The following is a 56,242-nucleotide window of genomic DNA, read 5'->3' as shown; positions in this document are numbered from 1 at the left end:
GCCCCCGTCAGACCGTTGACAAAGGAGGGAAAAACGTGGTTTTTCCTCCTTTGTGGCCATCAGTCGAAAATCAATAAATTGATTTTCCTTGTTTTTTATCCGCTGCTCTCTGCAAACCCGGTAATGGCATGAGGTTTGTCATCAATCTCACATTGGGGGCGATTGCGCCCCCGTTTGATTCAGGCTTGCGCGTGCCGCTGCGGCGCTTTGCCGCGCGAGATGCTCTCCCACGCCGCCACCACCACCATGATCAGCGTCGTCAGGCCATTGACCATCAGCAGGTCGGTTAAATAGGCGATCGGGGCCAATACCGCCAGCGCCAGCAGCCCGACCAGATGCGACAGCGGGAAGCGGCGATACACCAGCCGTTTGTACAGCGCGTTGGCGAACAGGTAAATCGCCGGGCCGAGCAGCAGCACCGCCGCCGTGGCGTGTTGGATGCGGCCGTCGGGATGGGCGATCACCAGCTCGTTGGCCACGGCGCAGACGATGATCGCCCCCACCAGCGCGACGTGCACATAATGGAAATAAGCGCCCAGCTGGCCGGGATTTTCCGCCTGGCTGATGGCGTGGCTGCCGGCTTTGCTGCTGGTGTCGAAGTAAACCCACCACATCGCCAGGCTGCCGAGAAAGGCCACCAGCGAAGCGATGAGCACCGGCAGGCTCCAGCTTTCCATTTCGCTCAGGGTGGCGCCGGTGATCAGAATGGTTTCCCCCAGCGCCACGATCACGAACAGCTGGCAGCGCTCCGCCAGATGGTGGCCTTCGATGGTCCATTCGCTGCTGCTGTCCGAGCGCCCCAGCACCGGCAGGCGAAAACCGAACATCGGCGAGACGTATTCGCACAAGACGGCGATCGCCCACAGCGCCAGGCGAGCATGGCCTTCCGCCAGCCCGCCGGCGATCCAGAAGACGGCGGAGATGCACAGCCAGCCGAGAATGCGGCGAAAGTTATGTTTTAACGGATGATCGGGCGCCAGCAGGCGCAATACCGTGGCGGAGCGCCCGACCTGAATGGCGACGTAGAACAGGGCGAAGATCAGACCGCGTTCGCCAAACGCCTGCGGCAACGCGGCGGCGGCGAACAGCCCCAGCAGCATGATCGCGAACAGCAACAGGCGGATCTGGCGGGTATCCGGATTGAACCAGTTGGTGACCCAGGCGGTGTATTGCCAGGCCAGCCAGACGGCGAACCACAGCAGCAGGGTTTCCAGCGCGCCGGTCAGCGTCAGGTGATGCAACAGATAGTGGGAAAGTTGGGTCACGGCGAAAACGTAGATCAGATCGAACAGCAGCTCGGAAAATGAGACCGACGCGCCCTGACCGTCACGCACGCGCAGCAGGTTTTGCGACATAAGCGTTCTTCCTTAAAAGGGTAAGCCACAAAATTCAGCGTAGCTCAGCGCGCTCCAGCGGGTAAAAAATCTTAAATAGACGCGGCGCGCATTCTTTATCACGCGCCGTCTTTAATTGTTCATCAAATAGGGGTAAGGTGAAGCCTATAAAGTCATTCTCGCCTGAAAATACACACCCGCTCTCACTTCCTCCTTATTCTCCTCACAATGATTGATGTTCTTTACGTTGCATGACGTCCGTTTTCATTGGCTAGCGGATAATTAACATCACTGACAACGAGCGAATAAACAAGAACACCTGGAGTCAATCATGAAACTTATCCCAAGCATCGCAGCCGTATTGATCGCCGCCGCTTCATTTTCCACTTTCGCCGCGCCGCTGTCGTCGGTAAAACAGGTCAACAGCGAGCAGGCCGCCAATCTGCAAAGCCTCGGCGTCGTGTCGGTTTCCGGCGTTAGCGGCTCACCGCATGACGCCATCACCGCCCTGAAAGAAAAAGCCGCGGCGGACGGCGCCAGTCATTATCGCATTATCGGTCTGGACACCCCCGGGGACTCCAGCAACTGGCGCGGCAATGCGGAAATTTATCGCTAAGCGTTAGCTTTTTACCCTCTGGCCGCGGCAACGCGGCCAAAAAAATAAACGGTCGCAATAATTATCTGAACGGTCGGCGCATAAACCGCTTATTCTCAGATCATTATTGCGACCGTTTTTCTTTGCGCGCCGCTGACAAGGTTGCATTTTATTACAACTGTGTCCGCCGCTTTCGGAATCATGTTAATGATTACTTAAGAAATTCGGCTCACATTGAGGGCTTAACCCAAGGAGGCCTCAATGTTAAATGCGACCCGACTGCAACTGATGAATCACTTCGCTTACCTGCAGCAATTTATGGCTTCACCGCGCACCGTCGGTACGCTGGCGCCTTCTTCCCCGTGGCTGTGTCAGGCGATGCTGAATCAGGTTGAATGGACCCGGGCGCTGTCGATCGCGGAACTGGGCGCGGCGGACGGCGTGCTGACCAAACGCATTCTGGGGCGGATGCGCGCCGATGCGGCGCTGGAGGCTTTCGAGATCCAACCCCATTTCGTGCATCGGCTGCGCGGGATTGACGATCGGCGGCTGCAGGTGATGGGCCATTCGGCGACCCGGATGGCCACGGATTACGACGTGGTGTTTTCCTGCCTGCCGCTGCTGTCGATCCCGGTCAGGATCAGCGTGCGCATTCTTCAGCAGGCCCGGCAACGGTTGCTGGCGCGCAACGGCACGCTGGTGCTGTTCCAATACAGCCACCTGTCGGAAAAATTGCTGTCGCGCTATTTTCACTGGAAGCGCCTGCGGGTGGTGCGCAACTTCCCGCCGGCGCTGGTGTATGTCTGTACGCCGCGTTAGCTACAGTTTTTTCTCCATCACCACCACCTCTTCGTCATGCTGCCGCCGGCGCTCCAGAGGTTGCCAACCCCAGCCGGCGTACAGCGCTTCCGATTTGTCGGTAATGAGATGCAGAACCGAGTGATGGCGCTGCCGCGCCGCCTCGACGATGGCCATTTCAAGACGGCGGGCGATGCCCTTGCGGCGGTGATCGGGATGCACGAAGACGCCGGCCAGCCACGGGGTGAGATCCTGGCGCTGATGGTCGTCGCTGGGCCACAGGCTGGCCATGCCCACCGGACGATCGCCGTCGATCATCATCAGCGTCAGGTGGTCGTCGCCCGGTCGGCTGCATTGGGCGAAACGCAGCTGGGTGCGCTCCAGCGAGCCGCCGCGCTGTGAACCCCACTGGCCGAATGCCCAGGCGGCGCACACATCGGCAAACTGCGGGCAATCCGACAGCGGAATGATGCGTTGAGTCATGGAGGTCTCCCGGTTTTTAGCTGTTTCCCCGTTCTATTTAACCGATTTCCCCGCCATTTTTTTAACTTTTTAAAGCCGTTATTTTAGCGGTTTCGCCGTGTTTGCCGCACGCCCGGCGCCGTTTCCCGGATTTCTTTTGGCAATGGCGGCGCGGGATTGCAAGTGCTAATGAGAGTGATTATCATGCGCACATTATTTCCCCCTTTCGGCTCAATCATGCGCAATTTCCTCATTTTACTGCTGCTTTCTCTGTGGTTCGGCGTGTTCTCCGCCCAGGCGAAGACGGTGACCGATATCACCGGCCGTCAGGTTGTGGTGCCGGACAATCCGCAGCGCATCGTGGTGGGGGAGAGCCGCATGTTGTATACGCTGGCGCTGCTGGAGCCGGGCAACCCGGCGCAGCGCATCGTCGGCTGGCCGGCGGATCTGGCGCGTTTCGATGCGCAAAGCTGGCAGCTTTATACGCAGCAGTTTCCGCAGATAGCCCAGATCCCCGTCATCAGCGGCAATAACTTTCGCCAGGTCAATGTCGAAAGCCTGCTGCAGCTGAAACCGGATCTGGTGATCCTGGCGCGCTATGCGCGTGAAGACGGCGACAACGATCGGTTGGTTTCTGCGTTGAACAAGGCCGGCGTGGCGGTGATCTACGTCGATCTGCGCATCGATCTGCTGAACAACACCGTGCCGAGCGTGCGGCTGCTGGGCGACGTGCTCAATCGCCGGCAGCGCGCCGAGCAGTTCATCCAGTTTTATCAGCAGCATATGGCTGTGATTCAGCAGCGCCTGGCGGGCTATCAGGGGCCGAAGCCCAAAGTGATGCTGCACCTGCATCTGGGGCGGCGCGACACCTGTTGCACCACCGCCGCGCACGGCAACCTCGGCGATCTGCTGACCTTCGCCGGCGGCGACAACATCGCCAACGCCAGCGTCAAAGGGGTGTATGGCGAGCTGAACCCGGAAACCATTCTGAGCGCCAATCCCGACGTGTACCTCGCCACCGGCATGGCCGGGCCGCAGGGCAAACGGCTGTCCGATCTGCGCCTCGGGCCACAGGTCAGCCGCCAAGAGGCCGCTGACAGCTTCCGCCGGCTGATCGCCAAACAGCCGATGCTGACCAACCTGCAGGCGGTGAAAAACCACCGCGCCTGGAGCGTCTGGCACAACTTTTACCTCAGCCCGTACCACGTGGTGCTGGTCGAGGTGTTCGCCAAAGCGTTTTACCCGGATCTGTTCGCCGACATCAACCCGCAGCAGACCTTCCAACAGCTTTATCAGCAGTTTTTGCCGTTACCTTTTTCAGGGACCTATTGGAGTCAGTTAGATAATGAATAACAACAAACGCGGCTGGTGGTGCGCATTGCCGTTGGCGGCCTGCGCGACATCGCCGACGTGGGCGGCGGAAAAAACCGCGTCGCAGGAAGAAAGCCTGGTGGTGATCGGCCGCAAAGACGCCGACGGCGTGCAGAGCTATCAGCCGTTGACCAGCGTCACCGGCACCCGCAGCGAAACCAACCTGCTGAACGTGCCGCAGGCGATCGACGTGGTGCCGCAGCAGGTGATTGCCGATCAGGCGGTCAGCAGCCTGGATGAAGCGCTGTACAACGTCAGCGGCATTACCCAGGCCAACACGCTGGGTGGCACCCAGGACGCGGTAATGAAACGCGGTTTCGGCGACAACCGCGACGGCTCCATTCTGCGCGACGGCGTGCGCTCGGTGCAGGCGCGCAACTTCACGCCGACCACCGAGCGGGTAGAGGTGCTCAAGGGGCCGGCTTCGATGCTGTACGGCATGGGGGAACCGGGCGGCATGATCAACATGATCACCAAAAAACCCCAGCTGCAGCAGCGCACTCATGTGGAAGGCTGGGGCAGCAGCTTCAACGGCGGCGGCGGTCAGCTCGACGTTACCGGGCCGCTCGGCACGTCGGGATTCGCCTATCGCATGATCGTCGATCACGATGAAACCGACTACTGGCGCAACTTCGGCCGCAACCGCCAGACGGTGATCGCGCCCTCGCTGATGTGGTATGGCGAGAACACCACCGTGCGGCTGGCCTACGAGCATATGGAATATCTGGTGCCGTTCGATCGCGGCACCATTATCGATTCGCGCACTGGCAAACCGGTGAATACGCCGCGCGATCGCCGTTTCGACGAAGCCTATAACGCCACCCGCGGCGATCAGGACAGCGTCACTCTGCAGATCGATCAAACGCTCAACGAGCGCTGGAAAAGCTCGCTGACCTACGCCTACAGCCGCAACAGCTACAGCGACAATCAGGCGCGCGCCACGGCGCTGAACCCGGTGACCGGCGTATTGAGCCGCCAGGCCGACTCGACCGCCCATGCCGTCAGCCACGCCAATGCGGTGCAGCTGACGCTCAATGGTGACGTGGATTGGGGCAGCATCAACCACCAGATGCTGTTCGGCTTCGATTTTGAAGATAACCGTACCTACCGTGGCGACATGATTCGCGGTAAAAAGAACAGCGATTTCAATATCTATCATCCGGTATACGGCCTGATGCCGCCGTCGACCGCGGTCAGCGCCAAAGACAGCGACCAGCGGGAAAATCTCACCAGCTACGGCTGGTTTATGCAGGATTCCATCCAACTGACCGATAAATGGCTGGTGATGGGCGGGCTGCGTTACGACGCTTTCGACGTCTATGCCGGCAAGGGGCGGCCGTTCCAGACCAACACCGACAGTTCGGACGGCAAGCTGGTGCCGCGCGCCGGGGTGGTCTACAAGCTGACGCCTTACGTGTCGCTGTACAGCAGTTATACCGAGTCGTTCAAGCCGAACTCTTCTATCGCCACCCAAATTGATTCGCTGCCGCCGGAACAGGGCAAGTCGTGGGAAGTCGGCGGCAAGCTGGCGTTGCCGAACGGCGTCACCGGCACGCTGGCGCTGTTCGACATCACCAAACGCAACGTCATGGTCAGTGAGCTGGTGGAGGGTGAAACCGTGACGCGCACCGCCGGGCGCGTGCGTTCGCAGGGCGTGGAGCTGGACGTGGCCGGTAACCTCACCGACTCGCTGAGCCTGATCGGTACCTATGCGTATACTGACGCGCGCGTGGTGGACGATCCGGACAACAAGGGCAAAGAGATGACCAACGTGGCGCGCCATACCGCCTCGCTGTTCCTGACCCAGAACCTGGGCAGCCCCGGCCTGTACAGCGGCGATGAGATGCGTATCGGCGCCGGTGCGCGCTACGTGGGCCGCCGCCCGGGCGATGCCGCTAACAGCTTCAATCTGGATAATTACACCGTTGCCGATGCGTTCGCCGCTTACACCATGCCGATCAACGGCTATCGGGTGAAATGGCAGCTGAACGTGAAGAACCTGTTCGATAAAACCTATTACCCGTCCAGCGGCGGCAATTTGCGCGTGGCGGTGGGGGAACCGCGTGAGGTGGTGCTGCGCGGCAGTATCGATTTCTGAGCCGCGGGCGGTGAAATTTGCTTAAATAACCGCCCCAACGTTAAGGAGAACCCATGAGCCTGCAAATTCGTTTGGCGCAGCAGCGGGATATCGCGCATCTGATGGCGGTTGAACGCTCGGCGGCGCAGCTGTTTCGCCAGCAGCCGGCGTGGCGCTTTATCGCCGAAGGCGAGGTGATGAGCCCGCAACAGCACGCCGCGTTTATCGTCGAACGCCGTGAATGGCTGGCCGAAAGCGACAACGGCGAGTGCGCCGGTTTTATCGCCGTGCAGGCTCAGGGGAAAGACTGGCATATCGCCGAATTGTCGGTCGCCGGCGCCTGGCAACGGCAGGGCGTCGGCCGCCGCCTGATCGGGGCGGTGGCGGAAGAAGCCAAACGCCAGGGCGCCGCTCGCCTGACGCTCACCACCTTCATTGACGTGCCGTGGAATGCGCCTTATTACCGGCGGCTGGGGTTCCGGCCGCTCGACGACGCGCGGCTCACGGCCGCCTTGCGGCGGCATCTGGATGAGGATCTGGCGCACGGCTTTGCCGCTGGCAGTCGCTGTGCCATGGAATTTACACTATCGTAAATATTGAAATACAGAGCGGGCGGGGTATGATGCTGCCACCACGCCATCGCACCCGCTCGGTATTTTGGTATGCAATGCACTCAAGTCACCGCATAAGGGACAACCCGTAATGACACAAACCCTGTTCATGATAGGCGCTCGCGGAGCCGGCAAGACCACGGTAGGCAGCGCATTGGCGCTGGCGTTGGGCTATCAGTTCGTCGATACCGATCTGTTTATGCAGCAGGCGGCGCAGATGAGCGTGGCGGAAATGGTCGAGCGCGAGGGCTGGCTGGGGTTTCGTCGCCGCGAGACCATCGCGTTGCAAACCGTGACCAAGCCGTCAACTATAGTTGCCACTGGCGGCGGGGCGATCCTGGCGGAGGAAAACCGTCAGTTTATGCGCCAGCATGGCACCGTTATCTACCTGCGCGCGCCGGCCAGCGTGTTGGCGCAGCGGTTGGAAGAGTACCCGGAAGATGCGCAGCGCCCGACGCTCACCGGCAGGCCGATCGCCGAAGAGATGCTCGAGGTGCTGGCCGCGCGTGAAGCGCTGTATCAGGATGCCGCGCATTACGTGATGGACGGCGCCGCCGATCCCCAGCGGGTGGTGGAACAAATCCTCGCGGTGCTGCCGCGTGAGACGGTGAAATAACCTTTTCTTCTCTTCGGGCGCTGGGCGCCCGTTTTCTTATTCCCTTTGCCGAGCGGCTGCAAAGTACGCGCCGGGCGTGACGCCGAAGCGGCGGCGAAAGGCGGCGATGTAGGCGCTGACGTTGTCATAGCCGCAGGCGTCGGCCACCTCGCTGACCGCTTCGCCGCGTGATAATCCCTCCAGTGAACGCAATACCCGCGCCTGTTGGCGCCACAGCGCGAAGCTGATGCCGGTTTCCTGCAGAAAGCGGCGGCTCAGGGTGCGCGGGCTGAGCCCGGCCCAGGCGGCCCAGTCGCGCTGGCTGTGCAGGCTGGCGGGATCGTTCAGCAGCGCCCGGGCGATGTTCAGCAACCGGGCGTCCTGCGGCAGCGGCAATTGCAACGGCGCGCGGCTTGCCGTGTGCATTTCATCCAGCAGCACCTGCAGCAGCCGCCGTTGCGGCGCGCTCATCGGGCCGGCGGAGAACTGCGCGATGCGTTCCACCAGGGCCTGCAACAGCGCTGAGGCGGTGAACAGCTGCGGCTGCGGCGGCATCTCCGGCGCGCTTTCCACCGGCAGATACAGACTCCAGCCCGCCACATCGCCACAGGCCAGTGCCTGATGGGGGCACCCCGGCGGCAGCCAGCCCAGCGCACCGCCGGTGATCGCCCATTGCCGGCCAGGCAGTTCCAGCGCCAGCATGCCGCGCGTCAAGAGATAGATCTGGCCGCCGTCGTGCCGGTGCCAGGGCGTCAGGTGCTTTCTTTCATGCTGAAGGCGTTGGCTGCGGATCTGCGTCATATTGGCCGTTTAACGTTATTGAAAGTCTTGATGCGGTTATTATGCCATCGCCTGGCCGGGATAGGATCGCCATTCCCCCCATTTCGGAGAAACGTGATGACTCAACTTACCCCGCTGAACCTGGTACTCGATACGCTGCAGCAGGTTGTCGCCAGCCCGGAACATCGGCCGACGCAGCTCGCCGCCCGTTTCAGCGCAGGCTACCGCCAGCAGGTGGATGGCAAGGTGCTGAACTTCGAGCAGTTTGAGCAACACATGGCGCTGCTGAAGCGGCAAACTCGCCGCATGACGCTGAGCGTGATCGCGGCGGCGGCGCAGGGCGAGGCGGTGCTGACCCACCATCTGGTCGAGGTGGAAAAGCGCGATGGCTCCTGCAGCCGCGTGCGGGTGCTGGCGCACTTCACCGTGCGTGAAGGCCGCATTTGCGCCTGCGACGAATTGACCGAGCTGTTGGTGGGCGCCCCCGGCGATCGCGATCTTGGCTCGCGCGTGTCGGAATGAGGGCGGCTGCTATACTTGCTACTGTGTGAAACACACGGGAGAACGGCATGCGCGAAAATGATCAACCTGCTTATCCACGGAGCGCCCGCGTCGTAGAGGTGTTTCGGGGCGACCCGAGTCTGCATCTGCGCCGTTTTGAAGTGCGCACCGACGACATTGAGCCGAATACGCTGCTCAGTGAACATGAAACCGAGCAGGAAGCGCTCGACGCCAAGCACCGCTATGAGGACGAGGCGTTAGAGCTCTGACCTGCAGCCCAGCGGAAACCGGCGTCAGGCCGGTTTCCTGTTATTCCCGCCTTAGCACATATTTCCCAGAACAATATTGATAATGATAATCATTTATGTGATTTTTATCGCCCCTATTGGGTGTTTCACTTCTGGGAAAAGAGATGTCCAATTCCGAGTTGCAGGCGCTATTTCTGCGCCACATGCGGCCGCTGCAAGCCTATTTGAATGCCAAACTGCGCGACCCTCAGCTGGCCGCGGATTTGGCGCAGGAAAGTTTTACCCGCCTCACCGAGCAATACCCGCAGGGCAATATTCTCGATATCGAGGCCTACCTGTATAAAACCGCCAAAAATCTGATGCTCGACCATCTGCGGCAGCAGCAGCGGCGGCAAACCGAAGCGGTAGAAGACGACATTCTGGCGCAGTACCCCTCCGGCGAACCGGCGCTCGAACAGCGGGCGATCGATGGCCAACTGCTGCAGCTGTTGCAACAGGCGTTGGCGGGCATGCCGCCGCGCACGCAGCAGATTTTCCGCCTTAACCGGCTCGATGGCTTGACCCAGGCGCAGGTGGCGACGCAGCTGGGGGTGTCGCTCAGCACGGTGGAGAAACACTTGGCCAGCGCGCTGGAGCGGCTGATGGCGCGGATGGGCGAACAATAATGGCAATTTTTTTACGGGTTTATCCGCCCTCAGACGTCTTAACCTATAACCAGAAAAAACAGGGGTCTACGTCATCATGAAACCGCTAACCGCACAGGTGCGACAGCAGGCGGCGGCCTGGGCCGTATGCCTGGCCGAAGGGGCGCTGCCCGACGATCGGCGGCAAGCGCTGGACGCCTGGCTGGCCGATGATCCGCAGCATCCGGCGGCGCTGCGTCAGGCTCGCCTGCTTTGGGCGACGCTGGGGCAGCTGCCGCCAGAGCAGCGGCAGGCGCTACAGCCGCAGGTGGCGGCGCTGAAAACGCCCTCTCGCCATCGATGGCCCCGCTGGGCGGTGGCGGCTGCGGTGGCGATCGCCGTTTCCTTCGGCGTTTATCGCGGGCCGGATCTGTGGAGCGGCCTGCAGGCGGATTATCAAACCGTTCGCGGCGAGGTGCGCGAAGTCGCGCTACCGGACGGCAGCCGGGTGGCGCTGGACAGCGGCAGCGCGATCGCGCTGGCGTATTCTGCAGACGAGCGCAAGGTGCGGCTGCTGCGCGGTACCGCCTATTTTATCGTCGCGCCGCTGGGCGGGTCGGAACGTCGCCCGTTCAGGGTGGAGGCGGAAAACGGCGTTACGCAGGCGCTGGGCACCGAGTTCAGCGTGGCGCGCACCGGGCAGGGCGTAGACGTCAGCGTGCATCAGCACAGCGTGCGGGTGACGCTCGAGCGCGGCGAGCGCTCGCTGGTGGTCGCGCAACGTCAGGCGGCGCATTACCGCAGCGGCCTGCTGTGGCTGACGAGGCAAACGGCCGGCGATGACGCCTGGCGGCGCGGCTGGCTGGTGATCGACCGCCAACCGCTGACGCAGGCGCTCGCGCAGCTCAATCGCTATCGCGAAACCCGCATCGTGGCGGTCAATCCCGCGCTAAGAGCGCGCACGGTGAGCGGCGTGTTCGCGCTCAATAAACTCGACGACGGCGTCGGCGCCATTCGTCAGGAACTCTCCGCCCGCCAACTGAATCTCCCCGGCATCACATTGCTTTACTGAGCGGCTAAAGGCGGGCCGGGATGCCCGTTTCGCCGCTATTTTCACTTTCTGTAAAAAATCTTTACGGGTTTTTGCCTCCCGGAACGTCCTTATGTTTAAACGAGATTGATTTCCATTATCACTTAGTTTGGCATTCTTTCGGGTGGAACACACACGCATGTTTATTCACAAGGGAACCACGCCGGCCGGCCGATTGGCCACGGCGGTACGCGCCGCGCTGGCGGCGATGATGCTGACTCAGCCGGCGGTAGCGCTCGCCGCCCAGGCTGATGCGAGCAGCGCGCAGGCCGCACAGCAAAAGAATTTCAACATTGCGGCGCAGCCGCTGCAGAGCGCCATGTTGCGCTTCGCCGAGCAGGCCGATATGCAGGTATTTTTCGACGAGGTGAAGCTCGACGGCATGCAGGCGGCGGCGCTGAACGGCAGCATGAGCGTTGAACAGGGCCTGCGGCGCTTGATTGGCAACAATCCGGTGGCTTTCCGCCTGCAGCCGCAGGGGCAGATCGTATTGAGCCGGTTGCCAGCGGCAAACGGCGACGGTGGCGCGCTGGCGCTGGACAGCCTGACGGTGCTGGGCGCCGGCGGCATCAACGCCAACGATTGGGTTTACGACGAACCGCGCTCGGTCAGCGTCATCAGCCGCGAACAGATGGACAACCGCCCGGCGCGGCACGCGGCCGATATTCTGGAGCAGACTACGGGGGCCTATTCCAGCGTCAGCCAGCAAGATCCGGCGCTGTCGGTCAACATCCGCGGCATACAAGACTATGGCCGGGTGAACATGAACATCGACGGCATGCGGCAGAATTTTCAAAAGAGCGGCCATGGCCAGCGTAATGGCACCATGTACATCGATTCCGAACTGCTGTCCGGCGTGACCATCGACAAGGGCACCACCGGCGGCATGGGCAGCGCCGGCACGCTCGGCGGCATCGCCACCTTCAATACCGTCAGCGCGAGCGATTTCCTGGCGCCGGGCAAAGAGCTGGGCGGCAAGCTGCACGCCAGCACCGGCGATAACGGCACCCACTTCATCGGCAGCAGCATACTGGCATTGGGCAACGAAACCGGCGATATCCTGCTGGCCGCCAGCGAACGCCACCTCGGCGACTATTGGCCCGGCAACAAGGGCGATATCGGTAACATTCGTATCAATAATGACACCGGCAATTACGATCGCTACGCCGAGAGCATCAAGAACAACAAAATCCCCGACACAAATTACCGCATGCACTCGCGGCTGGCCAAGGTGGGCTGGAATCTGCCCGCCAATCAGCGCCTGCAGCTGAGCTATCTGCAGACCCAGACTGCGTCGCCGATCGCCGGCACGCTGACCAACCTGGGCACTCGCCCACCCTATGAACTGGGCTGGAAGCGCACCGGTTACAGCGACGTGATGGCGCGCAACGCGGCGTTTGATTACAGCCTGGCGCCGGAAGGCGTCGACTGGCTCGATTTTCAGGCCAAGCTGTATTACGTCGATACTCAGGACGACAGCGACACCTACAGCACCAGCTCGCTGCTGGACAACGGCTACGCGACGCGTACCCGGCTGCGTACCTATGGCGCGCAGGCGCAAAACACCTCGCGCTTCAGCCTGGCGCCGGGGCATGACTTCCGCGCCAACTACGGGTTGGAGTTCTATTACGACAAGGCGACCAGCGACTCTTCTCGTCAGGGCATGGAAGGGGTGACGCCGGCCGGCAACCGTTCGGTCGCCAGCCTGTTCGCCAACCTGACCTACGACTACGACGGCTGGCTGACGTTGGAGGGCGGGCTGCGTTACGACCGCTATCGCCTGCGCGGCCAGACCGGCCTGAGCTATCCGGATTTGGCCAAGGATGGGCAACGCTACACGATTGACAATCCTTGCAAAGCGCTGCGTCTGACCGGCTGTTCAACCACCACCCGCGAAGATTGGGACGTGGATCGCGATCAGGGCAAGCTGTCGCCGACGCTGGCGGTGGCGGTGCGTCCCGGCGTGGAGTGGCTGGAGCTGTATTCCACCTACGGCAAATCCTGGCGGCCGCCGGCGATCACCGAAACGCTGACCAACGGCAGTGCGCACGGCTCCTCCACGCAATACCCCAACCCGTTTCTGCAGCCCGAGCGCTCGCGCGCCTGGGAAGTCGGGTTCAACGTGCAGCAGCCGGATCTGTGGTTTGAGGGCGATCGGCTGGTGGCCAAGGTGGCCTACTTCGACACCAAAGTGGATAACTACATCAACCTGGCGATAGACCGCAATAAACCGGGGCTGGTGCAGCCGAGCATCGGCAATGCCGCTTACGTCAACAACCTGTCGAAAACCCGCTTCCGCGGGCTGGAGTACCAGCTCAACTATGACGCCGGAGTGTTCTACGCCGATCTGACCTACACCCACATGATCGGCAAAAACGAGTTCTGCTCGAACAAAGCCTGGCTGGGAGGACGCCTGCGCTATGGCGACGGTTCGCGCCGCGGCAACTTCTATGTTGAACCGGATGCCGCGTCCAATGATGCCGTCACGTGCGACGGGGGCTCGCAGTTCGGCACTGCCGCCTATCTGCCGGGCGATCGCGGCTCGGTCACGCTGGGCGGCCGCGCTTTCGATCGCAAGCTGGACGCCGGGGTGACCGTGCGCTTCGCGCCGGGCTATCAGGACAGTTCGGTGCCGTCCAACTACCCGTACCTGGCCGACTGGCCGAAGTACACCCTGTTCGATCTGTATGCCAGCTACAAGCTGACCGACAGCCTGACGCTGCGCGGCTCGGTGGAGAACCTGACCAACCGCGCCTACGTCGTCAGCTACGGCGAGACGCTGGCCAACACGCTGGGGCGCGGCCGCACCGTGCAGGGCGGGGTGGAATACCGTTTTTAAGCAGTAAAAGGGCGTTGCTCATTCTTGAGCACAAGGGCGGCCTCGCAAGGGGCGCCATTCATCAATGGAGATAGAGAAATGGCATTTTCAGTCAACTATGACAGCAGCTTCGGCAGCTACAGCATCCATAACTATCTGAACGAGTGGGCGTCGTCATTTGGCGATATCAACCACACCAACGGTAACGTCACCGACTCCAACAGCGGCGGCTTCTATGGCGGCAGCCTGTCCGGCAGCCAATACGCCGTGACCAGCACCGCCAACAACGTTACCTCGTTCGTGGCAGGCGGCAACCTGACCTACACCTTGTTCAATGCCCCGGCGCACACCCTGTACGGCCAGCTGGATTCGCTGTCGTTCGGCGACGGCCTGAACGGCGGCGGCTCCACGCCGTACAACATCCAGGTGCCTGACGTCAGCTTCGGCGGCCTGAACCTCAGCAGCCTGCAGGCGCAGGGCCACGATGGCGTGGTGCACCAGGTGGTGTACGGCCTGATGTCCGGCGATACCGGCGCGCTGGAAACCGCGCTGAACGGCATCCTCGACGACTACGGCCTGAGCGTCAATTCCACCTTCGATCAGGTGGCGGCGGCGACGGCGGTGGGCGTGCAGCATGCCGACAGCCCGGAACTGCTGGCGGCCTGATCGCGGCCGTTTGCCCGCCGGCGCCGCGCGCCCCGGCGGGCATTTTCTCGTTTTTAGCCGATGGAAAACGCCATGAAAAACGCCGTCAGGCGCGGAGAAGTGATGAGCGTGCTGGCCGCATACCGGCGCGGATTTTGGGGCATCGCGCTGTTTACCGCGGTGATCAACCTGCAGATGCTGGCCCCGGCGCTGTACATGCTGCAGGTCTACGATCGCGTGTTGCCGTCGGGCAACCGCATGACGCTGGCGATGCTGACCCTGATGGTGGTCGGCCTTTACCTGTTTATGGGGCTGCTGGAGTGGGTCCGCAGTCAGGTGGTGATCCGCCTCGGCGCCCAGATGGATATGCGCCTGAATCAGCGGGTCTACGACGCCGCCTTCGAAACCAATCTGAAAACCGGCAACCCGCTGGCGGGACAGGCGCTGAACGATCTGACCAACCTGCGCCAGTTCGCCACCGGCAATGCGCTGTTTGCGTTCTTCGATGCGCCCTGGTTCCCGGTTTATCTGCTGGTGGTGTTTCTGCTCCACCCCTGGCTTGGCGCGTTGGCCAGCGCCGGGGTAATCGTGCTGGTGCTGCTGGCCTGGCTCAATCAGCGGGTGTCGCAGGCGCCGCTCGCAGAGGCCGGCCGGGTCGCGCTGAGCGCCACGCAGCAGGCCAACGGCAACCTGCGCAACGCCGAATCCATTGCCGCCATGGGGATGCTGACCGACTTGCGCCTGCGTTGGTTGCGGCAGCATCAGCAGTTCCTGCTGTTGCAGAACCGCGCCAGCGAGAAAATCGCCGCCGTCACCGCCTGGTCGAAAACCGTGCGGCTGGCGCTGCAGTCGCTGATGTTGGGCTGCGGCGCGCTGCTGGCGGTCAACGGCGACATTACGCCGGGCATGATGATCGCCGGATCGATCCTGATCGGCAGGGTGCTGGGGCCGATCGATCAGCTGATCGGCGCCTGGAAGCAGTGGTCGTCGGCGCGCCAGTCCCTGCAGCGGCTGGAGGTGATGCTGGCCGCCAACCCGCCGCAGGCGGCGAGCCTGCCGCTGCCGGCCCCCAATGGCACCTTGACCGTGAATCAGCTGGCCGCCAGCGCGCCCGGCGGGAGCGCACCGGTATTGCACGGCGTCAGTTTTCGTCTGGAGGCCGGTGAGGTACTGGGCGTCATTGGCGCATCCGGCTCCGGCAAAACGCTGCTGATGCGCCAACTGGTCGGCGCGTTGACGCCGCTCAGCGGCGACGTGCGGCTGGACGGCGCGGATATCCGGCAGTGGGATAAACAGCAGCTGGGGCCGCATATCGGCTATTTGCCACAGGATATCCAGCTGTTCGCCGGTACCCTGACGGAAAACATCGCCCGCTTTGGCCAGGTTGACGCCGAGAAGGTGGTGACCGCCGCCGCGCTGGCCGGCGTGCACCAATTGATCCTGCATTTGCCCAAAGGGTATGAAACTGAGCTGGGTGAGGGCGGCAGCGGCCTGTCCGGCGGCCAGCGTCAGCGCGTGGCGCTGGCGCGCGCGCTGTACGGTTCTCCGGCGTTGGTAGTGCTGGATGAACCGAATGCCAACCTCGATCGTGAAGGGGAAGAGGCGCTGCAGCGGGCGATCGAAGCGTTGAAGGCGCGCGGCACCACCATCGTGTTAGTGACTCACAAACCGGCGATCCTGGCGACCACCGACAAATTGCTGGTGCTGGCCGCTGGCCAGGTGCAGCACTTCGGCCCCAGTGACGCCATCCTGAAAAAGTTGCCTGGTTTTGCGCCCGCTGCCGTACCGGCCAACGTCGGCCGCAGCAGCGGTGGCTTCAACGTCAACTACGCCAACTTTGCCAAAACGGCCAGCGGTGAACGAAAAGTATGAGCAATCAGAGTGTGATCCCCGGCGATATCGACGCCCTTTCCCGGCAGTTCGACGAAGGGCGCCATCTGCGGCTCGGCGGCTGGCTGGTGCTGTTGGGGTTTGGCGGTTTCCTGCTGTGGGGGCTGTTGGCGCCGCTGGACAAAGGCGTACCGGTCTCCGGCAGCGTGGTGGTGGCCGGTAACCGCAAGGCGGTACAGCACCCGAGCGGCGGCGTGGTGTCGCAAATTCAGGTGCATGAAGGCGACCGGGTTCACGCCGGGCAGGTGCTGCTGCTGATGGATACCGTCGACAGCCGCACCCAGCGCGATGCGCTGCGCAGCCAGCAGTTGAGCAACGCCGCGCAGCGGGCGCGGCTGCAGGCCGAGCGCGACGGCCTGCAGGCGATCGCTTTCCCGGCATTGCTGCAAGCGCGGCGGGAGGAGCCGGAGGTGATGTCGTTGATGCTGTTGCAACAGCAGCTGTTCACCAGCCGCCGTGCGGCGTTGCAGAGCGAGCTGGCGGCGATCGCGGAGAGCATCGCCGGATCGCAGGCGATGCTGGAGGGGATCCGGCAGTCTTACGCCAGCAAACAGCGGCAAAAGGCCATGTTGCAGGAGCAGCTGGGCGGCATGCGCAAGCTGGCGGCGCAGGGGTATGTGGCGCGCAACCGGCTGTTGGATCTGGAAGGACAGTATGCGCAGATTGACGGCCAGGCATCCGAGGATACCGGCAATATCGGCCGCCTGGGGCGCCAGATCCTGGAGCTGAAGCTGCGGGCGATCCAGAGGCGGGAAGAGTATCAGAAAGAGGTCAGCAGCCAGCTGGCCGAGGTGCGGATGAAGCTGGACGAACTGGATAACCGCCTGGCCAAGGCGGAGGCCGATCTGGGCCATACGCAGGTGAAAGCGCCGGTGGCGGGCACCGTGGTGGGGCTGAGCGTGTTCACCGAAGGCGGCGTGATCGGCGCCGGTCAGCAGCTGATGGAGATCGTGCCCAGCGATCGGGGGCTGCAGGTGGAGGCGCGTATCCCGGTCGAGTTGATCGACAAGGTGCAGGTGGGATTGCCGGTCGAGCTGTTGTTCTCGGCGTTTAACCAAAGCACCACGCCGCGCGTCGAGGGCGAGGTGACGCTGGTCGGGGCCGATCGCCTGACCGACGAGAAAAGCGGCGCGCCCTATTACAGCGTGCGCGCCAAGGTCAGCGAAGCGGGGCTGCAACGCCTGAACGGGTTGGAGATCCGCCCGGGGATGCCGGTCGAAGGCTTCATCCGCACCGGCGAGCGTTCGATGATGAACTACCTGTTCAAACCGCTGACCGATCGCCTTCATCTGGCGCTGACGGAAGAGTGAGCATGTCGGTTTCGTCGCTGCCTTTCGCCGCACCCGGTGCCGCCATGCCCTGGCGCCGCTGCCTGGTGCTGGTGCTGACGCTGCATCTGCTGGCCGCGGCGCTGCTCTGGCCCTGGCGAGACAAGGCCGCGCCGCCGTGGGTGCCACCGCCGGCGGTCATGGTGCTGATGGCCGCCGCACCGCAGGCCCCGGCCGAGGTAAAACAACCGCCGGGACAAAGGACGCCGCCGCCTCAGGTTGAACCGCCGGCACCGCCGGAACCCTTGCCGACGGTGAAGGTGCCTGAAGCCGTACGGCCGAACATCGCCGTACCGCCGAAGCAGAAAAAACCGCCCAAGCCGGTGAAGAAAAAAAACCTGTCGCGCACGCCGCCGCAGGAGAAAACGATCGCGCCGCCGAAGGTTCAGGAGCAAAGCGCCGGCGCGCCGCCGCCGGGCCGGGCGGATAAAACGGCCGCGCCGCAAACCCGCCTGATGCCCTATGCGCAGACAGGAGAGGATAGCTGGCGCAGCCGCATCAACAGCCGCCTTAATCGCTTTAAGCGTTACCCCAAAGACGCATTGCGGCTGAAGCGCCAGGGCGTCGGGCAGGTGCGTTTTACGTTGGACAGGCAGGGCCATGTGCTGGCGGTAACGCTGGTCAGCAGCGCCGGGCTGCCGTCGCTGGATCGTGAAATCCAGGCGCTGGTCAAGCGCGCTTCGCCGCTGCCGACGCCGCCGGCGGACGCTTACGTCAACGGCACGGTGGAGTTGACGTTGCCGATCGATTTCAGTTTACGCGGCGTGGGTTTTTGACGCGGTGGTTTCATGGCGATGGCCTGAGCGTGACGCACGGAAACCTTTGCCTCTGCGCCGCGATCGCATTTCGCGCGAAAAACCAGTGACAGATCAACCGCAATCCCCCAATATGGATTTTCCATCAAGATGATTACGCGGGTGCCAGTCTATGCTGAAAGTGAATGAGTATTTTGCCGGAAAAGTGAAGTCTATCGGTTTTGACAGTAGCAGCATCGGTCTTACCAGCGTGGGCGTGATGGAAGAGGGCGAATACACCTTCTCCACCGCGCAGCCGGAAGAAATGACGGTGATCACCGGGGCGCTGAAAGTGCTGCTGCCGGGGGCGCCGGACTGGCAGGTGTTTACGCCGGGCGAGAAGTTCTTCGTGCCGGGGCACAGCGAGTTCAACCTGCAGGTGGCCGACGCGACCGCCTATCTGTGCCGCTATCTGAGCAAATAAATTTTGTTCGTTAGGGGAACGCAGGGCTCAGCGGATGCTGGGCCCTGGTCGTTTCTGAGGCGGGATTAACGCTGGGCTTCGCCGCCGAGCGCTTCGATGGTGTTTTTGATCAACGCCGCCAGCTCGCTGGTCATCAGGATAAAGTCGGCGTCAAAGCGCTGGGCGAAGTCATCGCGATCTATATCGTCGTTCTGCTCGCGCAGCGTGTCGGCGAACTTCAGGCGCTTGAGCGAGCCGTCGTCCGACAGCATCAGCTGAATGCGCTCCTGCCAATCCACCGCCAGCTTGGTTACCAGCTTGCCGGCTTCGATGTGCACCGCGATTTCGTCGCTGATCAGATTCTGTTTCTTGCAGCGGATCACGCCGCCTTCTTCCAGAATCGCTTTCAGTTCCGCTTCATCCTGAATGGCGAAGCCGGCCGGCATCTCGCCGGAACGCACCCATTCGGTCAGCGTCAGTTCGATCGGGCTTTCCATGGTCAGCGGCACCACCGGCAGCGAGCCGAGGCTCTTGCGCAGCAGCGCCAGCGTATCTTCGGCGCGTTTGGCGCTGGCGGCATCGACCATGATCAGATCGTTGACGGTGTCGATCCACATGAAGGTCTGGTTGAAGCGGCTGAATGCGCGCGGCAGCAGGCTGTGCAGCACTTCGTCCTTCAGCGCGTCTTTCTCGGTCTTCTTCAGTTTGCGGTGTTGTTCCGCCTCCAGGCGCTCAATCTTGGCCTGCAGCTCTTGCTTGATGACCGGCGACGGCAGGATTTTCTCTTCTTTGCGCGCGCAGATGACGATCTGACCGTTGACCGCGTGCGTCAGCGCATCGCTGTGCGAGCCCATCGGGGAGACCCAGCCGGTCTTCGCCATGTCCTGGCTGCCGCACGGCGTGAAGGCGAACGCGCTGAGTTGTTTTTCCATTTCATCCGCGTTTAGCGCCACTTCGCGGCTCAAACGGTAAACCATCAAATTCTTAAACCACAGCATAATGTTATCCCAGGCTGGGCGTGCGTTCGGCACGCTGATTCGTCAAAAGCAGGGCGGCATGATAACGAATTGACGCTGAAAAATCGCCCCATTCTCTCTGAATTGCGTCGCTTTACGCAGCGAGAAAGGACGGGACGGAGGGTGGGAAACAGGTGATTCATTCGCGCGCTTACATTAGGCTGTGGCAACGCTGCGCGGCATCGAGGAGAAAAATACGTGCGCATTGGCATCGATTTGGGTGGAACGAAAATTGAAGTGATTGCGTTGGCGGACGACGGGCGGGAGCTGTTTCGCCATCGTATCGCCACGCCGCGCCATGACTACCGGCAAACTCTGGCGGCGATCGCCGGGCTGGTGAAACTGGCCGAGGATCATACCGGCGAACGGGGATCGGTCGGGATCGGCATTCCCGGCACGCTGTCGCCGTTTACCGGGCGGGTGAAAAACGCCAACTCGGTGTGGCTCAACGGCCAACCGCTGGACGAGGATCTGTCTGCGCTGCTGACGCGAGAGGTGCGCATCGCCAACGATGCCAACTGTCTGGCGGTGTCGGAAGCCACCGATGGCGCCGGCGCCGGCGCGAAAACCGTGTTTGCGGTTATCATCGGCACCGGCTGCGGCGCCGGCGTGGCGCTGAACGGCCAGGCGCATGCCGGCGGCAACGGCATCGCCGGTGAATGGGGGCACAATCCGCTGCCGTGGCAGGATGACGATGAGCTGCGTTACGCCCGCGAAGTGCCGTGTTACTGCGGCAAGCCGGGTTGCATCGAAACCTTTGTTTCCGGCACCGGTTTCGCCACCGACTATGCGCGCCTGAGCGGCAATGCGCTGCAAGGGCATGAGATCATGGCGCTGAGCGAGCGGGGCGATGCGTTGGCGGAGCAGGCGATTGGCCGCTACGAAATGCGGCTGGCGAAATCGCTGGCGCACGTGATCAACATGCTGGATCCGGATGTGGTGGTGCTCGGCGGCGGTATGAGCAACGTGGATCGTCTGTATCGCACGGTGCCGCAACTGGTGAAAGGCTGGGTGTTCGGCGGCGAGTGTGAAACGCCGATCCGCAAGGCCGTTCACGGCGACTCCAGCGGCGTGCGCGGTGCGGCCTGGCTGTGGCCGCAACAGCAGCGCTAAGCGTTGCAACAAAGCGCGAGGCTGCTCGCGCTTTAAACCCTTCACTGTACAAAAACTGGACGGCGCTTTATGCTTTAGCTAACTTAGCTAAGGAGGACGCGTATGCCGATTCAGGCCAATATGCACGAAGCCAAATCCAATCTGAGCCAGTTGGCGGACAGAGCCGCGGAGGGAGAAACCGTGATTATTGCAAAAGCAGGGAAGCCGTACGTACAGCTGGTCGCCATCAAGGGGGAAGCGCGCCGCCCTGGCGCCGCCAAGGGCAGGTTCACCGTGCCGGCGGATTTCAACGCCGGGGATGCGGCCATTGCGGCGTTGTTTGAGGGCGATGAATGAAGCGCCTGTTGCTGGATACCCACGCGTTGCTGTGGTGGCTGATCGACGACGCCTGCCTGGGCGTGAACGCCAAAAGGCAGATCGCCGATCCGGGCAATGCGGTGTACGTCAGCGCGGCCAGCATTTGGGAGATCTCGATCAAGCAGGCGCTGGGCAAACTGGCGCTGCCGGAAGACATCTTTGCGATCATCGAGGCCGAGGATTTTCTGTCTTTGCCGATGGACGCCTTTCACTGCCAACAGGCCGGGCAGCTGCCGCCCCATCATCAAGATCCTTTCGATCGCATGCTGATCGCACAGGCGCAGGCCGAGGGGCTGACGCTGATCTCCGCCGACGCGGTGTTTCCGCAGTACGGCGTGCGGGTGGCGGACGCCCGCCGTTAAGCCGGCTTTTCCTCGCTTTCGCTGCGCACCCGTTCGATATGAATGGTCAGAAACATCATCTCTTCCGTGGTGAGCTGATGCTGATAGTGCTTTTCGATGTGGCGGTTGATCTTACCGGCGCAGGCGAATGACTCGGGGTACTTCTCTTTCACCACCTGATACAGCGAATCGTCGTCGCTGTCGACGTAGTTTTTCCCCAGCAGCCGTTGGGCGAAAAATTTCAAGTGGGTGACGAACCGGTGGTAGCTCAGGGCTTCCTCATTGTAATCAAAGCGGAAGTGGTATTTGACCAGGTTGAGGATCTCTTGCATCACGCGGGTGATGTGCAGCGTGTTGTGCATCTCGTCGTTAAGCTGAGCGTTGACCAGGTGTAGGGCGATAAATCCGGCTTCGTCTTCCGGCAGCGCGGTATCCAGCCGTTGGGCGATCAGGGCCAGCGCCTCCAGCCCGACGGCGAATTCGGCCGGATAGAGTTTTTTAATCTCCCACAGCAGCGCATTTTTGATATCCAGCCCTTGCGCATGGCGCTGCAGGGCGAAGTGGATGTGATCGGTCAGCGTGATGTAGACGATGTTATGTAGCTTGCCCGGCAGGCGTTCGCGGGCGAGGGTGATGATTCTGTCGGCGGTGGTGACGCAGGCCAATGGGATCTCGGCGAGCAGCTCTTTATAGCGCTCGGCGATTTCTCCGCCGTTATGGGTGAAGACCTTTTCGATCAGGCTTTCGTCCAGCGTATCGCCGGGCTTCTTTTTAAAGCCGATTCCTTTTCCCATCACCACCGTCTCTGCCTGACGGTCGTCCAGCGTAATCACCACGTTATTATTGAGTATTTTAGCGATTTTCATGGTTTTTCCCGGTGTTTCAGCATCCTGAAAACGAAAAAACCTGACGCCCGGAAGCGATCCCGGGCGTCAGGTTTTGCCTGTATTTTATCTTTCTGCCCTGCGGCCTGAGCGGCGGAGGGGATACAGTAACAATCCTGTTATGCCTGCATAATAACCCGTGCTCGCCGCGGCTCAACGCTTTTCACCGCGGAGTGCCGCCACGGTCACACTTCTGCGCCGCGCGCGGCGGGATCATTCCAGCCTGAAGTGCGCCTCCAGCCGGCTGACGCCAAGCCCGTTGACCTTTTTCACCTTGATTTGCACCGGAATACGCTCTTTCATCGCCTCGACGTGGCTGATCACGCCAATGGTTTTACCGGAAGCATTCAGGCTGTCCAGCGCGTCCAGCGCGGTATCGAGGGTTTCGGCGTCCAGCGTGCCGAAGCCTTCGTCGAGGAACAGCGAGTCGATGCTGGTTTTGTGGCTAACCAGATCGGACAACGCCAGCGCCAGCGCCAGGCTGACCAGGAAGCTCTCGCCGCCGGACAGGGTGCGGGTATCGCGCAGCGCATCGGCCTGCCAGGTGTCCACCACCTGCAGCTCCAGCGCGTCGCTGGTTTTGCGCTGCAGCAGGTAGCGCCCGTGCAGCCGGCCGAGCTGCCGGTTGGCCAGATAGACCAGATGATCGAGCGTCAGCCCCTGAGCGAAACGGCGGAACTTGTCGCCTTCTTTCGAGCCGATCAGCTGGTTGAGGTAGCTCCAGTCGTCGTAGTCTTGCTGGCTGCGGGCGATTTGCTCGAACAGCGCCTGTTGATTGAGACGACGGACGGCGTCGCTTTCCAGCTGGTTGCGCAGTTCGCCCTGGCTCAGCTGCAGCGCCTTCAACTGCTGTGCCAGCTCGGCCAGCGATTGGGTGAGCGCGTCGAGATCCGCGTTGGCTTCATCCACCCCTTCAGGGAGGTTCAGCCGATGCTGCTCCAGCGTTTGCGTCGCCTGAGTCAGCAGGGCCGCAGCCTCTACCTGCCGCTGTTGCAGTTGCTCTTTGCGCTGCTGCAATTCGCGGCGCAGGGCGTCGTCCAGCAGCGCGGCGGCGAAGGCGGTTTCATCGGCGAATTCGCTGTCGGCCAGCGCCTGCTGCCATTGCTGCTGCGCCTGCTGCAGCCGTTCCTGCATTTGGGTGTGCTGTTGTTGTAACCCGGCCTGTTGGCCGGCCAGGCGTTCGCGCAGCTCCTGCGCCTTTTGCCACTGCTCGGCGGCCTGCAAGCAAGCCTGTTCACAGGCGGTTTGTTTGGCGCGCAGCTGTTCCCGCACCTCGGCGACCCGCTGTTCGCCGAACAGCGCCAACCGCTGCGTACGCCGCTCGGCGAGGGTTTTCTCGCCTTCCTGCCAGCGTTGTTGCAGGTCTTGCTGCTGTTGCAGGCTGTCGGCATGGGTTTTCTGCAGCAGCGTAAAGCGCTCTTCGAGCAGCGCCAGCTGTTGCTGCGCCTGCTGCTGCTGCGTTTGCAGAGCGGCGAGCGCGTCTTTTGCCTGCTGTACCGCCTGCGCCGCCTGTTCATGCTGCTGCAGCGCCTGTTGCCCGCGCCGTTCTTCGTCGTCGCAGCCGTTCAGCCAGGCGCTGAGTTGCTCGCCATCCGCCAACGTAAAGTCGAACGCCAGCGGTGCGCTGAGCTGCCGCCACTGCTGCTGTTGGGCAGCCAGCTGCTGTTCATCCTGAGCGATGGTTTGCTGTTGGCGCTGCAACTGCTGTTGCAGGTTGTCGTAACGGGCTCGCAGCTCGACGCCTTGTTTTTGCAATGCTTCGGTCTGGACTTTCATTTGCTCCAGACGTTGCGCAGTTTCTGACAGTTTTACCTCTTGGTATTGCTCTACCGCCGGATGCTCGCATGAGCCGCACAGCGGGCAGGGGGCGCCGGGTTGCAAACGGGCGCGCTCGGCCTCCAGACCCACGATCCGTTGTTCCAGCGCATAGGTTTTTTCAACATCGGCCTGGTGTGCTTTCTGCTGCTTAAATTGCTGACGGATGAGTTCTAGCTGTGGCTCCAACTGGGTCAGTTCATGTTGACCGATGTTTAGCTCTTGCCGCTGCTGTTCCAGCCGTTTAACGATTTGCTGCGACAAAGAGGATAGAGTAAACAGCTGCTGGCGCGTTGGGCGCAGGTCTGCCAGGGCGCTCAGGCGCTGGCGCAGCGGGGCCAGCGGCGTTTTCGCCTCCAGTGCCTGCTGCTGTTGCTGTTGAGCGGCCAGCGCATCACTCAGCGCATTCAACTGCTGCTGAAACTGTGCGGCCTGCGTTGTCAGCTGGCTGCGCTGAGCGGTGAGCTGCTCCAGCGTCGTTTGCTGCTGGGCGCACTGCTGCGCGGCGGCATCGACGGCCTGTCGCCGTTCGGCCTGTGTCGACTGCAGTTGGGCTATTTGGTGGTCAAGCGGAGCGACTTGCTCATCGATCAGCTGTTGCTGCTGCCGCATATGCTCGGCATGGGTTTGCTGCGCCAGGCGGGCTTTTTCCACCGCCTGCTGCAGCGGTGCCAGCTGCGCCGAGTGCTGTTCCTGTTGCTGCGTCAGCTGGGCAGCCTGCTGTTGTATCGTTTGTAGCTCGGTGCGGCAGCGATCGCGTTCGCCGCGCAGCGGCCGCAATTTCTCGGCCGGTTCGCTGAGCGCCAGCCGCTGCAACTGCGGGGCGGCCTCGGCCTGCTCGCGCTGGGCGGTTTCCAGCCGCCGTTGACCCTCGTTTTGCTGTTGCCGGAGGCGTTGCCATTGCTGCAGCCAGCTCAGCGCCTGTTGCTGTTGCTGAGTTTGCTCGCCGAGAGCACTTTCCTGCGCGCTCAGCGCCGTCAGCTGTTCAGTCAGGGAGTGGCGCTGTTCATCATTCAGCAACTCGATGCCGCTGGCGCGCTGGTGCAACGCATCCAGGTCGGTTTTGGCCTGCTTGTGCGACTCGAACACCTGTTCGGACAACCGCCCGTAGATTTCGGTGCCGGTCAGCTCTTCCAGCAGCTCGGCGCGATCGTTGGCGTCGGCGTTGAGGAACGCGGCAAACTGCCCTTGAGACAGCATCATCGATTTGGTGAAGCGGCCGAAGTCCAGCCCGGTGATGGCGGCGGTGATCTCCAGCTTGTCGCGTACCTTATCCGCCAGGATCTTGCCGTCCTCGCGGCGCGCCAGTTCGACCTTCGGCGCCTGCAGATTGCCGTCCGGCGCATTTTTGGCGCGGCGCTGGCTCCAAAAGGCGCGATAGCCGATGCCCTTGACCTCGAATTCGACCTCCGCCAGCGACTCGGCGGTGTGGCGGGTCATCAGCTCATTCTGGCTCGGCGTGACGTTGAGGCGCGGCGTTTGGTGATACAGCGCCAGGCAAATGGCGTCCAGCAGGGTGGTTTTGCCCGCGCCGGTCGGGCCGGTAATGGCGAACAGGCCGTTGCTGGCGAAAGGCTCGGCGGTGAAGTCAATTTTCCATTCGCCCTGCAGCGAGTTGAGGTTTTTTAACCGCAGGCTGAGGATCTTCATGAATTCGTCTCCTCGGCGTTATGCTGCACCGCCTCGACCACCTGGCGGAACATCTGGCGCATCCGCTGTTGACGCGTTTCGGGCATCTCAGCCTCCTGCGCCAGGCGCCGTTCGAACACTTCGTTGACGCTCAGCTCGTTCAGCGTTTCCTTATCCTGCTGCGCAATCGCCTGGCGGCGCTGCTCTTTGCTGCGCCGTAGCAGCACCACTTCCACTGGCAGCTCATCCGCCAGCAGCTGGATGCGGCGCTGGATGTCGCTGAGGTAGTCCTGCGTCGCCACTTCGATATCCAGCCACACCGGCCGCTCGCCGGCATAGTCGGCAAATTGCCGCAGCTGCCGTTCGATCTCGGCCAGATCGCCTTTGATCAGCTGCATGGGCTGGAACTGCGGGATCGTTAACGCGTCAACCCGCTGCAGGGTGCCGTCGGCGAAATCCACCAGGAAGACGCTTTTGGCTTTGCCCAGCTCATCGAAGCTGAGCGGGATCGGCGAGCCGCTATAGCGAATATGCTCCGATTTGGCGACGTTCTGCGCGCGGTGAATGTGGCCCAGCGCGATATAGTCGGCGGGCGGGAAAGCCTGCGCCGGGAAGGCGTCGAGGGTGCCGATATAGATGTCGCGCACCGAGTCGGAGGTGGTGACGCCGACGGTGGTCAGGTGGCCGGTGGCGACGATCGGCAGCGGCAAGCCCAGCTGGTCGCGGCGCTCGCAGGCCGCCTGATACAGCGTCTGATAATGTTCGGCGATGGCTTCCTGCAGCGCCTGCTGTTTCTGTGCGCCGGATTCGCCGGCGCGGCTGGTGAGCAGATCGCGCGGCCGCAGGAACGGAATGGCGCACAGCACCGCGCCCGGCTGGCCGTCGCGCCGGTTCAGCACCACGATTTGCTGTTCCGGAGCGCCCTGCGCGCTGGCGATCACCGTGGTGTTCAGGCAGGAGAGTAGCTCCCGCGATTCGTTCAGCGTCGCCACCGAGTCATGGTTGCCGCCCAGCACCACCAGCTGGCAGCCGGTGCGCTGCAGTTCCACCACGAAGCGGTTGTACAGTTCGCGGGCATAGCTGGGCGGTGAGCCGGTATCGAACAGATCCCCGGCGACGATCAGCGCATCCACCTGCTGCTGCTCGATCTGCTCGATCAGCCAGTTCAGAAAAGCCTGGTGCTCGGCGGCGCGGCTTTTGGTGAAAAAGTACTGGCCAAGATGCCAGTCAGAGGTGTGGATCAGGCGCATGACACTCCCGGATGCAAAGATAATGGCGATGATTATAAAGGCCGCGGCGGCGGCTGTCCCGGCGCAATGGCGATGACCATGGAATGATTTTTCTTTGCGCCGGGAAATAATCGCTATGCTTACTGCCTATAACAGCCGGTTTTTTTCATAAAAGTGTCACAAAACTGACGCATAATGGCGCCCGAAAAGTCGCTAACACATTGGCAGGATTGACGATGGCAAGACGCATACTGGTGGTGGAAGACGAAGCGCCGATCCGTGAGATGGTGTGCTTTGTGTTGGAACAAAATGGTTACCAACCGTTGGAAGCCGAGGATTATGACAGCGCCGTGACGCGTCTGTCTGAGCCGTTCCCTGATTTGGTGTTGCTTGACTGGATGTTGCCCGGGGGTTCCGGCATTCAGTTTATCAAACATATGAAGCGCGAAGCGCTGACCCGCGATATCCCGGTGATGATGTTGACCGCGCGCGGCGAAGAAGAAGACCGGGTACGCGGCCTGGAAGTGGGGGCGGATGATTACATCACCAAGCCGTTCTCGCCCAAGGAGCTGGTGGCGCGCATCAAGGCGGTCATGCGCCGCATTTCACCGATGGCGGTGGAGGAGGTGATTGAAATGCAAGGGCTGAGCCTGGACCCGTCCTCCCACCGCGTGATGGCGAACGATCAGGCGCTGGACATGGGGCCGACCGAGTTCAAGCTGCTGCACTTCTTTATGACCCACCCGGAGCGGGTTTATAGCCGTGAGCAGTTGCTTAATCACGTCTGGGGCACTAACGTTTATGTGGAAGACCGTACCGTTGACGTGCATATCCGTCGGCTCCGCAAGGCGTTAGAAACCAGTGGGCATGATAAAATGGTTCAAACCGTTCGGGGCACCGGCTACCGGTTCTCAACGCGCTACTGATCGCGCTGCGCTGGAGAATATGCCGTGTTAGAACGTCTGTCGTGGAAGAGGCTGGCTCTGGAGCTGGCTCTTTTTTGTTTGCCCGCCTTACTGCTGGGGCTGATTTTCGGTTATCTGCCCTGGTTCCTGCTGGCCTCCGCGCTGGCTGCGCTGGTGTGGAATTTCTACAACCAGCTCAAACTCTCCCATTGGCTGTGGATCGACCGCAGCATGACGCCGCCGCCCGGCCGCTGGAGCTGGGAGCCGCTGTTTTATGGCCTGTATCAGATGCAGCAGCGCAACCGCCGCCGCCGGCGCGAGCTGGCGCTGCTTATCAAGCGTTTTCGCAGCGGGGCCGAATCGCTGCCTGACGCGGTGGTGATGACCACCGTCGAGGGCAACATCTTCTGGTGCAACGGGCTGGCGCAGCATCTGCTCGGCTTCCGCTGGCCGGAAGACAACGGCCAGCACATCCTTAACCTGCTGCGTTATCCGGAATTCAGCCACTATCTGCAACAGCAGGAGTTTTCGCGTCCGCTGACGCTGCAGTTGAACAACGAACACTACGTCGAATTCCGCGTGATGCCGTATTCCGAAGGGCAGTTGCTGATGGTGGCGCGCGACGTCACCCAGATGCGCCAGCTGGAGGGCGCGCGGCGCAACTTCTTCGCCAACGTCAGCCATGAGCTGCGCACGCCGCTGACGGTGCTGCAGGGCTACCTGGAGATGATGGGCGACGAAGAGCAGGACGGTTCGCTGCGCAGCAAGGCGCTCAGCACCATGCAAGAGCAGACCCGCCGGATGGACGGGCTGGTCAAGCAACTGCTGACGCTGTCGCGCATCGAGGCGGCGCCCAATGTCGACATGAACGAGCGGGTGGATATCCCGCTGATGCTGCGGGTGTTGCAGCGCGAGGCGCAATCGCTGAGCGGCGGCAATCATGAGATCACCTTCCGGGTGAACGAACAGCTCAACGTGTTCGGCAATGAAGACCAGTTGCGCAGCGCGGTGTCTAACCTGGTGTACAACGCGGTCAACCACACGCCGAAGGGCACCCATATCGAAGTGAGCTGGCAACAGACGGCGCATGGCGCGCAGTTCCAGGTCAGCGACAACGGGCCGGGCATCGCCGCCGAACACCTTCCGCGCCTGACCGAGCGTTTTTACCGCGTCGACAAGGCCCGCTCGCGCCAGACCGGCGGCAGCGGGCTGGGGCTGGCGATCGTCAAGCACGCGCTCAGCCATCACGACGCGCGGCTGGAGATCCTCAGCGAACCGGGGATCGGCACCCGCTTTATCTTTACCTTACCCAATCGGTTGATTGTTCCCGCCGCTTTATCAGAGAATGCGGTGAAAAATTAACGCGAGACACCGGTATGACCCGAATAACCCGAGGGCTGTTGCTTTGCCTGGCGCTGCTGGCCGGACGCGGCGCGCTGGCGCAGCCCGACGGCATGCTGGCGGGCAACCTGTCCAGCGTCGGTTCCGACACGCTGGCGAATCTGATGGCGCTGTGGGCGCAGGATTTCAGTCAGCATTACCCCAACGTTAACCTGCAGATCCAGGCCGCCGGTTCGTCGACCGCGCCGACCGCCTTGGCGGCGGGCGCCGCGCAGCTGGGCCCGATGAGCCGGCCGATGAAGGCGGCCGAGGTCTCGGCGTTCGAACACCGTTACGGCTATGCGCCGCTGGCGGTGCCGGTAGCGGTGGATGCACTGGTGGTGTTGGTGCATCAGGACAATCCGCTGCGCGGCCTCAATCTGCAGCAGCTCGATCGCATTTTCTCCGCCACCCGGCGCTGCGGCGAAAGCAAACCGCTGACGCGCTGGGGCGAGCTGGGGCTGAGTGGCGACTGGGCGACGCGTTCGCTGCAGCGTTTCGGCCGCAACTCGGCGTCCGGCACCTACGGCTATTTCAAACTGCGTGCGCTGTGCGGCGGCGATTTTATGCCGCGCGTCAATGAGCTGCCCGGCTCGGCCTCGGTGGTGCAGGCGGTGGCCGGTTCGCTCAACGGCATCGGCTACGCCAGCATTGGCTTTCGCGCCAGCGGCGTGCGGCTGCTGCCATTGGCGGAGTCGGGAGAGGACTATGTCGCGCCTACCGCCGCCAACGTGCGCAACGATCGCTACCCGCTGTCGCGCTATCTGTATATCTACATCAACAAAGCCCCCCATCAACCGCTGGAGCCGCTAACCGCCGCGTTCCTCGATCGCGTGCTGTCGACACCAGGCCAGAGCCTGGTCAACCATGACGGCTATCTGCCGCTGCCGCCGGCCACCCTGCAGAAGACCCGTCAGGCGTTAGGGCTGCCACCGCTTGCGTCTGCAACGATGCAATAAGCGACAAAAATCGGCGTAATTTTCGCCTTTTTTTACGGCCAAACGGAGCTTATGCCACGCGAAAATCGGGCATTTATTGGCGTTTTCGCGCGATAAAGAGATATATGCTTCACGTTTCGTGAATTTGCTGTTCAAAAATGATACAAATCATGTAGTGTATATTTATTGATAGCCAATATGATCGACTGGTGGCTAAAGTTTATATGGTTGATAGCTCTGCTTTTCGCCGTGCGTCTTGCCTTGAAGCGCTATAAACGTTTACCTTAGCCCTCGTTGTCGGATTAAACCTCCATTTTTATAACTCCTAAAATTTTGCCCATCTTCATGAGCGGCCACTTTCGAATAGGGACATAAACGCCGGATCAACTGCGTTTAGGGTGCTTATTTGGCGCTGCAACGATCGGGCATGCCGGCAACCGGGTGGGGCGTCACGCCACCACGCAATCGGACACTATTTTTCATTTGAACAGGCAACACGACATCGTATGAGTCATCGTTTAACGTCAAAAGATATCCTGGCACTGGGCTTTATGACCTTTGCCTTATTCGTCGGGGCCGGGAACATCATCTTCCCGCCGATGGTCGGCTTGCAGTCCGGTGAACACGTCTGGACTGCGGCGCTGGGCTTCCTGATCACCGCCGTCGGTCTGCCGGTCATCACCGTCATCGCGCTGGCGCGCGTCGGCGGCGGCATCGACGCCCTCAGTTCGCCAATCGGCCGCGGCGCCGGCTTGCTGCTGGCGACCGTCTGCTACCTGGCCGTCGGCCCGCTGTTCGCCACGCCGCGCACCGCCACCGTGTCCTTCGAAGTGGGCATCGCCCCGCTGACCGGCGACGGCGCCATGCCGCTGTTCATCTACAGCCTGGTGTACTTCGCGCTGGTGATCGGCATCTCTCTGTATCCGGGCCGCCTGCTCGATACCGTCGGCCATGTGCTGGCGCCGCTGAAGATCGTCGCGCTGGCCGTACTGGGCATCGCCGCGCTGCTGTGGCCTGCCGGTGCGCCGATTCCGGCGACGACGGCTTATCAGAGCGTGCCTTTCTCCTCCGGCTTCGTTAACGGCTATCTGACCATGGATACGCTGGGCGCGCTGGTGTTCGGCATCGTTATCGTCAACGCGGCGCGTTCGCGCGGCGTGAAAGACGCCGGTTTGTTGACCCGCTACACCATTCTGGCCGGTTTGATCGCCGGCGTGGGCCTGACGCTGGTGTACCTGAGCCTGTTCAAACTGGGTTCCGGCAGCGGCGCGCTGGTGCCGGACGCCACCAACGGCGCGGTGATCCTGCACGCTTACGTTCAGAACACCTTTGGCGGCCTCGGCAGCTTCTTCCTGGCGGCGCTGATCTTCATCGCCTGCATGGTGACCGCGGTGGGCCTGACCTGTGCCTGCGCCGAGTTCTTCGCGCAATACCTGCCGTTCTCTTACAAGACGCTGGTGTTTATTCTGGGCCTGTTCTCGATGGTGGTGTCCAACCTCGGCCTGAGCCACCTGATCCAGATCTCCATTCCGGTGCTGACCGCGATTTACCCGCCGTGCATCGTGCTGGTGGTGCTGAGCTTCACCCTGCGTTGGTGGCACAGCGCGCCGCGCATCATCGCGCCGGTGATGCTTGTCAGCCTGTTGTTTGGTATCCTTGACGCGGTGAAAGCGTCCAGCTTCCAGCAGCTGCTGCCGGCCTGGACCACTCACCTGCCGCTGGCGGAGCAGGGGTTGGCATGGTTGCCGCCTTCGCTGCTGATGCTGGCGCTGGTCGCGATTTATGATCGGGTGTGCACGCGTTCCCAAGTGACCGCGCACTGATAATCCCCCGGCTTAATCTAGGGCCACGGACATGTCCGTGGCTTTTTTACGTTTAAAACTATGGGTCATTTTCATGCAACAACAGTCACCCACCACTGTCCCCGACAATAAGCTGAAACGCGGCCTCAGTACGCGTCATATCCGCTTTATGGCGTTGGGGTCGGCCATCGGCACCGGGTTGTTCTACGGCTCGGCGGACGCCATCAAAATGGCCGGTCCGAGCGTGCTGCTGGCTTACCTGATCGGCGGCATCGTGGCCTTCATCATCATGCGTGCACTGGGGGAGATGTCGGTCAACAACCCACAGGCCAGCTCGTTTTCCCGCTACGCGCAGGACTACCTCGGCCCGATGGCGGGTTACATCACCGGCTGGACTTACTGCTTTGAAATCCTGATCGTCGCTATCGCCGACGTGACCGCTTTCGGCATCTATATGGGGGTCTGGTTCCCGGAAGTGCCGCACTGGATCTGGGTGCTGAGCGTGGTGCTGATCATCGGCGCCATCAACCTGATGAGCGTCAAGGTATTCGGCGAGCTGGAGTTCTGGTTCTCGTTCTTCAAGGTCGCCACCATCATCATCATGATCGCGGCCGGTATCGGCATCATCATCTGGGGTATCGGCAACGGCGGGCAACCGACCGGCATTCATAACCTGTGGTCGAACGGCGGCTTCTTCAGCAACGGCTTTATCGGCATGATCCTGTCGCTGCAGTTGGTGATGTTCGCTTACGGCGGCATTGAAATCATCGGCATCACCGCCGGCGAAGCCAAAGATCCGAAAAAATCGATTCCCAAAGCCATCAACTCGGTGCCGTGGCGCATTCTGGTGTTCTACGTCGGCACGCTGTTCGTCATTATGTCTATCTACCCGTGGAACCAGGTGGGCACCAACGGCAGCCCGTTCGTGCTGACCTTCCAGCATATGGGCATCACCGTGGCGGCGGGCATTCTCAACTTCGTGGTGATTACCGCGTCGCTGTCGGCGATCAACAGCGACGTGTTCGGCGTCGGCCGCATGCTGCACGGCATGGCTGAGCAGGGCCACGCGCCGAAAATGTTCAGCAAGGTGTCGAAGCGCGGCATTCCCTGGGTGACGGTGGTGGTGATGATGCTGGCGCTGCTGCTGGCGGTATACCTCAACTACATCATGCCGGAGAGCGTGTTCCTGGTGATCGCGTCCCTGGCGACTTTCGCCACCGTGTGGGTGTGGATCATGATCCTGTTCTCGCAAATCGCCTTCCGCCGCAGCCTGAGCAAAGAGCAGGTGAAGCAGCTGGCGTTCCCGCTGCGCGGCGGGGTGTTTACCTCGGTGCTGGCGATCGTGTTCCTGGTGTTCATCATCGGCCTGATCGGCTACTTCCCGACCACGCGCGTCTCGCTGTACGCCGGCCTGGTCTGGGTGGTGTTGCTGTTGGCGGGGTACTGGTTCAAGGTCAACCGCCAGAAAAAACGCGCGCTGCTGGCGACGCAGCAAGACTAAATGGAAAAACACCGGCTGAGGCCGGTGTTTTTTTAGGGGCAGGCGTCAAGCGAAGTCCAGCTTGCGCAGTTTGGAAACGTCGATGGACTGCCTGGCCTGCCACAGATCGTAAGCATCTTGCATTCCCATCCAGACCTGTTCGGAACTGCCTATTACGATGGACAGGCGGATGGCCATTTCCGGCGAGATATCGGATTTACCGCTGATCAGGCGTTGAACCGTAGACGGCGCGACGTCCAATGCTTTGGCCAGCGCGCGCGCGCTGAGATTCAGCGTTTCCATGGTTTCTTTGATCAACTCGCCAGGATGAGGAGGATTATGCATGCGGTTCATTAGTGATAGTCCTCATAATTCACGATATAAACATCACCCTCGACCAGTTCAAACGTGATGCGCCAGTTACCGGTCACGGTGACGGACCATTGCCCATTGCGAGCGCCCGTTAGCGGATGCAAGAAGAAGCCGGGCAGATCTACGTCATCAATCACTTTCGCTAAATCCAGCACGCTCAGCCGCAGCGCGATTTTTTTTCGCCTGTTTGGCGTCGATACCTGCTGTTGAACCGGTTTCGAAAAACTTTTTGAGTCCCTTATGCTTGAAGCTTCTTATCATCCTGATGGCTCCATGAGTGTTGCGCTATACGCATCATAGTAGGGTGTTGCGTATCACGCAACAAATTGGGGCGTTTTTTAACCCACTATGTCTGGCGTTTGTCTTCCGCTTCCTCATCCCCGGCGGCGCGCGCTTCGATGCGTATGCCGCCGTCGTTCAGGCGATCCTCCTCTTCCTCGCCGGCGCAGCGCGCCAGCACTTCGCGAATGTCCTGCAGGTTGCTGCTGAGGGCGCTCAGCGAAGGTTGCAGATTGCGGGGCATGTGGCTTTCATCCAGCAAAGCGTTGTGCAGGCAGCCGATAAACAGCAGGGTGGCCATCAGGGTAAACAGCCGATGACGTATCCGTTTCAGCAAGGGCTTTCCCTCTCGGTGGTGAAGGTGAGGGCGCATTAACGCCGTTTTCGCCGGGGAAAAGAAGGGGATGGAGATATCTGCTGGCAATTGAAAGCGAATAATTACCAGCAGACACAGTTACGTCAGCCGACGTCAGGAAGCGTTCGCGCTTTGTCGCAGCATGCCGCGCATGTCGTTGCCGGTCGGCGTCTGATGCACGCGCAGGCCGAACTCGTCGATCACCGCCAGGATATGGTCGAAAATATCCGCCTGAATGCTTTCGTACTCCGCCCAGACCGTGGTGTTGGTGAAGGCGTAGATTTCCAGCGGCAGGCCTTCCGGCGTCGGCGCCAGCTGGCGCACCATCAGCGTCATGTTCTGGTGAATGCGCGGGTGAGCACGCAGATAGGCTTCCAGATAGGCGCGCAGCGTGCCGAGGTTGGTCAGGCGGCGGCCGTTGAGCGGCGAGGCCAGATCGACGGCGATCTCCTGGTTATGCTGGCTCAGCTCCTGGGTCTTGACGTTCAGGTAGCTGTGCAGCAGCGGGTTGCGCTGCAGGCGGCGCTGTTCCTCTTCCGACAGGAAGTGCACGCTGCCGGTGTCGATATTCAGGCTGCGTTTGATGCGACGCCCGCCGGATTCCGACATCGAACGCCAGTTTTTGAACGAGTCGGAGATCAGCGCGTAGGTCGGTATGGTGGTGACGGTGTTGTCCCAGTTACGCACTTTGACCGTGGTCAGGCCGATGTCAGTGACCGCGCCGTCGGCGCCGTATTTCGGCATTTCCAGCCAGTCGCCGATCTTCAGCATGTCGTTGGCGGAGAGCTGAATGCCGGCCACCAGCCCGAGGATCGGATCCTTGAACACCAACATCAAGACCGCCGTCATGGCGCCCAGGCCGCTGAGCAGCAACAGCGGCGATTTGCCCATCAGCAGCGAGACGATCATGATGCCGATCAGGATCGCCGCCACCAGTTTCAGGCCCTGGAAAATGCCGCGCAGCGGCAGCTGATTGGAGATCGGACTTTGGCGCAGCAGCGCCAGCAGCGTATCCAGCAACGAGAACAGCGACAGCAGGGTGAAGGCGAGGATCCACACCTGCGCGGCGGTAACGATCACCGCCTGGGTGTGGCTGCCGCTCTGCAGCCACAGCGTCGCCTGGATGCTGATGATCACCCCTTGCAGCAGCAGCGCCACGCGCTGGAACAGTTTGTATTGGGTGATGGCCTGTTGCCAGACGCGCTGCGACTGCTGGCCGCGGCGCTGAAGGGCGGCCAACACCACCCGGTGCAGCACCAGGTGGATCACCACCGAGATCAGGACGATCAACCCCAAGACCATCAACAGCGACATCACTCCGCCGAATTCCAACCCAAATTGTTCCAGCCAGCGCGTTATCTGTTGTTGCATTACCGCTCCTTAAAAAATGCGCAAAAAATATCCTGTATGCTCAAAACGCGTTAGCCTAAGGGTTAACGTGCAGGATTTGTGCCTGTTTACCTTTTTTTACATCGAGTTAGCGTTATTTTTCGGTCTCCGCCCCCCGGCTCATCCCCGGGTTTTGCGGCCAGAGAGGAGGGGGAGTTGCACTTAACGTGGCATTGTTCGCTTCTTGAAGAACGCCGTCGATTTCGTTTGGTACAGCAGGAGAACAGTATGCTTAACGCCTGGCATCAACCGGTTCCGCCTTTTGTGGTGAAGCAAGGGCAACGTTTGGATATCACACTGTGGTTACAAGGGGATGAACTGCCGGAACGGGTGTTTTTGCGCGCCGAACCGGACAACGAAGAGTGGCTGTTGGTGATGAAAGCGCAGCGCCACGAGGGGATGCGGCGCTACCAGGCCAGCCTGACGCTGAATGAGGGCGAGCCGACGCGGCGTTACTGCTTCAAGCTGCTGTGGGCCGATCGCCAGCAGTGGTTCGGCCCGCAGGGCTGGTCGCCAACACCGCCGGGCCAGCTGGCGCAGTTTGCCGTCGACGAGCCCGACAACGGCCCCGAATGGGTGGCGGATCAGCTGTTCTACCAGATTTTCCCCGATCGCTTCGCCAGCAGCGGCGGCGAGCACGGCATCCAAAGCGGCAGTTACCGCCATCACGCGGCCGGTGCCGAGGTAATTCGGCGCGACTGGCAGCATCCGCTGGAGGATAGCCACGCCGCCTCGACCTTTTACGGCGGCGATCTGGACGGCATCTGCGCCAAACTGCCGTATTTGCAGCAGCTGGGCGTGACGGCGCTGTATCTGAACCCGATTTTTACCGCGCCGAGCGTGCATAAGTACGATACCGAGGACTATTACCAGGTCGATCCGCACTTCGGCGGCAACGCGGCGCTGCAGCGTTTGCGAGTGAGCACTCACAAGGTGGGCATGAAACTGGTGTTGGACGGGGTCTTCAACCACACCGGCGACTCGCATCCGTGGTTCGACCGCCATCGTCAGGGCGAAAACGGCGCCTGTCACCATCCCGATTCGCCGTATCGCGGCTGGTTCAACTTTTACCCGGACGGCCGCGCGCTCGACTGGAAAGGCAACGCCAGCCTGCCAAAGCTCAACTTTGCCGAGCCGCAGGTGGCGGAAGCGATTTATCAGGGGGAAGGCAGCGTGGTGCGCCACTGGCTGCGCCCGCCGTACAGCATCGACGGTTGGCGGCTGGACGTGGTGCACATGCTGGGGGAGAACGGCGGCGCCGCCGGCAACCTGCATCACCTGGCAGGCATCTATCAGGCAGTGAAGCAGGAGAACCCGCAGGCCTACGTCTTGGGCGAGCACTTCGGCGACGCGCGCCGCTGGCTGCACGCCGGCGTGGAGGATGCGGCGATGAACTATATGGGCTTCGCGCTGCCGGTGCGGGCGTTCTTGACGGGGCTGGACGTGGCCTATCACCCGGTACGGCTGGATGCCGCCGGGTGCGCGCAGTGGATGGACGGCTACCGCGCCGGGCTGCCGCACGGCCGCCAGCTGATCCAGTTCAACCAGCTGGACAGCCACGATACCGCGCGTTTCCTCACGCTGTTGCAGGGGAACGCGGCGCGCATGCAGATGGCGGCGGTGTGGTTGCTGAGCTGGATCGGCGTGCCTTGCCTCTATTACGGCGATGAGATTGGCCTGGACGGCGGCAACGATCCGTTCTGCCGCAAGCCGTTCCCGTGGGACGTCGGCGACTGGGATCGGCCGCTGCTGGCGCTGTTCCAGCGCATGGCCGCGCTGCGTAAACAGAGCCTGGCGCTGCGTCGCGGCGGCTGTCAGGTGCTGTACGCCAGCGGAGAAACGCTGGTGTTCGTGCGCCTGTATCAGCAGGAGCAGGTGCTGGTGGCGCTGCAGCGCGACGGCAGCGGCCAGGCGCAGCTGCCGCACAACCCGCTGTTGGCCCGCGGCCCGTGGCGGCGTGTGGAAGGGCGGGGAGAGTTGAGCGAAACGGCCGGCGGGCTGCGCCTGCAGCTGACGGAAGAATCGGCCACCGTGTGGCGCTGTGAAGGCTAAGGGAACTGCGGGGGCCGAAGGGCCCCCGCGATTAAGGTGAGTGGGCGTTTACATCAGTAACCGACCGCGGAGCCTGCCGGGCGACGCACGTCGTTGGCGCCGTACAGGTAACCTTCGCGCACTTTGCCGGAAACCGCCGAATCGTTGCCGGAGTTGGCCGGGCTGACGCCCGCCGCGCCCGGCAAACCGACCAGAATCAGTTCGGCGGCGCCCCACGGCGTTTGTTCGACCATCTTATAGCCCATGCCGCTCAGCAGTTTCAGCGTATCGGCGGAAACGCCGCGCTGTTCGTAGTACACCTCATCCGGCAGCCATTGGTGATGGATGCGCGGCGCGTCCACCGCTTCCTGCGGCGCCATGCCGTGGTCGATCACGTTCAACGCGGTCTGCAGGGTGATGGTGATGATGCGCGAACCGCCAGGCGAGCCCAGCACCATAAAGATCTTGTTGTCCTTGGTCACCAGCGTCGGGCTCATTGACGATAGTGGGCGCTTACCGGGGGCAATGCTGTTGGCGGTGCCCTGCACCAGCCCGTACAGGTTTTTCTCGCCCACTTTGACCGTAAAATCGTCCATCTCGTCGTTGAGGAAGAAGCCGGTGCCCGGTGCGATCACCACGGCGCCGAAGCGGCCGTTGACGGTATAGGTGGTGGAGACCGCGTTGCCGTCATGGTCGACGATCGAATAGTGGGTGGTTTCCGGCTTCTCATGCGGTTCCATACCGGGCTGCACGTTTTCCGACGGCGTGGCCTTGTCCGCGACGATTTTCTTGCGGATCTGCTCGGCGTAGCTCTTGCTCACCAGCCGGTCGATCGGGTTCTTGATGAATTCCGGGTCGCCGAGGTAGGTGTTGCGGTCCATGTAGGCATGGCGCATCGCCTCGGTCATGGTGTGAATGGCCGCCGCCGAGTTGAAGCCCATGCTTTTCAGGTCATAGCCTTCCACCACGTTGAGGATTTCGCACAGCGTCACGCCGCCGGAGCTGGGAGGCGGCGCCGACACGAACTTGTAGCCGCGGTAGCTGCAGGTGATCGGTGGGGTTTCGGTGACTTTATAGTTGGCGAAGTCGGCCGCCGTCAAAATGCCGCCGCCCTGTTTGGCCGCCGCCTCTACCGCCTGCGGGATCTTGCCTTTGTAGAAGGCGTCGGTTCCCCCTTTGGCGATGGCTTCCAGCGTATTGGCCAGATCGGTTTGCACCAGTTTGTCCCCCGGCTGCAGCGGGCTGCCGTCCGGGCGCAGGAAGATTTTGGCCGACTCGGGATCCTGTTTGAAGCGTGCAACGGTGGTGTCGAGAATATCGGTATCAGCGCGGGTCAGCACAAAGCCTTCGCGCGCCAGCTTGATCGCCGGCGCCAGCACCTGTTCGCGGCTCAGTTTGCCGTACTTCTCACGCGCGGTTTCCATTCCCAGCACGGTGCCCGGTACGCCGGCCGCCAGATAGCCGTACAGGCTGGCGTCTTTCTTCACCTTGCCGTCGGCGTCCAGATACATGTTGGCGCTGGCCGCCGCCGGCGCAGTTTCACGGAAGTTGATGAAGGTGTCGGTGCCGTCCGCCAGGTGGACGGTCATAAAGCCGCCGCCGCCGATGTTGCCGCAGCAAGGGTTAACCACCGCCTGCGCATAGCCCACCGCCACGGCGGCATCGATGGCGTTGCCGCCCATCTTCAGGATATCCACGCCGACCTGCGAGGCCAGGTGTTGCGAGGTGACCACCATGCCGTTTTTGGCTTCCACCGCCGGGTTGGATGCCGCATACAGGCTGCCGCTGACCAGCAGCGCCGCCATGGTCAGGGGTTTGCTCCATTTCTGTAAAAACATAGTTATTCCTACCCTGTCAGTTTTTTATTGTGTTGTGTTTGCTTGCCGCTGTTCACTTGCAAAGCGCGAGCCAGCGTTATTGATAGTAGCCGCAGATGGGCGTGCGCGCGGCGAGCAGGGTAGGAAATGTGAGCGGAAACAGGGAAATAAAGCACTGAAGGTGGGCGGTCTGCCCCATAAAGGGGCATAAAAAAACCGGCCGCGTGGGCCGGTTGATTCACTATCAGGCTGAAATTACAGCTTGGCAGCGTTTTCAGACAGGTATTTTGCAACGCCGTCTGGGGAAGCGCCCATACCTGCTTTGCCTTTTTCCCACTGAGCCGGGCACACTTCACCGTGCTCTTCGTGGAATTGCAGCGCGTCGACGGTACGGATCATTTCGTCGATGTTACGGCCGATTGGCAGGTCGTTAACAACCTGAGCACGCACGATGCCGTCTTTGTCGATCAGGAAAGAGCCGCGCAGCGCAACGCCGGCTTCCGGGTGTTCGATGCCGTAAGCTTTCTGGATTTCACGCTTAACGTCAGCAACCATTGCGTATTTCACTTCACCGATGCCGCCTTTGTCGACAGGGGTTTTACGCCATGCGTTGTGGACGAACTCTGAGTCGAAGGAAACGCCAACCACTTCAACGCCACGCTTCTGGAACTCTTCATAGCGGTGATCGAAAGCGATCAGCTCGGAAGGGCATACGAAGGTGAAGTCCATTGGCCAGAAGAACAGTACGGCCGGTTTGCCGTTCAGGTGCTTCTTCAGGTTGAAGTTTTCAACGATTTCGCCGCTACCCAGTACGGCAGCTGCAGTGAAGTCAGGGGCTTGACGAGTTACCAGGACCATAATTACTCCTGTAATAGGTGTTAAAGGGTGGATGTAAAAACAAGGGCCAGTATAGGGGCCGCGACTTGGTGAATAAAGGGTAAAAGACCAATCGATGAGATAGCTTTCACCTATCAAAGTCGTTGATATAATTTAGCGAGCTTTAAAAATAACCTTTTCCCACAAAAGGGCAAGCGGCAAAACGTAAATTCTTGCAAGACGTTGAAATTTCAATGACTTGGGCTTGACCTCAGAGCGCTTTGTCCTTCGCCTGTCGCATCATTTGCGGGTAAAACTGCCAGAACTGTGTTTCAAGCTGATGATAATGTTGCTCGACGTCGGCGAACGAGCCGGCCAGCGCATCGAGGCGCGGGCGGCGGCTGGCCATGCCCTGCAGCACCCGGGCGATGAACGGCAATTCGGCGTAGCGCTCCAGCCAGCGTTCCGGCCACAGGTAGCCGTTCAGGTTCTGAAAGCGCGGCGGCGTGAGCGGCAGAAAAGGTTCGATCTGGCTGCGGGCTTCCTGGGTAAACTGGTGCAGGTCGCGTGAAGGCTCCAACTGCTGCCAGTGGCGCGCCAGAAAATGGTCCCACACCACGTCGAGGGTGATCGGCGCCACGCGGCGGTAGGGGGCGCTGAAATAGTCGCGGCTGGCTTTGACCTGCGGCAGGCTGTCGGTCAGCACGTCGACGCGGCGGTGCATCATGATGCCGGCCACCACGTCGGGCTGGTAGTCGGCGGCGGGGTTGCCGCGCACGAAATCGGCCAGCAGGTTGCCCAGCAGCGAGCTGTCCGCCAGCATGGCCAGGTGAAGATGAGCGAGAAAATTCATCCCTCAACTATACCCGAAGTCAGGCAAATCCTCCTTATTTCTTGCCGCTGACCGCCCCCGGCTTTAGACTAGGCCGCCTGTTTTTTACCAACCAGCCCTAAATTGAAGAAGTGAATACCCATGCGCGTCGCTGATTTTTCGTTTGAACTTCCCGAATCCCTGATTGCCCACTATCCCCAGGCCGAGCGCAGCGCATGCCGCCTGCTGCAGCTGGACGGGCCGAGCGGGGCGCTGACGCACGGCGTATTCACCGATCTGCTGGACAAGCTGGAAGCCGGCGACCTGCTGGTGTTCAACAATACCCGCGTGATCCCGGCGCGCATGTTCGGCCGCAAGGTCAGCGGCGGCAAGATTGAAGTGCTGGTGGAGCGCGTGCTGGACGACCATCGCGTGCTGGCGCACGTGCGCGCGTCGAAAGCGCCCAAGCCGGGCGCCGAGCTGCTGCTGGGTGATGACGAGAGCATCGCCGCCACCATGGTGGCGCGCCACGAGACGCTGTTCGAGCTGCGCTTCAACGACGAACGCGATGTCTTCACCATTCTCAACGCGGCCGGCCATATGCCGCTGCCGCCTTATATCGCTCGCCCGGATGAGGACGCCGACCGCGAGCTGTATCAGACGGTCTACAGCGAGAAGCCGGGCGCGGTCGCCGCACCGACCGCCGGCCTGCACTTCGACGAACCGCTGCTGGCGGCGTTGCGCGCCAAGGGCGTGGAAATGGCGTTCGTGACGCTGCACGTCGGCGCCGGCACCTTCCAGCCGGTGCGCGTGGAAACCATCGAAGATCACGTGATGCACGCCGAATACGCCGAAGTGCCGCAGGAGGTGGTAGATGCGGTGCTGGCCTGCAAAGCGCGCGGCAAGCGCGTGGTGGCGGTGGGCACCACCTCGGTGCGTTCGCTGGAAAGCGCCGCGGCGGCCAGCAAAGAGGCGCTGATTGCGCCGTTCTTCGGCGACACCAGCATCTTTATCTATCCGGGTTACCACTATCAGGTGATCGACGCGCTGGTGACCAACTTCCACCTGCCGGAGTCCACCCTGATCATGCTGGTGTCGGCTTTCGCCGGCTACAAAAATACCATGAACGCCTATCAGCAGGCGGTGGCCGAGCAGTATCGCTTTTTCAGCTACGGCGATGCGATGTTCATCAGCCGTAATCCGCAGGCGGAAAACGAGTCCGTCGGCGGTTAATTTCCCGGGCTGCGCCCACGGCGCGGCCCCGTTTCAACGACATCAGACTGTTTCTCTGATGCTGGAGGCTTTGTGAAGTACGAACTACAAACTACCGATGGCCGCGCACGCCGCGGCCGCCTGATTTTCGACCGCGGCGTAGTGGAAACCCCGGCCTTTATGCCGGTCGGTACCTACGGCACGGTCAAGGGCATGACGCCGGAAGAAGTGAAAGAGACCGGCGCGCAGATCCTGCTGGGCAACACCTTCCACCTGTGGCTGCGCCCTGGCCAGGAGATCATGAAGCTGCACGGCGATCTGCACGATTTCATGCAGTGGCCGGGCCCGATCCTCACCGACTCCGGCGGTTTCCAGGTGTTCAGCCTGGGGGCGATGCGCAAGATCAAAGAGGAAGGCGTGTACTTCCGCAACCCGATCAACGGCGACAAGGTGTTCCTGAGCCCGGAAAAATCGATGGAAATCCAGTATGACCTGGGTTCCGACATCGTGATGATCTTCGATGAATGTACGCCGTACCCGGCCGACTGGGACTACGCCAAGCGTTCGATGGAAATGTCGCTGCGTTGGGCGCAGCGCAGCCGCCAGCGTTTCGACGAGCTGGAAAATAAAAATGCGCTGTTCGGCATCATTCAGGGCGGCGTTTACGAAGATTTACGTGATGTTTCAGTAAAAGGGCTGGTGGATATCGGCTTTGATGGGTACGCTGTGGGCGGCTTGGCTGTAGGCGAGCCGAAAGAGGATATGCATCGCATTCTTGAACACGTTTGCCCGCAAATTCCGGAAGATAAGCCACGCTATTTGATGGGCGTCGGCAAGCCGGAAGATTTGGTGGAAGGCGTGCGCCGCGGCATCGACATGTTCGACTGCGTCATGCCGACCCGCAACGCCCGCAACGGCCATTTGTTCGTGACTGACGGTGTGGTAAAAATCCGTAATGCCAAGCACAAGGATGATACTTCTCCGCTGGATAAAGACTGTGATTGCTACACGTGTCGCCATTACAGCCGCGCCTACTTGCACCATCTCGACCGTTGCAACGAAATATTGGGTGCTCGACTGAACACAATTCATAACCTGCGTCACTACCAGCGCCTGATGGCGGGTTTACGCCAGGCTATCGAAGAGGGTAAATTAGAGCAGTTTGTTGCGGATTTCTATGGTCGGATCGGCAAGCCGATTCCGCCTTTAAACGCTTGATCTAATAATTGATAACTTAATGAGGGAATTTCAATGAGCTTTTTCATTTCTGACGCCGTCGCATCCGCAGGGGCTCCGGCTCAGGGAAGCCCGTACTCTCTGATCATTATGCTGGTGGTGTTCGGCCTGATCTTCTACTTCATGATCCTGCGCCCACAGCAGAAGCGCGCGAAAGATCACAAGAAGCTGATGGACTCCATCGGTAAGGGCGACGAAGTGCTGACCACCGGCGGCCTGATCGGTCGCGTGACCAAAGTGGCCGACACCGGCATCATCGCCATCGCGCTGAACGACACCACGGAAGTGATGATCAAGCGTGACTTCGTGGCGGCCGTTCTGCCGAAAGGTACCATGAAGGCCCTGTAATCTTTTTTCCCGAAGGGAATTGCCGTGCTAAACCGTTATCCTTTGTGGAAGTATCTGATGTTGATCGTCGTGATCCTCGTCGGTCTGCTTTATGCGCTTCCCAACATCTACGGTGAGGATCCGGCCGTACAAATCACTGGCGCGCGCGGCGTCGCCGCCAGTGAAACTACGCTGGACCAGGTCCGTACCGTATTAGAAAAAGACAACATCGCGAGCAAGTCGATTGCGCTGGAAAATGGCGCCATCCTGGCTCGCTTTAAAGATCCTGACGTTCAGCTGCGCGCCCGCGAAGCGCTGGTGACCGAGCTGGGTGACAAATTCGTCGTGGCGCTGAACCTGGCGCCGGCTACGCCGACCTGGCTGGCCATGCTGGGCGCAGAGCCGATGAAACTCGGTCTGGACCTGCGCGGCGGCGTGCACTTCCTGATGGAAGTGGACATGGACACCGCGTTGAGCAAGCTGCAGGAACAGACCATGGATACCCTGCGCAGCGAGCTGCGCGAGAAGGGCATTCCTTACGCGTCTATCCGCAAGCTGGACAACAACGGCGTGGAAGTTCGCTTCCGCGACGATGTGGCCCGTGACCAGGCCATCAGCTATATCGGCCCGCGTCAGCGCGATCTGGTGCTGTCCGCCAATGGCGCCAACACCATGAAAGCCAGCCTGACGGACGCCCGTCTGAGCGAAGCGCGCGAATACGCCGTACAGCAGAACATCACTATCCTGCGTAACCGCGTCAACCAGCTCGGCGTCGCCGAACCGCTGGTGCAGCGCCAGGGATCCGACCGCATCGTGGTTGAGTTGCCGGGCATTCAGGACACCGCGCGCGCCAAAGAAATTCTGGGCGCCACCGCGACGCTGGAATTCCGTCTGGTGAACACCAATGCGGACGCCACCGCGGCGGCCAACGGCCGCGTGCCGGGCGATTCCGAGGTGAAATACACCCGCGACGGCCAGCCGATCGTGTTGTACAAGCGCGTGATCCTGACCGGTGACCACATCACCGACTCCACCTCGAGCACCGACGAATACAACCAGCCGCAGGTTAACATCTCGCTGGACAGCGCCGGCGGCACGTCGATGTCCAACTTCACCAAGGACAACATCGGCAAACCGATGGCGACCCTGTTCGTGGAGTACAAGGACAGCGGCAAGAAAGACGCCAACGGCCGTGCGGTGCTGGTGAAACAGGAAGAAGTGATCAACGTGGCGAACATTCAGTCGCGTCTGGGCAACAGCTTCCGCATCACCGGCATCGGCAACCCGAACGAAGCGCGTCAGCTTTCGCTGCTGCTGCGTGCGGGTGCGCTGATTGCGCCGATTCAGATCGTTGAAGAGCGCACCATCGGTCCAACCTTGGGTCAGCAGAACATCACCCAAGGTCTGGAAGCCTGTCTGTGGGGCCTGGTGGCGTCCATCGTCTTCATGGTGGTCTGGTACCGTAAGTTCGGCGTGATCGCCACCACGGCGCTGGTCGCTAACCTGGTGTTGATCGTCGGCGTGATGTCCCTGTTGCCGGGGGCGACGCTGACCATGCCGGGCATTGCCGGGATCGTGTTGACGCTGGCGGTGGCGGTCGACGCCAACGTACTGATTAACGAACGTATCAAGGAAGAGCTGAAGAACGGCCGATCCGTTCAGCAGGCGATCCATGAGGGCTATAAAGGCGCGTTCTCCAGTATCGTCGACGCCAACATCACCACCCTGATCACCGCGGTCATCCTGTACGCAGTCGGCACCGGTTCGATCAAGGGCTTTGCGATCACCACCGCTATCGGTGTGGCGACGTCCATGTTCACCGCGATTGTCGGTACCCGTGCCATCGTCAACCTGCTTTACGGCGGCAAACGCATTAACAAGCTGTCTATCTGAGGAGTGCGTTGTGGCACAGGATTATACTGTTGAGCAACTCAACTACGGCCGTAAAGTCTACGACTTTATGCGCTGGGACTACGTGGCTTTCGGCATCTCGTTGGTGCTGTTGGTCGCGTCGATCGCCACCATGTCGGTGCGCGGCTTTAACTGGGGTCTGGATTTCACCGGCGGTACGGTGATTGAAATCAACCTGGAGAAGCCGGCTAACCTCGACCTGATGCGCGACACGCTGGAGAAGGCCGGGTTCCAGGATCCGATTATCCAGAACTTCGGCAGCAGCCGCGACGTGATGGTGCGCATGCCACCGGCGACCGGCACCGCAGGCCAGGAACTGGGCAATAAGGTGATCGGCGTGATCAACGACTCGGTGGATAAAAACGCCACCGTGAAGCGCATTGAGTTCGTCGGCCCGAGCGTGGGCAGCGAGCTGGCGCAAACCGGCGGCATGGCGCTGCTGGTGGCGTTGATCTGTATCCTGATCTACGTCGGCTTCCGCTTCGAATGGCGCCTGGCGCTGGGGGCGGTTATCGCGCTGGCGCACGACGTGATCATCACGCTGGGCGTGCTGTCGCTGTTCCACATCGAGATTGACCTGACCATCGTCGCGTCCCTGATGTCGGTTATCGGTTACTCGCTGAACGACAGCATCGTGGTCTCCGACCGTATTCGTGAGAACTTCCGCAAGATCCGCCGCGGCACGCCTTACGAGATCATGAACGTGTCGTTGACCCAGACGCTGAGCCGTACGCTGATGACTTCCGGGACCACCCTGATGGTGGTGCTGATGCTGTACATCTTCGGTGGCGCGATGCTGCAAGGCTTCTCGCTGGCGATGCTGATCGGCGTGTCGATCGGTACCGTTTCCTCTATCTACGTCGCGTCCGCGCTGGCGTTGAAGCTGGGGATGAAACGCGAACACATGCTGCAGCAAAAAGTGGAAAAAGAGGGCGCGGATCAGCCTTCGATTCTGCCTTAACCGCCGCAGTATTCAGCGAAATGAGAAGGAGCGCCTATCGGCGCTCCTTTTTTTTGCCTCGGATTTCAGTGTTGCTGCACCACCGCCGGCTGGGCGGTGGCTACCAGGCTGTGCAGACGGATATAGCCCAGCTGTTCCGGCGTCAGGCCGCTGAAGCGCAGCTCGAAGTCCTGCCCGGGTTTCGGCAGCAGCGAGTCGGCGCTGGCGATCGGTTGCGACAGCGCCTCGGCGGTCAGCGGCCGGCCGGTGGCCGCGTCCAGTTGGCCCCATTCCACCACCGCTTTAAACGGCGGCAGCGTGGCCTGTGAGAGGATGCGCACATGCAGCTGCGCCTGGGCACCGTTGGCTTCGCTCTTGATGTGGCTCAGCGAAACGCTCAGTTCGCCGATGCCGCTTTGCAAACGGGCGGCGCTCCGCGCCGCCGGCAGCAGGTAGACGCCGTTGTCGGAGTGCTGATTGAGCTGGTTTTGCCGCTCCAGCGCGGTGGCCTGATCGGTCAATACGCTCACTTTTTGGTTAAGTGCGGCGACCTGATGGCGCAGCTGAGGCACGGCGGCGTTGTGCGCGCAGCCAGTGAGCAACACGGCGGCGGCGAGCAGGGCGGTTTTGGGATAACGGGTTGTCATGACGGCGATTTCCTATGCTGAATCTCCTACTATCAAGCTTAGCCCGCATGGCGGTGAAAGTCATATCGGCGCCGCCTGCCCGCCGCTTATCGCAACAAATGGCCGACGCCCTTTGTTGTGGCTTCACTTCGGGTTAAACTGCATTTATCTATAAAAAACGTTTATCAGGACGTGTTATGCATTGCCCTTTCTGCGCCGCCGTTGATACCAAAGTCATTGATTCCCGCCTGGTGGGGGACGGTTCGCAAGTACGCCGTCGTCGCCAGTGTCTGGTGTGCAATGAACGCTTCACCACCTTCGAGGTGGCCGAGCTGGTGATGCCGCGAGTGATTAAAAGCGATGAGGTGCGCGAGCCGTTCAACGAAGACAAACTGCGTCGCGGAATGCTGAAAGCGCTGGAAAAGCGCCCGGTCAGCTCGGACGACGTGGAAAACGCCCTTAACCATATCAAATCCCAACTGCGCGCCACCGGCGAACGCGAAGTGCCGACCAAGTTAGTCGGCAATCTGGTGATGGACGCGCTGAAAAAGCTGGATAAGGTCGCCTACATTCGCTTCGCGTCGGTGTACCGCAGCTTCGAAGACGTGCGCGAGTTCGGCGAAGAGATTGCCCGCCTGCAAGACTAAAGGATCTTTCATGCATCACGACGAATTTTACATGGCGCGCGCCTTCGAGCTGGCGCGGCTGGGGCGTTTCACCACCGCGCCCAATCCGAACGTCGGCTGCGTTATCGTGCGCGACGGCGAAATTGTCGGTGAAGGCTATCATCTGCGCGCCGGCGAGCCGCACGCGGAAGTGCACGCGCTGCGCATGGCGGGCGACAAGGCGCGCGGCGCCACCGCCTATGTGACGCTCGAGCCGTGCAGCCATCACGGCCGCACGCCTCCCTGCGCCGATGCGCTGGTGGCCGCCGGCGTGACGCGGGTGGTCGCGGCGATGCAAGATCCCAATCCTCAGGTGGCGGGGCGCGGCTTGTACAAGCTGCAGCAAGCCGGCGTCGAAGTACGTCATGGCCTGATGCTGGCCGAGGCCGAAGCGGTCAACCTGGGCTTCCTCAAACGCATGCGCACCGGTTTTCCCTATGTGCAACTGAAGCTGGGCGCGTCGCTGGACGGCCGCACGGCGATGGCCTCCGGCGAAAGCCAGTGGATCACCTCACCCGAAGCGCGTCAGGACGTGCAGCGGCTGCGCGCGCAGAGCGCCGCCATTCTCAGCACCAGCGCCACCGTGCTGGCGGACGATCCGTCGCTGACGGTGCGTTGGGATGAGCTGGATGCCGAGACCCAGCGCCTCTATCCGCGCGAAAATCTGCGTCAGCCGCTGCGTATCCTGCTCGACAGCCAAAATCGCATCACCCCACAGCATCGCGTGGTGCAGCAGCCGGGCGCTACCTGGCTGGCGCGGCTGCAGGCGGATGAACAGGCCTGGCCGCAAGACGTTGAGCAGTTTATCTGCCCGGCGCACGGCGGCGGTATCGATCTGGTGGTGATGATGATGCTGTTGGCCAAGCGCCAGGTGAATTCAATCTGGGTGGAGGCGGGCGCATCGCTGGCCGGGGCATTGCTGCAGGCCGGCCTGGTGGATGAGCTCATTTTGTATATCGCGCCGAAACTGTTGGGCGATAATAGCCGCGGTCTGTGTCATCTGCCGGGCCTGGAGCGGTTGGCCGACGCGCCGGAATTTGTCTTTAGCGACGTGCGCCAGGTTGGCCCCGATCTGCGTTTGCGCCTGCGGGCGAAACACTGAATCTCGCGCCCGCGCGCCGGTTTTACAAAAGCGCCGCGCAGGCGATGAAAGAATATGATAGAATCCGCCCCCCTGCGGGGTATTGAACCCATTTTTAAGGAAAGCCCATGAAAGTTATCGAAGGTGTTGTTGCTACTCCAAATGCCCGTGTGGCGATCGCAATTGCACGTTTTAACAATTTCATCAACGACAGCCTGCTGGAAGGCGCCATCGACGCGCTGAAACGCATTGGTCAGGTTGCTGACGACAACATCACCGTTGTCTGGGTCCCGGGCGCTTACGAGCTGCCGCTGACGGCGAGCGTATTGGCCAAAACCGGCAAATACGACGCGGTTATCGCGCTGGGCACCGTTATCCGTGGGGGCACCGCGCACTTCGAATATGTGGCGGGCGAAGCCAGCTCCGGCATCGGCAACGTTGCGATGAATGCCGAAATCCCGGTTGCCTTTGGCGTGCTGACTACCGAAAGCATCGAACAAGCGATCGAACGCGCCGGCACCAAAGCGGGCAACAAGGGCGCTGAAGCCGCGTTGACCGCACTTGAAATGATTAATGTTATCAAAGCTATTAAAGCCTGAATTTAGTTAAGGGGAATTCCGTGAAACCTGCTGCTCGTCGCCGCGCTCGTGAGTGCGCTGTTCAAGCGCTTTACTCTTGGCAGTTGTCTAAAAACGACCTTGCCGATGTTGAACACCAGTTCCTGACGGAGCAGGATGTCAAAGATGTTGACGTCGCCTATTTTCGCGAGTTGCTGTCCGGCGCGGCAGTGAATGCAGGTATGCTGGACGAACTGATGGCGCCTTACCTGTCGCGTCAGCTCGAAGAGCTGGGCCAGGTGGAACGCGCGGTGCTGCGCGTCGCGCTGTTTGAACTGAAAATGCGCGAGGATGTCCCTTACAAGGTGGCGATCAACGAAGCGATCGAGCTGGCGAAAACCTTCGGCGCGGAAGACAGCCACAAGTTTGTGAACGGGGTGCTGGATAAAGTGGCGCCAACCCTTCGCAAGAAAAAGTAAAAACATTAAGGCCGGCATTCCCGGCCTTAATTTCTTCTAGTGGAATATCGATATGGCATGCGGCGAATTTGACCTCATTGCCCGCTATTTTGACCGGTTTAAGCGCGTGCGCCGGGATGTACAGTTGGGCATTGGAGATGACTGCGCACTGCTGGCAGTGCCGGAAAAACAGCTGGTGGCCGTCAGTACCGATACGTTGGTCGCGGGCATTCACTTCCTGCCGGACATCGATCCGGCCGATCTCGGGTATAAAGCGCTGGCGGTCAATCTGAGCGATCTGGCGGCGATGGGCGCCGATCCGGCGTGGCTCTCGCTGGCCCTGACGCTGCCGGAGGTGAACGAACCCTGGCTGAAGGCGTTCAGCGACAGCCTGTTCGATCAACTCAATTATTACGGCATGCAGCTGATCGGCGGCGATACCACGCGCGGCCCGCTGAGCATGACCTTGACCATTCAGGGGCTGATCCCGGCCGGCCGGGCGTTGAGCCGCAGCGGCGCGCGCATCGGCGACTGGATCTATGTGACCGGCACGCTGGGCGACAGCGCCGCCGGTTTGGCGATCCTGCAGGATCGCCTGGCGGTGACGGATAGCGCGGCGCGCGATTATCTGGTCGCTCGCCATCTGCGTCCGCAGCCGCGGGTGCTGCAGGGGCAGGCGCTGCGCGATCTGGCCAGCTCGGCAATCGATCTTTCCGACGGCCTGATTTCCGATCTGAAGCACATCCTGAAGGCCAGCGACTGCGGCGCGCGCATCGTGCTGGACGAGCTGCCGATGTCGCAGGCGCTGAGCAGCCATGCCGATGCCGAACAGGCGCTGCGTTGGGCGCTGGCGGGCGGCGAAGACTACGAGCTGTGCTTCACCGTGCCGGAGATCAACCGCGGCGCGCTGGACGTGGCGCTGAGCCACCTCGGGGCCGATTACACCTGTATCGGCCAGATTGGCCCGCTGTCTGAAGGCATTCGCTATTACCGCAACGACGAGGCGGTGGTGCTGGACTGGGCCGGGTTCGATCATTTCAACGCGGAGCCGGGCACCCATGGATGAAGCCAAGCGTCGGCTGCGGATGAGCAATCCGTGGCACCTGCTGGCCACCGGTTTCGGCAGCGGTTTGTCACCGGTGATGCCGGGCACCATGGGATCGCTGGCGGCGATCCCGTTCTGGCTGCTGCTGATCCAACTGCCGTGGCAGCTCTACTCGCTGACGGTGATGTTCAGCATTTGCATCGGCGTCTATATTTGCCACCGCACGGCAAAAGACATGAAGGTGCACGATCACGGCAGCATCGTCTGGGATGAGTTCGTCGGCATGTGGATCACGCTGATGGCGCTGCCGGTCAACGATTGGCGCTGGGTCGCCGCCGGTTTCGTCATCTTCCGCATTCTGGATATGTGGAAGCCGTGGCCGATCCGCTGGTTTGACCGCAATGTGCATGGCGGCATGGGCATCATGGTCGACGATATCATCGCCGGCGTGCTGTCTGCGGGCATCATCTACCTGATTGGGCACCACTGGCCGATCGGGCTGTTCTGACAGCCGGGCGCGGTTCTTCGCGCCCGCTTTTCTTATTCAAATCCCGTCACCCGATGCGGCACGTAAGCCGTTTCCAACTCCGCCACCTCTTGCGGCGACAAACTCAAATCGACCGCGGCAATGGCGTCGTCCAACTGCTCGCTGCGTGACGCGCCAACGATCGGCGCGCTGACCGCCGGCTTGTTCAGCAGCCAGGCCAGCGCGATCTGCGCGCGTGGCACGCCGCGTTCCTCCGCCAGGCTGGCGACGCGCTCGGCGATAATGGCGTCGATGCCTTCGGTTTCATCGTACAGACTCTTGCCGAACTGGTCCGAGACCAGGCGGGCGGTGGTTTCGCCCCAGGGGCGGGTCAGGCGGCCGCGCGCCAGCGGGCTCCACGGCAGTACGGCGATGCCTTCGGCGGCGCACAGCGGGTGCATCTCGCGCTCTTCTTCGCGCTGGATCAGGTTGTATTGATCCTGCATGCTGACGAAGCGCGTCCAGCCGTGCAGATCGGCGGTATACAGCGCCTTGGCGAACTGCCAGGCGTACATGGAAGAGGCGCCGATGTAACGTGCCTTACCGGCTTTCACCACGTCGTGCAGCGCTTCCAGCGTCTCTTCCAGCGGCGTTTCGTAATCCCAGCGATGGATTTGCAGCAAATCGACATAGTCGGTGCCGAGACGGCGCAGGCTGTCATCGATGGACTGCATGATCTTGGCGCGCGACAAACCGCGCTCTAGGTTGCTCAGCGGGAAATAGACCTTGGTGGCGATCACCACCTCCTCGCGGCGTGCATAGTCGCGCAGCGCCCGGCCGAGGATCTCCTCGCTGCTGCCGTCGGAATAGCTGTTGGCGGTGTCGAAAAAGTTGATGCCGGCTTCCAGCGCCTGTTTCAACAGTGGGCGGCTGCTTTCTTCCGGCAGCGTCCAGGCGTGATTGCCGCGGCTCGGTTCGCCGTAGGTCATGCAACCCAGGCAGATGCGCGAGACGTTCAGATCGGTGTTGCCCAGTTTGAGATATTTCATGCTTGCCTCCCATTCACAGCTCAGACAGTAACTGTAGCGCGGATCCCGGAGGGCGGAAATGAAAACGCCCCCGAAGGCGGAGGCGTTTTATCAGGCGCGAGTGGCGAATTACTGCGCCAGCCAGGTTTCGATTTGGCGCTGAATGCCGGCGGCGTCCAGTCCCAGATCGGCGCGCAGTTCTTCCTGGGTGCCCTGTGAGACGAAGCTGTCCGGCAGGCCGAGGTTCAGCACCGGCACCGGACGGCGTTTGGCCATCAGCAGTTCGTTGACGCCGCTGCCGGCGCCGCCCATGATGGCGTTCTCTTCCAGCGTGACCAGCGTTTCATGGCTGGCGGCCAGTTCGAGCACCAGCTGCTCGTCCAGCGGTTTGACGAAGCGCATGTCGACCAGCGTGGCGTTGAGCGCTTCCGCCGCCGCAGCGGCCTCCGGCAGCAGGGTGCCGAAGTTGAGAATGGCGATCTTTTCCCCCTGGCGGCGCACCACGCCTTTGCCGATCGGCAGCAGGCTGAGCGGCTCCAGCGCAGCGCCGGTGCCGGTGCCGCGCGGATAGCGCACGGCGCTCGGGCCGTCGTTGTAGTGATAGCCGGTATACAGCATCTGGCGGCATTCGTTTTCGTCGCTCGGCGTCATGATCACCATGGTCGGGATGCAGCGCATGAACGACAGATCGAACGCCCCCTGGTGGGTCTGGCCGTCGGCGCCGACGATGCCGCCGCGATCGATGGCGAACATCACCGGCAGGTTTTGGATCGCCACGTCATGGATCAGCTGATCGTAGGCGCGTTGCAGGAAGGTGGAATAGATCGCCACCACCGGCTTGTAGCCGCCGATCGCCAGCCCGGCGGCGAAGGTGACCGCGTGCTGCTCGGCGATTGCCACATCGAAATATTGCTGCGGATAGTCGCGGGAGAACTGCACCATGCCGGAACCTTCGCGCATCGCCGGCGTGATTGCCATCAGTGAGCTGTCTTTGGCGGCGGTTTCACACAGCCAGTCGCCGAAGATTTTCGAATAGGTCGGCAGACCGCCGGCGCTTTTCGGCAGCGTGCCGCTAGCGGGATCGAACTTCGGCACCGCGTGGAAGCTGATCGGATCCTTCTCCGCCGGCGCGTAACCGCGGCCTTTCTTGGTCATGATGTGCAACAGCTGCGGGCCTTTCAGATCGCGCATGTTTTTCAACGTGGCGACCAGGCCTTGTACGTCGTGCCCGTCTACCGGGCCGATGTAGTTGAAGCCCAGCTCTTCGAACAGCGTACCCGGCACCACCATGCCTTTCAGGTGCTCTTCGGTGCGTTTCACCAGCTCCTTGATCGGCGGCACGCCGGCCAGCACTTTCTTGCCGCCTTCGCGCAGGGTGGAGTAAAGCTTGCCGGACAGCAGCTGTGCCAGATGGTTGTTCAGCGCGCCGACGTTTTCCGAGATCGACATCTCGTTGTCGTTCAGCACCACCAGCATGTCCGGATTGATGTCGCCGGCGTGGTTCATCGCTTCGAACGCCATGCCGGCGGTGATGGCGCCATCGCCGATCACGCACACCGTGCGGCGGCCTTTGCCTTCACGCTCTGCCGCCACCGCCATGCCGAGGCCGGCGCTGATCGAGGTTGACGAATGGCCGACCGACAGCACGTCGTATTCGCTTTCGGCGCGCCACGGGAAGGGGTGCAACCCGTTCTTTTGCCGGATAGTGGCGATCCGGTCGCGGCGGCCGGTCAGGATTTTGTGCGGGTAGGCCTGGTGGCCGACGTCCCACACCAGATGATCGAACGGCGTGTTGTAGACGAAATGCAACGCCACCGTCAGTTCGACGGTACCCAGCCCGGAGGCAAAGTGGCCGCTGGAGCGACTGACGCTGTTCAGCAGATATTGCCGCAGCTCATCGCACAGCTTCGGCAAGCTCTCTTTGGGCAGTGAGCGGAGTTCCTCGGGGTTTTCCGCTAGCGCCAGGGTTGGGTATTTGGCTATATCAAGACTCATTCGATACTCATATCAGAGGAGTTAACGTCACACGTTAATTGTCGCGTTCAATAATGAAGCTGGCTAACGCTCGCAATGGCGCTGTGTTATAAGATTGCGCTGCCAAAGTGTCTAATGCAGCTAATGCTTCCTGATAGAGATCCCACGCTTTTGCTTTCGCGCTGTCAAGCCCGAGTAACGCCGGGTAGGTACTCTTTCCGTGTTGTTGGTCCGCTCCCTGGCGCTTGCCGATCTTTTCAGTCTCGCCGACAACGTCCAAAATGTCATCCTGCACCTGGAACGCCAGGCCGACCGCAGCGGCGTAACGATCCAACTGCGGCAGCGCCGCTCGTCCTGCTTCGCCGGCGCTCAGCGCGCCCAGACGCACCGCGGCACGGATCAACGCACCGGTTTTGTGGCGGTGGATCTGCTCCAGCGCCTGCAGATCGACACGCTTGCCTTCGGCCTCCAGATCCAGCGATTGGCCGCCGCACATGCCGGCGACGCCGCTGGCTGCCGCCAGTTCGGAGACCATCGCCAGCCGATCGCGCAGCGCCACGTCGGGCATTTCGGCATCGGCCAGGATCGAAAACGCCAGCGTTTGCAGCGCATCGCCGGCCAGGATCGCGTTGGCTTCGCCGAATTTAATGTGGCAGGTCGGCTGGCCGCGGCGCAGATCGTCGTCGTCCATCGCCGGCAGATCGTCGTGGATCAGCGAGTAGGCGTGAATGCATTCCACCGCCGCCGCCGGCGCGTCCAGGTTGGTCAGCGATACGCCGAACATCTGGCCGGTGGTGTACACCAGGAACGGGCGCAGGCGCTTGCCGCCCAGTAAGGCGCCATGACGCATCGCCGCCACCATGTTGCCGTTGTTGAACGGCAGCGGGGCGATGAAATCCAGCAGCGCGCGATCGGCGCGCCGGCGGAAAATCTGCAGTTGATCGGCAAAAGCGGCCGATGGGACGATCTCAGACATGTCGGTTACTCGGTATCC

At 61.4% G+C, this 56,242-nt stretch carries 54 protein-coding genes and 1 pseudogene (1 of these 55 cut by a window edge); 36 read left to right on the top strand and 19 right to left on the bottom strand.

Translation table 11 applies throughout. From position 1 onward, the window contains the following. Nucleotides 1-179: 179 nt before the first annotated feature. Nucleotides 180-1,355, bottom strand: a complete 1,176-nt coding sequence (locus HWW83_RS16280; RefSeq protein ID WP_033642025.1) for a low temperature requirement protein A — start codon at nt 1,353-1,355, stop codon at nt 180-182. Nucleotides 1,356-1,665: 310 nt separating this feature from the next. Here HWW83_RS16280 and HWW83_RS16275 point away from each other — a divergent pair, with 310 nt between their 5' ends. After that, nucleotides 1,666-1,950 (top strand): YdgH/BhsA/McbA-like domain containing protein, encoded by a 285-nt coding sequence (locus HWW83_RS16275; RefSeq protein WP_033634035.1) that lies wholly within the window; start codon nt 1,666-1,668, stop codon nt 1,948-1,950. Between the two features lie 240 nt (nt 1,951-2,190). Next, nucleotides 2,191-2,748 (top strand): class I SAM-dependent methyltransferase, encoded by a 558-nt coding sequence (locus HWW83_RS16270; protein ID WP_033642027.1) that lies wholly within the window; start codon nt 2,191-2,193, stop codon nt 2,746-2,748. Here HWW83_RS16270 and HWW83_RS16265 read toward each other — a convergent pair whose 3' ends face one another. After that, a complete protein-coding gene (locus HWW83_RS16265) occupies nt 2,749-3,210 on the bottom strand; it encodes a GNAT family N-acetyltransferase (protein WP_033642028.1) in 462 nt (153 codons plus the stop codon). Between the two features lie 216 nt (nt 3,211-3,426). On the opposite strand from HWW83_RS16265, the gene HWW83_RS16260 reads away from it, so the two are divergent. From HWW83_RS16260 to aroL, 4 genes are all read left to right on the top strand, one after another. Beyond that, complete coding sequence (locus HWW83_RS16260; protein ID WP_046688335.1) at nt 3,427-4,542, top strand: ABC transporter substrate-binding protein; 1,116 nt, start codon at nt 3,427-3,429, stop codon at nt 4,540-4,542. Further along, nucleotides 4,535-6,658, top strand: a complete 2,124-nt coding sequence (locus tag HWW83_RS16255) for a TonB-dependent siderophore receptor (protein WP_176589422.1) — start codon at nt 4,535-4,537, stop codon at nt 6,656-6,658. Before HWW83_RS16260 ends, HWW83_RS16255 begins: the two co-directional genes overlap by 8 nt. A 53-nt stretch (nt 6,659-6,711) precedes the next feature. After that, entirely contained in the window at nt 6,712-7,230 is a 519-nt protein-coding gene (locus HWW83_RS16250) for a GNAT family N-acetyltransferase (protein WP_047572482.1), read from the top strand. A 109-nt stretch (nt 7,231-7,339) separates the two neighbouring features. Continuing rightward, a complete protein-coding gene (gene aroL / locus HWW83_RS16245) occupies nt 7,340-7,864 on the top strand; it encodes a shikimate kinase AroL (RefSeq protein WP_033642032.1) in 525 nt (174 codons plus the stop codon). Between the two features lie 36 nt (nt 7,865-7,900). Here aroL and HWW83_RS16240 read toward each other — a convergent pair whose 3' ends face one another. Then, the gene (locus HWW83_RS16240) at nt 7,901-8,644 is read right to left on the bottom strand and encodes a helix-turn-helix domain-containing protein (protein WP_047572480.1); all 744 of its coding nucleotides are present in this window, start codon (nt 8,642-8,644) and stop codon (nt 7,901-7,903) included. A 96-nt stretch (nt 8,645-8,740) separates the two neighbouring features. Here HWW83_RS16240 and HWW83_RS16235 point away from each other — a divergent pair, with 96 nt between their 5' ends. From HWW83_RS16235 to ppnP, 10 genes are all read left to right on the top strand, one after another. Next, nucleotides 8,741-9,145, top strand: coding sequence for a nuclear transport factor 2 family protein (locus HWW83_RS16235; RefSeq protein WP_046688339.1), 405 nt, complete (start codon nt 8,741-8,743; stop codon nt 9,143-9,145). A 47-nt stretch (nt 9,146-9,192) separates the two neighbouring features. Continuing rightward, nucleotides 9,193-9,393 (top strand): YaiA family protein, encoded by a 201-nt coding sequence (locus tag HWW83_RS16230; protein WP_046688340.1) that lies wholly within the window; start codon nt 9,193-9,195, stop codon nt 9,391-9,393. Nucleotides 9,394-9,536: 143 nt separating this feature from the next. After that, entirely contained in the window at nt 9,537-10,037 is a 501-nt protein-coding gene (locus tag HWW83_RS16225; RefSeq protein WP_033642035.1) for an RNA polymerase sigma factor, read from the top strand. 76 nt (nt 10,038-10,113) lie between these two features. Continuing rightward, nucleotides 10,114-11,067: a FecR family protein gene (locus HWW83_RS16220; RefSeq protein WP_033642036.1), complete on the top strand. Its 954-nt coding sequence runs from the start codon at nt 10,114-10,116 to the stop codon at nt 11,065-11,067. 157 nt (nt 11,068-11,224) lie between these two features. After that, nucleotides 11,225-13,924 carry a TonB-dependent receptor gene (locus tag HWW83_RS16215; protein WP_046688343.1) on the top strand — a complete coding sequence of 900 codons (2,700 nt, stop codon included), beginning with the start codon at nt 11,225-11,227 and terminating at the stop codon, nt 13,922-13,924. Nucleotides 13,925-14,002: 78 nt separating this feature from the next. After that, nucleotides 14,003-14,569, top strand: a complete 567-nt coding sequence (locus HWW83_RS16210) for a heme acquisition protein HasA (protein WP_033642038.1) — start codon at nt 14,003-14,005, stop codon at nt 14,567-14,569. A gap of 72 nt (nt 14,570-14,641) precedes the next feature. Then, nucleotides 14,642-16,420, top strand: a complete 1,779-nt coding sequence (locus HWW83_RS16205; protein WP_176589421.1) for a type I secretion system permease/ATPase — start codon at nt 14,642-14,644, stop codon at nt 16,418-16,420. Continuing rightward, nucleotides 16,417-17,748, top strand: a complete 1,332-nt coding sequence (locus HWW83_RS16200) for an HlyD family type I secretion periplasmic adaptor subunit (protein ID WP_033642040.1) — start codon at nt 16,417-16,419, stop codon at nt 17,746-17,748. Before HWW83_RS16205 ends, HWW83_RS16200 begins: the two co-directional genes overlap by 4 nt. A 2-nt stretch (nt 17,749-17,750) precedes the next feature. Next, nucleotides 17,751-18,542: an energy transducer TonB gene (locus tag HWW83_RS16195; protein WP_046688345.1), complete on the top strand. Its 792-nt coding sequence runs from the start codon at nt 17,751-17,753 to the stop codon at nt 18,540-18,542. Between the two features lie 151 nt (nt 18,543-18,693). Continuing rightward, nucleotides 18,694-18,984 (top strand): pyrimidine/purine nucleoside phosphorylase, encoded by a 291-nt coding sequence (gene ppnP, locus HWW83_RS16190; RefSeq protein ID WP_004940463.1) that lies wholly within the window; start codon nt 18,694-18,696, stop codon nt 18,982-18,984. Between the two features lie 65 nt (nt 18,985-19,049). Here the strand turns inward: ppnP and rdgC are convergent, their stop codons facing one another. After that, nucleotides 19,050-19,961, bottom strand: coding sequence for a recombination-associated protein RdgC (rdgC, locus tag HWW83_RS16185; protein ID WP_004940461.1), 912 nt, complete (start codon nt 19,959-19,961; stop codon nt 19,050-19,052). Between the two features lie 216 nt (nt 19,962-20,177). Between rdgC and mak the strand changes: the two genes are divergently transcribed. The 3 genes from mak to HWW83_RS16170 all read left to right on the top strand — a co-directional run bounded on the left by mak (nt 20,178) and on the right by HWW83_RS16170 (nt 21,811). Further along, nucleotides 20,178-21,092 (top strand): fructokinase, encoded by a 915-nt coding sequence (gene mak / locus HWW83_RS16180; protein WP_046688346.1) that lies wholly within the window; start codon nt 20,178-20,180, stop codon nt 21,090-21,092. A gap of 102 nt (nt 21,093-21,194) precedes the next feature. Then, on the top strand, nt 21,195-21,428 hold the full coding sequence (locus tag HWW83_RS16175) for a type II toxin-antitoxin system Phd/YefM family antitoxin (protein ID WP_004940455.1): 234 nt from the start codon (nt 21,195-21,197) through the stop codon (nt 21,426-21,428). Continuing rightward, entirely contained in the window at nt 21,425-21,811 is a 387-nt protein-coding gene (locus tag HWW83_RS16170) for a type II toxin-antitoxin system VapC family toxin (protein ID WP_033651066.1), read from the top strand. Before HWW83_RS16175 ends, HWW83_RS16170 begins: the two co-directional genes overlap by 4 nt. Here the strand turns inward: HWW83_RS16170 and licT are convergent. The 3 genes from licT to sbcD all read right to left on the bottom strand — a co-directional run bounded on the left by licT (nt 21,808) and on the right by sbcD (nt 27,368). Further along, entirely contained in the window at nt 21,808-22,656 is an 849-nt protein-coding gene (gene licT, locus HWW83_RS16165) for a BglG family transcription antiterminator LicT (RefSeq protein ID WP_089194346.1), read from the bottom strand. The two genes, HWW83_RS16170 and licT, sit on opposite strands and share 4 nt — an antisense overlap. Nucleotides 22,657-22,887: 231 nt before the next feature. Next, entirely contained in the window at nt 22,888-26,139 is a 3,252-nt protein-coding gene (gene sbcC / locus HWW83_RS16160) for an exonuclease subunit SbcC (protein ID WP_176589420.1), read from the bottom strand. After that, on the bottom strand, nt 26,136-27,368 hold the full coding sequence (gene sbcD / locus HWW83_RS16155) for an exonuclease subunit SbcD (protein WP_033651069.1): 1,233 nt from the start codon (nt 27,366-27,368) through the stop codon (nt 26,136-26,138). The genes sbcC and sbcD overlap by 4 nt, the downstream gene beginning before the upstream one ends. Before the next feature lie 215 nt (nt 27,369-27,583). Between sbcD and phoB the strand changes: the two genes are divergently transcribed. The 5 genes from phoB to proY all read left to right on the top strand — a co-directional run bounded on the left by phoB (nt 27,584) and on the right by proY (nt 33,873). Beyond that, nucleotides 27,584-28,273 carry a phosphate response regulator transcription factor PhoB gene (phoB, locus tag HWW83_RS16150; RefSeq protein ID WP_004940438.1) on the top strand — a complete coding sequence of 230 codons (690 nt, stop codon included), beginning with the start codon at nt 27,584-27,586 and terminating at the stop codon, nt 28,271-28,273. Between the two features lie 24 nt (nt 28,274-28,297). Further along, nucleotides 28,298-29,614: a phosphate regulon sensor histidine kinase PhoR gene (gene phoR, locus HWW83_RS16145; protein WP_004940434.1), complete on the top strand. Its 1,317-nt coding sequence runs from the start codon at nt 28,298-28,300 to the stop codon at nt 29,612-29,614. Between the two features lie 14 nt (nt 29,615-29,628). Beyond that, nucleotides 29,629-30,591: a PstS family phosphate ABC transporter substrate-binding protein gene (locus HWW83_RS16140; protein ID WP_089196640.1), complete on the top strand. Its 963-nt coding sequence runs from the start codon at nt 29,629-29,631 to the stop codon at nt 30,589-30,591. A 485-nt stretch (nt 30,592-31,076) separates the two neighbouring features. Beyond that, the gene (gene brnQ / locus HWW83_RS16135) at nt 31,077-32,393 is read left to right on the top strand and encodes a branched-chain amino acid transport system II carrier protein (RefSeq protein ID WP_021504688.1); all 1,317 of its coding nucleotides are present in this window, start codon (nt 31,077-31,079) and stop codon (nt 32,391-32,393) included. Nucleotides 32,394-32,466: 73 nt separating this feature from the next. Continuing rightward, on the top strand, nt 32,467-33,873 hold the full coding sequence (gene proY / locus HWW83_RS16130) for a proline-specific permease ProY (RefSeq protein ID WP_033644203.1): 1,407 nt from the start codon (nt 32,467-32,469) through the stop codon (nt 33,871-33,873). Between the two features lie 45 nt (nt 33,874-33,918). On the opposite strand, the gene HWW83_RS16125 is transcribed toward proY, so the two are convergent. The 4 genes and pseudogenes from HWW83_RS16125 to HWW83_RS16110 all read right to left on the bottom strand — a co-directional run bounded on the left by HWW83_RS16125 (nt 33,919) and on the right by HWW83_RS16110 (nt 36,229). Then, nucleotides 33,919-34,206: a HigA family addiction module antitoxin gene (locus tag HWW83_RS16125; protein ID WP_025160069.1), complete on the bottom strand. Its 288-nt coding sequence runs from the start codon at nt 34,204-34,206 to the stop codon at nt 33,919-33,921. Further along, nucleotides 34,206-34,485, bottom strand: a pseudogene (locus tag HWW83_RS16120) (type II toxin-antitoxin system RelE/ParE family toxin). Before HWW83_RS16120 ends, HWW83_RS16125 begins: the two are co-directional and overlap by 1 nt. 85 nt (nt 34,486-34,570) lie before the next feature. Further along, nucleotides 34,571-34,840, bottom strand: coding sequence for a hypothetical protein (locus HWW83_RS16115; RefSeq protein WP_046688349.1), 270 nt, complete (start codon nt 34,838-34,840; stop codon nt 34,571-34,573). A 132-nt stretch (nt 34,841-34,972) separates the two neighbouring features. Beyond that, nucleotides 34,973-36,229 carry a mechanosensitive ion channel family protein gene (locus HWW83_RS16110; protein WP_046688350.1) on the bottom strand — a complete coding sequence of 419 codons (1,257 nt, stop codon included), beginning with the start codon at nt 36,227-36,229 and terminating at the stop codon, nt 34,973-34,975. Between the two features lie 246 nt (nt 36,230-36,475). Here HWW83_RS16110 and malZ point away from each other — a divergent pair, with 246 nt between their 5' ends. After that, entirely contained in the window at nt 36,476-38,299 is a 1,824-nt protein-coding gene (malZ, locus tag HWW83_RS16105; protein WP_176589419.1) for a maltodextrin glucosidase, read from the top strand. A 53-nt stretch (nt 38,300-38,352) separates the two neighbouring features. Here the strand turns inward: malZ and ggt are convergent, their stop codons facing one another. The 3 genes from ggt to HWW83_RS16090 all read right to left on the bottom strand — a co-directional run bounded on the left by ggt (nt 38,353) and on the right by HWW83_RS16090 (nt 41,764). Next, nucleotides 38,353-40,116 carry a gamma-glutamyltransferase gene (ggt, locus tag HWW83_RS16100; RefSeq protein WP_046688352.1) on the bottom strand — a complete coding sequence of 588 codons (1,764 nt, stop codon included), beginning with the start codon at nt 40,114-40,116 and terminating at the stop codon, nt 38,353-38,355. 234 nt (nt 40,117-40,350) lie between these two features. Further along, nucleotides 40,351-40,953 (bottom strand): peroxiredoxin C, encoded by a 603-nt coding sequence (locus HWW83_RS16095; protein ID WP_004940403.1) that lies wholly within the window; start codon nt 40,951-40,953, stop codon nt 40,351-40,353. Nucleotides 40,954-41,182: 229 nt separating this feature from the next. Continuing rightward, nucleotides 41,183-41,764: an ACP phosphodiesterase gene (locus HWW83_RS16090; protein WP_046688353.1), complete on the bottom strand. Its 582-nt coding sequence runs from the start codon at nt 41,762-41,764 to the stop codon at nt 41,183-41,185. A gap of 120 nt (nt 41,765-41,884) precedes the next feature. Here HWW83_RS16090 and queA point away from each other — a divergent pair, with 120 nt between their 5' ends. The 5 genes from queA (at nt 41,885) to secF (ending at nt 47,369) form a co-directional block, all read left to right on the top strand. Then, a complete protein-coding gene (queA, locus tag HWW83_RS16085) occupies nt 41,885-42,955 on the top strand; it encodes a tRNA preQ1(34) S-adenosylmethionine ribosyltransferase-isomerase QueA (RefSeq protein ID WP_004940394.1) in 1,071 nt (356 codons plus the stop codon). A gap of 72 nt (nt 42,956-43,027) precedes the next feature. Then, nucleotides 43,028-44,152, top strand: coding sequence for a tRNA guanosine(34) transglycosylase Tgt (gene tgt, locus HWW83_RS16080; protein ID WP_016928877.1), 1,125 nt, complete (start codon nt 43,028-43,030; stop codon nt 44,150-44,152). A gap of 33 nt (nt 44,153-44,185) precedes the next feature. Continuing rightward, on the top strand, nt 44,186-44,518 hold the full coding sequence (yajC, locus tag HWW83_RS16075) for a preprotein translocase subunit YajC (protein WP_004940391.1): 333 nt from the start codon (nt 44,186-44,188) through the stop codon (nt 44,516-44,518). A gap of 24 nt (nt 44,519-44,542) precedes the next feature. After that, on the top strand, nt 44,543-46,390 hold the full coding sequence (gene secD / locus HWW83_RS16070) for a protein translocase subunit SecD (protein ID WP_071991633.1): 1,848 nt from the start codon (nt 44,543-44,545) through the stop codon (nt 46,388-46,390). A gap of 10 nt (nt 46,391-46,400) precedes the next feature. Then, nucleotides 46,401-47,369, top strand: coding sequence for a protein translocase subunit SecF (gene secF / locus HWW83_RS16065; RefSeq protein WP_019454209.1), 969 nt, complete (start codon nt 46,401-46,403; stop codon nt 47,367-47,369). A gap of 65 nt (nt 47,370-47,434) precedes the next feature. On the opposite strand, the gene HWW83_RS16060 is transcribed toward secF, so the two are convergent. After that, nucleotides 47,435-47,995: a SadB/YajI family lipoprotein gene (locus HWW83_RS16060; RefSeq protein WP_046688354.1), complete on the bottom strand. Its 561-nt coding sequence runs from the start codon at nt 47,993-47,995 to the stop codon at nt 47,435-47,437. A 176-nt stretch (nt 47,996-48,171) separates the two neighbouring features. Between HWW83_RS16060 and nrdR the strand changes: the two genes are divergently transcribed. The 6 genes from nrdR to pgpA all read left to right on the top strand — a co-directional run bounded on the left by nrdR (nt 48,172) and on the right by pgpA (nt 52,288). Then, nucleotides 48,172-48,621 carry a transcriptional regulator NrdR gene (nrdR, locus tag HWW83_RS16055; protein ID WP_004940387.1) on the top strand — a complete coding sequence of 150 codons (450 nt, stop codon included), beginning with the start codon at nt 48,172-48,174 and terminating at the stop codon, nt 48,619-48,621. Nucleotides 48,622-48,631: 10 nt separating this feature from the next. Further along, nucleotides 48,632-49,741 (top strand): bifunctional diaminohydroxyphosphoribosylaminopyrimidine deaminase/5-amino-6-(5-phosphoribosylamino)uracil reductase RibD, encoded by a 1,110-nt coding sequence (gene ribD, locus HWW83_RS16050; RefSeq protein ID WP_046688355.1) that lies wholly within the window; start codon nt 48,632-48,634, stop codon nt 49,739-49,741. Between the two features lie 107 nt (nt 49,742-49,848). Continuing rightward, nucleotides 49,849-50,319: a 6,7-dimethyl-8-ribityllumazine synthase gene (gene ribH / locus HWW83_RS16045; RefSeq protein WP_004940385.1), complete on the top strand. Its 471-nt coding sequence runs from the start codon at nt 49,849-49,851 to the stop codon at nt 50,317-50,319. A 20-nt stretch (nt 50,320-50,339) separates the two neighbouring features. Next, the gene (nusB, locus tag HWW83_RS16040; RefSeq protein ID WP_004940384.1) at nt 50,340-50,756 is read left to right on the top strand and encodes a transcription antitermination factor NusB; all 417 of its coding nucleotides are present in this window, start codon (nt 50,340-50,342) and stop codon (nt 50,754-50,756) included. A gap of 52 nt (nt 50,757-50,808) precedes the next feature. Then, entirely contained in the window at nt 50,809-51,801 is a 993-nt protein-coding gene (gene thiL, locus HWW83_RS16035; RefSeq protein WP_033642058.1) for a thiamine-phosphate kinase, read from the top strand. After that, nucleotides 51,794-52,288, top strand: coding sequence for a phosphatidylglycerophosphatase A (gene pgpA / locus HWW83_RS16030; protein WP_033634010.1), 495 nt, complete (start codon nt 51,794-51,796; stop codon nt 52,286-52,288). Before thiL ends, pgpA begins: the two co-directional genes overlap by 8 nt. Before the next feature lie 32 nt (nt 52,289-52,320). Here the strand turns inward: pgpA and HWW83_RS16025 are convergent, their stop codons facing one another. The 4 genes from HWW83_RS16025 to xseB form a co-directional block, all read right to left on the bottom strand. Beyond that, entirely contained in the window at nt 52,321-53,295 is a 975-nt protein-coding gene (locus tag HWW83_RS16025; RefSeq protein ID WP_033642059.1) for an aldo/keto reductase, read from the bottom strand. A 108-nt stretch (nt 53,296-53,403) separates the two neighbouring features. Then, nucleotides 53,404-55,269, bottom strand: a complete 1,866-nt coding sequence (gene dxs / locus HWW83_RS16020) for a 1-deoxy-D-xylulose-5-phosphate synthase (RefSeq protein ID WP_033642060.1) — start codon at nt 55,267-55,269, stop codon at nt 53,404-53,406. 34 nt (nt 55,270-55,303) lie between these two features. Continuing rightward, the gene (ispA, locus tag HWW83_RS16015; RefSeq protein WP_033642061.1) at nt 55,304-56,224 is read right to left on the bottom strand and encodes a (2E,6E)-farnesyl diphosphate synthase; all 921 of its coding nucleotides are present in this window, start codon (nt 56,222-56,224) and stop codon (nt 55,304-55,306) included. Nucleotides 56,225-56,229: 5 nt separating this feature from the next. Then, nucleotides 56,230-56,242, bottom strand: partial view of an exodeoxyribonuclease VII small subunit gene (gene xseB, locus HWW83_RS16010; protein WP_033642062.1) — the 3' end only. It continues 251 nt past the right edge of the window; only the last 13 of its 264 coding nucleotides appear in the window; its start codon lies beyond the right edge, outside the window — the gene reads right to left on this strand; it ends in the stop codon at nt 56,230-56,232.

Source organism: Serratia ureilytica (genome assembly GCF_013375155.1).
GTDB lineage: Bacteria > Pseudomonadota > Gammaproteobacteria > Enterobacterales > Enterobacteriaceae > Serratia > Serratia ureilytica.
Note: the sequence above shows the minus strand (reverse complement) of the source record. Positions and strands in the feature narration are given on the sequence as shown.

What these genes read in the sequence shown, in the direction of transcription:
- HWW83_RS16275 (WP_033634035.1), top strand. Translation starts at nt 1,666, where the DNA reads ATGAAACTTATCCCAAGCATCGCAGCCGTATTGATCGCCGCCGCTTCA.
- brnQ (WP_021504688.1), top strand. Translation starts at nt 31,077, where the DNA reads ATGAGTCATCGTTTAACGTCAAAAGATATCCTGGCACTGGGCTTTATG.
- HWW83_RS16205 (WP_176589421.1), top strand. Translation starts at nt 14,642, where the DNA reads ATGAAAAACGCCGTCAGGCGCGGAGAAGTGATGAGCGTGCTGGCCGCA.
- queA (WP_004940394.1), top strand. Translation starts at nt 41,885, where the DNA reads ATGCGCGTCGCTGATTTTTCGTTTGAACTTCCCGAATCCCTGATTGCC.
- ribD (WP_046688355.1), top strand. Translation starts at nt 48,632, where the DNA reads ATGCATCACGACGAATTTTACATGGCGCGCGCCTTCGAGCTGGCGCGG.
- sbcD (WP_033651069.1), bottom strand. Translation starts at nt 27,368, where the DNA reads ATGCGCCTGATCCACACCTCTGACTGGCATCTTGGCCAGTACTTTTTC.
- HWW83_RS16210 (WP_033642038.1), top strand. Translation starts at nt 14,003, where the DNA reads ATGGCATTTTCAGTCAACTATGACAGCAGCTTCGGCAGCTACAGCATC.
- HWW83_RS16265 (WP_033642028.1), bottom strand. Translation starts at nt 3,210, where the DNA reads ATGACTCAACGCATCATTCCGCTGTCGGATTGCCCGCAGTTTGCCGAT.
- HWW83_RS16095 (WP_004940403.1), bottom strand. Translation starts at nt 40,953, where the DNA reads ATGGTCCTGGTAACTCGTCAAGCCCCTGACTTCACTGCAGCTGCCGTA.
- ispA (WP_033642061.1), bottom strand. Translation starts at nt 56,224, where the DNA reads ATGTCTGAGATCGTCCCATCGGCCGCTTTTGCCGATCAACTGCAGATT.
- HWW83_RS16125 (WP_025160069.1), bottom strand. Translation starts at nt 34,206, where the DNA reads ATGAACCGCATGCATAATCCTCCTCATCCTGGCGAGTTGATCAAAGAA.
- HWW83_RS16200 (WP_033642040.1), top strand. Translation starts at nt 16,417, where the DNA reads ATGAGCAATCAGAGTGTGATCCCCGGCGATATCGACGCCCTTTCCCGG.
- HWW83_RS16140 (WP_089196640.1), top strand. Translation starts at nt 29,629, where the DNA reads ATGACCCGAATAACCCGAGGGCTGTTGCTTTGCCTGGCGCTGCTGGCC.
- HWW83_RS16090 (WP_046688353.1), bottom strand. Translation starts at nt 41,764, where the DNA reads ATGAATTTTCTCGCTCATCTTCACCTGGCCATGCTGGCGGACAGCTCG.
- proY (WP_033644203.1), top strand. Translation starts at nt 32,467, where the DNA reads ATGCAACAACAGTCACCCACCACTGTCCCCGACAATAAGCTGAAACGC.
- HWW83_RS16170 (WP_033651066.1), top strand. Translation starts at nt 21,425, where the DNA reads ATGAAGCGCCTGTTGCTGGATACCCACGCGTTGCTGTGGTGGCTGATC.
- ggt (WP_046688352.1), bottom strand. Translation starts at nt 40,116, where the DNA reads ATGTTTTTACAGAAATGGAGCAAACCCCTGACCATGGCGGCGCTGCTG.
- nrdR (WP_004940387.1), top strand. Translation starts at nt 48,172, where the DNA reads ATGCATTGCCCTTTCTGCGCCGCCGTTGATACCAAAGTCATTGATTCC.
- HWW83_RS16235 (WP_046688339.1), top strand. Translation starts at nt 8,741, where the DNA reads ATGACTCAACTTACCCCGCTGAACCTGGTACTCGATACGCTGCAGCAG.
- rdgC (WP_004940461.1), bottom strand. Translation starts at nt 19,961, where the DNA reads ATGCTGTGGTTTAAGAATTTGATGGTTTACCGTTTGAGCCGCGAAGTG.
- HWW83_RS16260 (WP_046688335.1), top strand. Translation starts at nt 3,427, where the DNA reads ATGCGCAATTTCCTCATTTTACTGCTGCTTTCTCTGTGGTTCGGCGTG.
- HWW83_RS16060 (WP_046688354.1), bottom strand. Translation starts at nt 47,995, where the DNA reads ATGACAACCCGTTATCCCAAAACCGCCCTGCTCGCCGCCGCCGTGTTG.
- HWW83_RS16175 (WP_004940455.1), top strand. Translation starts at nt 21,195, where the DNA reads ATGCCGATTCAGGCCAATATGCACGAAGCCAAATCCAATCTGAGCCAG.
- malZ (WP_176589419.1), top strand. Translation starts at nt 36,476, where the DNA reads ATGCTTAACGCCTGGCATCAACCGGTTCCGCCTTTTGTGGTGAAGCAA.
- HWW83_RS16110 (WP_046688350.1), bottom strand. Translation starts at nt 36,229, where the DNA reads ATGCAACAACAGATAACGCGCTGGCTGGAACAATTTGGGTTGGAATTC.
- dxs (WP_033642060.1), bottom strand. Translation starts at nt 55,269, where the DNA reads ATGAGTCTTGATATAGCCAAATACCCAACCCTGGCGCTAGCGGAAAAC.
- pgpA (WP_033634010.1), top strand. Translation starts at nt 51,794, where the DNA reads ATGGATGAAGCCAAGCGTCGGCTGCGGATGAGCAATCCGTGGCACCTG.
- ribH (WP_004940385.1), top strand. Translation starts at nt 49,849, where the DNA reads ATGAAAGTTATCGAAGGTGTTGTTGCTACTCCAAATGCCCGTGTGGCG.
- phoB (WP_004940438.1), top strand. Translation starts at nt 27,584, where the DNA reads ATGGCAAGACGCATACTGGTGGTGGAAGACGAAGCGCCGATCCGTGAG.
- HWW83_RS16220 (WP_033642036.1), top strand. Translation starts at nt 10,114, where the DNA reads ATGAAACCGCTAACCGCACAGGTGCGACAGCAGGCGGCGGCCTGGGCC.
- HWW83_RS16255 (WP_176589422.1), top strand. Translation starts at nt 4,535, where the DNA reads ATGAATAACAACAAACGCGGCTGGTGGTGCGCATTGCCGTTGGCGGCC.
- aroL (WP_033642032.1), top strand. Translation starts at nt 7,340, where the DNA reads ATGACACAAACCCTGTTCATGATAGGCGCTCGCGGAGCCGGCAAGACC.
- HWW83_RS16230 (WP_046688340.1), top strand. Translation starts at nt 9,193, where the DNA reads ATGCGCGAAAATGATCAACCTGCTTATCCACGGAGCGCCCGCGTCGTA.
- thiL (WP_033642058.1), top strand. Translation starts at nt 50,809, where the DNA reads ATGGCATGCGGCGAATTTGACCTCATTGCCCGCTATTTTGACCGGTTT.
- licT (WP_089194346.1), bottom strand. Translation starts at nt 22,656, where the DNA reads ATGAAAATCGCTAAAATACTCAATAATAACGTGGTGATTACGCTGGAC.
- sbcC (WP_176589420.1), bottom strand. Translation starts at nt 26,139, where the DNA reads ATGAAGATCCTCAGCCTGCGGTTAAAAAACCTCAACTCGCTGCAGGGC.
- HWW83_RS16225 (WP_033642035.1), top strand. Translation starts at nt 9,537, where the DNA reads ATGTCCAATTCCGAGTTGCAGGCGCTATTTCTGCGCCACATGCGGCCG.
- HWW83_RS16280 (WP_033642025.1), bottom strand. Translation starts at nt 1,355, where the DNA reads ATGTCGCAAAACCTGCTGCGCGTGCGTGACGGTCAGGGCGCGTCGGTC.
- HWW83_RS16215 (WP_046688343.1), top strand. Translation starts at nt 11,225, where the DNA reads ATGTTTATTCACAAGGGAACCACGCCGGCCGGCCGATTGGCCACGGCG.
- HWW83_RS16195 (WP_046688345.1), top strand. Translation starts at nt 17,751, where the DNA reads ATGTCGGTTTCGTCGCTGCCTTTCGCCGCACCCGGTGCCGCCATGCCC.
- HWW83_RS16025 (WP_033642059.1), bottom strand. Translation starts at nt 53,295, where the DNA reads ATGAAATATCTCAAACTGGGCAACACCGATCTGAACGTCTCGCGCATC.
- HWW83_RS16270 (WP_033642027.1), top strand. Translation starts at nt 2,191, where the DNA reads ATGTTAAATGCGACCCGACTGCAACTGATGAATCACTTCGCTTACCTG.
- ppnP (WP_004940463.1), top strand. Translation starts at nt 18,694, where the DNA reads ATGCTGAAAGTGAATGAGTATTTTGCCGGAAAAGTGAAGTCTATCGGT.
- HWW83_RS16240 (WP_047572480.1), bottom strand. Translation starts at nt 8,644, where the DNA reads ATGACGCAGATCCGCAGCCAACGCCTTCAGCATGAAAGAAAGCACCTG.
- HWW83_RS16250 (WP_047572482.1), top strand. Translation starts at nt 6,712, where the DNA reads ATGAGCCTGCAAATTCGTTTGGCGCAGCAGCGGGATATCGCGCATCTG.
- yajC (WP_004940391.1), top strand. Translation starts at nt 44,186, where the DNA reads ATGAGCTTTTTCATTTCTGACGCCGTCGCATCCGCAGGGGCTCCGGCT.